This is a genomic window from Paraburkholderia sp. Ac-20342, assembly GCF_017104985.1.
Taxonomy (GTDB): domain Bacteria; phylum Pseudomonadota; class Gammaproteobacteria; order Burkholderiales; family Burkholderiaceae; genus Paraburkholderia.
Window position 1 is genome coordinate 1 of sequence record NZ_JAAGPQ010000058.1, and the last position, 57,101, is coordinate 57,101.

The 57,101-nt window shown below is 64.6% G+C and carries 52 protein-coding genes; 20 read left to right on the plus strand and 32 right to left on the minus strand.

Features of this window, described 5'->3' with window-relative positions; all coding sequences use genetic code 11:
• The 5 genes from G3N58_RS21955 to G3N58_RS21975 form a co-directional block, all read right to left on the minus strand.
• Nucleotides 1-595 (minus strand): amidohydrolase family protein (locus G3N58_RS21955; RefSeq protein ID WP_206000210.1); only part of this gene is annotated, 595 nt, incomplete at its 3' end.
• A 67-nt stretch (nucleotides 596-662) separates the two neighbouring features.
• Nucleotides 663-1,694, minus strand: a complete 1,032-nt coding sequence (locus tag G3N58_RS21960; RefSeq protein ID WP_206000211.1) for a porin — start codon at nucleotides 1,692-1,694, stop codon at nucleotides 663-665.
• Nucleotides 1,695-1,877: 183 nt separating this feature from the next.
• Entirely contained in the window at nucleotides 1,878-3,236 is a 1,359-nt protein-coding gene (gene dctA / locus G3N58_RS21965) for a C4-dicarboxylate transporter DctA (protein ID WP_206000212.1), read from the minus strand.
• A 68-nt stretch (nucleotides 3,237-3,304) separates the two neighbouring features.
• The gene (locus G3N58_RS21970) at nucleotides 3,305-4,216 is read right to left on the minus strand and encodes a hypothetical protein (protein ID WP_206000213.1); all 912 of its coding nucleotides are present in this window, start codon (nucleotides 4,214-4,216) and stop codon (nucleotides 3,305-3,307) included.
• 35 nt (nucleotides 4,217-4,251) lie between these two features.
• A complete protein-coding gene (locus G3N58_RS21975) occupies nucleotides 4,252-5,103 on the minus strand; it encodes an amidohydrolase family protein (RefSeq protein WP_206000214.1) in 852 nt (283 codons plus the stop codon).
• Nucleotides 5,104-5,245: 142 nt separating this feature from the next.
• Here G3N58_RS21975 and G3N58_RS21980 point away from each other — a divergent pair, with 142 nt between their 5' ends.
• On the plus strand, nucleotides 5,246-6,487 hold the full coding sequence (locus G3N58_RS21980; RefSeq protein ID WP_206000215.1) for a LysR substrate-binding domain-containing protein: 1,242 nt from the start codon (nucleotides 5,246-5,248) through the stop codon (nucleotides 6,485-6,487).
• Nucleotides 6,488-6,548: 61 nt separating this feature from the next.
• On the opposite strand, the gene G3N58_RS21985 is transcribed toward G3N58_RS21980, so the two are convergent.
• Nucleotides 6,549-6,971: a hypothetical protein gene (locus tag G3N58_RS21985; protein ID WP_206000216.1), complete on the minus strand. Its 423-nt coding sequence runs from the start codon at nucleotides 6,969-6,971 to the stop codon at nucleotides 6,549-6,551.
• Between the two features lie 162 nt (nucleotides 6,972-7,133).
• Here G3N58_RS21985 and G3N58_RS21990 point away from each other — a divergent pair, with 162 nt between their 5' ends.
• From G3N58_RS21990 to G3N58_RS22005, 4 genes are all read left to right on the plus strand, one after another.
• The gene (locus G3N58_RS21990) at nucleotides 7,134-8,075 is read left to right on the plus strand and encodes a LysR family transcriptional regulator (RefSeq protein WP_167041400.1); all 942 of its coding nucleotides are present in this window, start codon (nucleotides 7,134-7,136) and stop codon (nucleotides 8,073-8,075) included.
• A 189-nt stretch (nucleotides 8,076-8,264) separates the two neighbouring features.
• Nucleotides 8,265-8,912, plus strand: a complete 648-nt coding sequence (locus G3N58_RS21995; RefSeq protein ID WP_167041397.1) for a hydrolase — start codon at nucleotides 8,265-8,267, stop codon at nucleotides 8,910-8,912.
• A gap of 232 nt (nucleotides 8,913-9,144) precedes the next feature.
• On the plus strand, nucleotides 9,145-9,429 hold the full coding sequence (locus tag G3N58_RS22000) for a DUF1427 family protein (protein WP_167041394.1): 285 nt from the start codon (nucleotides 9,145-9,147) through the stop codon (nucleotides 9,427-9,429).
• Between the two features lie 41 nt (nucleotides 9,430-9,470).
• On the plus strand, nucleotides 9,471-11,045 hold the full coding sequence (locus G3N58_RS22005) for an MFS transporter (protein ID WP_206000217.1): 1,575 nt from the start codon (nucleotides 9,471-9,473) through the stop codon (nucleotides 11,043-11,045).
• 118 nt (nucleotides 11,046-11,163) lie between these two features.
• On the opposite strand, the gene G3N58_RS22010 is transcribed toward G3N58_RS22005, so the two are convergent.
• The 16 genes from G3N58_RS22010 to G3N58_RS22080 all read right to left on the minus strand — a co-directional run bounded on the left by G3N58_RS22010 (nucleotide 11,164) and on the right by G3N58_RS22080 (nucleotide 31,420).
• Nucleotides 11,164-12,135 carry a LysR family transcriptional regulator gene (locus tag G3N58_RS22010; protein WP_205192799.1) on the minus strand — a complete coding sequence of 324 codons (972 nt, stop codon included), beginning with the start codon at nucleotides 12,133-12,135 and terminating at the stop codon, nucleotides 11,164-11,166.
• A 447-nt stretch (nucleotides 12,136-12,582) separates the two neighbouring features.
• Nucleotides 12,583-14,019: a catalase gene (locus tag G3N58_RS22015; protein WP_167283847.1), complete on the minus strand. Its 1,437-nt coding sequence runs from the start codon at nucleotides 14,017-14,019 to the stop codon at nucleotides 12,583-12,585.
• A 265-nt stretch (nucleotides 14,020-14,284) separates the two neighbouring features.
• Nucleotides 14,285-14,713, minus strand: coding sequence for a DoxX family protein (locus G3N58_RS22020; RefSeq protein WP_167041388.1), 429 nt, complete (start codon nucleotides 14,711-14,713; stop codon nucleotides 14,285-14,287).
• Between the two features lie 522 nt (nucleotides 14,714-15,235).
• A complete protein-coding gene (locus G3N58_RS22025; RefSeq protein ID WP_206000218.1) occupies nucleotides 15,236-16,273 on the minus strand; it encodes a Gfo/Idh/MocA family oxidoreductase in 1,038 nt (345 codons plus the stop codon).
• Nucleotides 16,274-16,402: 129 nt separating this feature from the next.
• A complete protein-coding gene (locus G3N58_RS22030; RefSeq protein ID WP_205192795.1) occupies nucleotides 16,403-17,371 on the minus strand; it encodes a Gfo/Idh/MocA family oxidoreductase in 969 nt (322 codons plus the stop codon).
• 226 nt (nucleotides 17,372-17,597) lie between these two features.
• Nucleotides 17,598-18,707 (minus strand): Gfo/Idh/MocA family oxidoreductase, encoded by a 1,110-nt coding sequence (locus G3N58_RS22035; protein WP_167283808.1) that lies wholly within the window; start codon nucleotides 18,705-18,707, stop codon nucleotides 17,598-17,600.
• A gap of 79 nt (nucleotides 18,708-18,786) precedes the next feature.
• On the minus strand, nucleotides 18,787-19,833 hold the full coding sequence (locus tag G3N58_RS22040) for a porin (RefSeq protein ID WP_206000219.1): 1,047 nt from the start codon (nucleotides 19,831-19,833) through the stop codon (nucleotides 18,787-18,789).
• A gap of 143 nt (nucleotides 19,834-19,976) precedes the next feature.
• The gene (locus G3N58_RS22045) at nucleotides 19,977-20,783 is read right to left on the minus strand and encodes an SDR family oxidoreductase (RefSeq protein ID WP_206000220.1); all 807 of its coding nucleotides are present in this window, start codon (nucleotides 20,781-20,783) and stop codon (nucleotides 19,977-19,979) included.
• Nucleotides 20,780-21,688, minus strand: coding sequence for an aldose 1-epimerase (locus G3N58_RS22050; RefSeq protein ID WP_206000221.1), 909 nt, complete (start codon nucleotides 21,686-21,688; stop codon nucleotides 20,780-20,782). Before G3N58_RS22050 ends, G3N58_RS22045 begins: the two co-directional genes overlap by 4 nt.
• 2 nt (nucleotides 21,689-21,690) lie before the next feature.
• Nucleotides 21,691-22,524, minus strand: a complete 834-nt coding sequence (locus tag G3N58_RS22055; protein WP_241017203.1) for an aldolase/citrate lyase family protein — start codon at nucleotides 22,522-22,524, stop codon at nucleotides 21,691-21,693.
• A gap of 10 nt (nucleotides 22,525-22,534) precedes the next feature.
• Nucleotides 22,535-24,280: an L-arabinonate dehydratase gene (gene araD / locus G3N58_RS22060; protein ID WP_205192793.1), complete on the minus strand. Its 1,746-nt coding sequence runs from the start codon at nucleotides 24,278-24,280 to the stop codon at nucleotides 22,535-22,537.
• Between the two features lie 2 nt (nucleotides 24,281-24,282).
• Entirely contained in the window at nucleotides 24,283-25,098 is an 816-nt protein-coding gene (locus G3N58_RS22065) for a TSUP family transporter (protein WP_345889889.1), read from the minus strand.
• Nucleotides 25,095-27,221, minus strand: coding sequence for an alpha-glucosidase (locus G3N58_RS34245; protein ID WP_277396981.1), 2,127 nt, complete (start codon nucleotides 27,219-27,221; stop codon nucleotides 25,095-25,097). The genes G3N58_RS22065 and G3N58_RS34245 overlap by 4 nt, the downstream gene beginning before the upstream one ends.
• Nucleotides 27,169-28,917, minus strand: coding sequence for a solute:sodium symporter family transporter (locus tag G3N58_RS22070; RefSeq protein ID WP_167283804.1), 1,749 nt, complete (start codon nucleotides 28,915-28,917; stop codon nucleotides 27,169-27,171). The genes G3N58_RS34245 and G3N58_RS22070 overlap by 53 nt, the downstream gene beginning before the upstream one ends.
• A gap of 125 nt (nucleotides 28,918-29,042) precedes the next feature.
• The gene (locus tag G3N58_RS22075) at nucleotides 29,043-30,506 is read right to left on the minus strand and encodes an NAD-dependent succinate-semialdehyde dehydrogenase (protein WP_167041361.1); all 1,464 of its coding nucleotides are present in this window, start codon (nucleotides 30,504-30,506) and stop codon (nucleotides 29,043-29,045) included.
• Between the two features lie 23 nt (nucleotides 30,507-30,529).
• Nucleotides 30,530-31,420 (minus strand): SMP-30/gluconolactonase/LRE family protein, encoded by an 891-nt coding sequence (locus G3N58_RS22080; protein ID WP_206000223.1) that lies wholly within the window; start codon nucleotides 31,418-31,420, stop codon nucleotides 30,530-30,532.
• Between the two features lie 197 nt (nucleotides 31,421-31,617).
• Between G3N58_RS22080 and G3N58_RS22085 the strand changes: the two genes are divergently transcribed.
• Nucleotides 31,618-32,679 carry a LacI family DNA-binding transcriptional regulator gene (locus tag G3N58_RS22085; RefSeq protein ID WP_205990223.1) on the plus strand — a complete coding sequence of 354 codons (1,062 nt, stop codon included), beginning with the start codon at nucleotides 31,618-31,620 and terminating at the stop codon, nucleotides 32,677-32,679.
• Nucleotides 32,680-32,950: 271 nt separating this feature from the next.
• Here G3N58_RS22085 and G3N58_RS22090 read toward each other — a convergent pair whose 3' ends face one another.
• Complete coding sequence (locus tag G3N58_RS22090; RefSeq protein ID WP_206000224.1) at nucleotides 32,951-34,477, minus strand: altronate dehydratase family protein; 1,527 nt, start codon at nucleotides 34,475-34,477, stop codon at nucleotides 32,951-32,953.
• Nucleotides 34,478-34,662: 185 nt separating this feature from the next.
• On the opposite strand from G3N58_RS22090, the gene G3N58_RS22095 reads away from it, so the two are divergent.
• Nucleotides 34,663-35,376, plus strand: a complete 714-nt coding sequence (locus G3N58_RS22095; RefSeq protein WP_167041352.1) for a FadR/GntR family transcriptional regulator — start codon at nucleotides 34,663-34,665, stop codon at nucleotides 35,374-35,376.
• 120 nt (nucleotides 35,377-35,496) lie between these two features.
• Here G3N58_RS22095 and G3N58_RS22100 read toward each other — a convergent pair whose 3' ends face one another.
• Entirely contained in the window at nucleotides 35,497-36,681 is a 1,185-nt protein-coding gene (locus tag G3N58_RS22100; RefSeq protein ID WP_167041349.1) for a porin, read from the minus strand.
• Nucleotides 36,682-37,257: 576 nt separating this feature from the next.
• Between G3N58_RS22100 and G3N58_RS22105 the strand changes: the two genes are divergently transcribed.
• The 6 genes from G3N58_RS22105 (at nucleotide 37,258) to G3N58_RS22130 (ending at nucleotide 42,455) form a co-directional block, all read left to right on the plus strand.
• Nucleotides 37,258-38,142, plus strand: a complete 885-nt coding sequence (locus G3N58_RS22105) for an IclR family transcriptional regulator (RefSeq protein WP_206000225.1) — start codon at nucleotides 37,258-37,260, stop codon at nucleotides 38,140-38,142.
• A 161-nt stretch (nucleotides 38,143-38,303) separates the two neighbouring features.
• The gene (locus G3N58_RS22110; RefSeq protein ID WP_206000226.1) at nucleotides 38,304-39,308 is read left to right on the plus strand and encodes an ABC transporter substrate-binding protein; all 1,005 of its coding nucleotides are present in this window, start codon (nucleotides 38,304-38,306) and stop codon (nucleotides 39,306-39,308) included.
• A 5-nt stretch (nucleotides 39,309-39,313) separates the two neighbouring features.
• On the plus strand, nucleotides 39,314-40,102 hold the full coding sequence (locus G3N58_RS22115; protein WP_206000227.1) for an ABC transporter ATP-binding protein: 789 nt from the start codon (nucleotides 39,314-39,316) through the stop codon (nucleotides 40,100-40,102).
• Nucleotides 40,099-40,917, plus strand: a complete 819-nt coding sequence (locus G3N58_RS22120) for an ABC transporter permease (RefSeq protein WP_167041337.1) — start codon at nucleotides 40,099-40,101, stop codon at nucleotides 40,915-40,917. Before G3N58_RS22115 ends, G3N58_RS22120 begins: the two co-directional genes overlap by 4 nt.
• Nucleotides 40,914-41,675, plus strand: a complete 762-nt coding sequence (locus tag G3N58_RS22125; RefSeq protein ID WP_167041334.1) for an ABC transporter permease — start codon at nucleotides 40,914-40,916, stop codon at nucleotides 41,673-41,675. The genes G3N58_RS22120 and G3N58_RS22125 overlap by 4 nt, the downstream gene beginning before the upstream one ends.
• A gap of 69 nt (nucleotides 41,676-41,744) precedes the next feature.
• Entirely contained in the window at nucleotides 41,745-42,455 is a 711-nt protein-coding gene (locus G3N58_RS22130) for a class II aldolase/adducin family protein (protein WP_205990220.1), read from the plus strand.
• A 159-nt stretch (nucleotides 42,456-42,614) separates the two neighbouring features.
• On the opposite strand, the gene G3N58_RS22135 is transcribed toward G3N58_RS22130, so the two are convergent.
• The 6 genes from G3N58_RS22135 to G3N58_RS22160 form a co-directional block, all read right to left on the minus strand.
• On the minus strand, nucleotides 42,615-43,676 hold the full coding sequence (locus tag G3N58_RS22135) for a porin (RefSeq protein ID WP_240162811.1): 1,062 nt from the start codon (nucleotides 43,674-43,676) through the stop codon (nucleotides 42,615-42,617).
• Nucleotides 43,677-43,765: 89 nt separating this feature from the next.
• Complete coding sequence (locus G3N58_RS22140; protein ID WP_167041328.1) at nucleotides 43,766-45,013, minus strand: MFS transporter; 1,248 nt, start codon at nucleotides 45,011-45,013, stop codon at nucleotides 43,766-43,768.
• Nucleotides 45,014-45,080: 67 nt separating this feature from the next.
• Entirely contained in the window at nucleotides 45,081-46,553 is a 1,473-nt protein-coding gene (locus G3N58_RS22145; RefSeq protein WP_206000228.1) for an NAD-dependent succinate-semialdehyde dehydrogenase, read from the minus strand.
• Between the two features lie 20 nt (nucleotides 46,554-46,573).
• On the minus strand, nucleotides 46,574-47,794 hold the full coding sequence (locus tag G3N58_RS22150) for an NAD(P)/FAD-dependent oxidoreductase (RefSeq protein WP_167041322.1): 1,221 nt from the start codon (nucleotides 47,792-47,794) through the stop codon (nucleotides 46,574-46,576).
• Between the two features lie 8 nt (nucleotides 47,795-47,802).
• Nucleotides 47,803-48,999 (minus strand): amidohydrolase family protein, encoded by a 1,197-nt coding sequence (locus G3N58_RS22155; RefSeq protein ID WP_167041319.1) that lies wholly within the window; start codon nucleotides 48,997-48,999, stop codon nucleotides 47,803-47,805.
• 25 nt (nucleotides 49,000-49,024) lie between these two features.
• Nucleotides 49,025-49,600 carry an amino acid synthesis family protein gene (locus G3N58_RS22160; RefSeq protein ID WP_167041316.1) on the minus strand — a complete coding sequence of 192 codons (576 nt, stop codon included), beginning with the start codon at nucleotides 49,598-49,600 and terminating at the stop codon, nucleotides 49,025-49,027.
• 106 nt (nucleotides 49,601-49,706) lie between these two features.
• On the opposite strand from G3N58_RS22160, the gene G3N58_RS22165 reads away from it, so the two are divergent.
• Nucleotides 49,707-50,375: a DUF4286 family protein gene (locus G3N58_RS22165; RefSeq protein WP_167041313.1), complete on the plus strand. Its 669-nt coding sequence runs from the start codon at nucleotides 49,707-49,709 to the stop codon at nucleotides 50,373-50,375.
• A gap of 99 nt (nucleotides 50,376-50,474) precedes the next feature.
• Complete coding sequence (locus G3N58_RS22170; RefSeq protein WP_167041310.1) at nucleotides 50,475-51,191, plus strand: GntR family transcriptional regulator; 717 nt, start codon at nucleotides 50,475-50,477, stop codon at nucleotides 51,189-51,191.
• A 180-nt stretch (nucleotides 51,192-51,371) separates the two neighbouring features.
• Here the strand turns inward: G3N58_RS22170 and hutG are convergent, their stop codons facing one another.
• Together hutG and G3N58_RS22180 are read right to left on the minus strand one after the other, a co-directional pair.
• Nucleotides 51,372-52,187, minus strand: coding sequence for an N-formylglutamate deformylase (gene hutG, locus G3N58_RS22175; protein WP_167041307.1), 816 nt, complete (start codon nucleotides 52,185-52,187; stop codon nucleotides 51,372-51,374).
• 23 nt (nucleotides 52,188-52,210) lie between these two features.
• Nucleotides 52,211-53,176 carry a LysR family transcriptional regulator gene (locus G3N58_RS22180; RefSeq protein ID WP_167041304.1) on the minus strand — a complete coding sequence of 322 codons (966 nt, stop codon included), beginning with the start codon at nucleotides 53,174-53,176 and terminating at the stop codon, nucleotides 52,211-52,213.
• A 206-nt stretch (nucleotides 53,177-53,382) separates the two neighbouring features.
• Between G3N58_RS22180 and G3N58_RS22185 the strand changes: the two genes are divergently transcribed.
• The 5 genes from G3N58_RS22185 to G3N58_RS22205 form a co-directional block, all read left to right on the plus strand.
• A complete protein-coding gene (locus tag G3N58_RS22185) occupies nucleotides 53,383-54,567 on the plus strand; it encodes an FAD-binding oxidoreductase (protein WP_167283794.1) in 1,185 nt (394 codons plus the stop codon).
• A gap of 35 nt (nucleotides 54,568-54,602) precedes the next feature.
• Nucleotides 54,603-55,376, plus strand: coding sequence for an electron transfer flavoprotein subunit beta/FixA family protein (locus G3N58_RS22190; RefSeq protein ID WP_206000230.1), 774 nt, complete (start codon nucleotides 54,603-54,605; stop codon nucleotides 55,374-55,376).
• Nucleotides 55,373-56,302, plus strand: a complete 930-nt coding sequence (locus G3N58_RS22195) for an FAD-binding protein (RefSeq protein ID WP_167041298.1) — start codon at nucleotides 55,373-55,375, stop codon at nucleotides 56,300-56,302. The genes G3N58_RS22190 and G3N58_RS22195 overlap by 4 nt, the downstream gene beginning before the upstream one ends.
• Nucleotides 56,299-56,928, plus strand: coding sequence for a HutD family protein (locus tag G3N58_RS22200; RefSeq protein ID WP_206000229.1), 630 nt, complete (start codon nucleotides 56,299-56,301; stop codon nucleotides 56,926-56,928). Before G3N58_RS22195 ends, G3N58_RS22200 begins: the two co-directional genes overlap by 4 nt.
• A gap of 29 nt (nucleotides 56,929-56,957) precedes the next feature.
• Nucleotides 56,958-57,101 (plus strand): FAD-dependent oxidoreductase (locus G3N58_RS22205; RefSeq protein ID WP_206000231.1); only part of this gene is annotated, 144 nt, incomplete at its 3' end.

The window sequence follows — 57,101 nt, forward strand, 5'->3', positions numbered from 1 at the left end:
TATCCGCATTCAGATAATGCGCGCCGGTCGTGTGGAAGCACGCATTGCAGCTCGTGCTCACGTGAACCATGGCGGGAATGTCGTACTCCACCATCTTCTCGTAGATCGGGTACCAGTAGCGATCCGACAGCGGCGGACTGGTCCAGTAACCGCCCGACGGATCGGGATTCAGATTGATCGCGACATTGCCGTATTGCTCGACGCATTTGACGAGTTCAGGAATGCAGGTGGCCGTATCCACGCCCGGACTTTGCGGCAGCATCGCGGCCGGCACGAAATGCCCGGGGAACAACTGGCTCACGCGATAGCACAGTTCGTTGCAGATCGCGGCCCATGTTGCCGAGATGGCGGCATCGCCAATGTGATGCGCCATGAAGCTCGCGCGCGGACTGAAGATCGTCAGATCAAGGCCGCGCGCGAGCATGAGCCTCAACTGATTGTTCTCGATCGACTCGCGCAGTTCGTCGTCGCTGATCTGCAACTCCGATACCTTGGGCATCGCCGACGGATTCGCAATGCCTGCGATCTGGCGGTTGCGCCACGTCTCCAATGCTTTCGGCGCGGTCGTATAGTGGCCGTGGATATCGATAATCATGCCTGGCTCTCCCTGGAAATTCAGCGCGCGATACCGCCAACGCGCGTTTGCCTGTCGGTTTGAACGGTTAGAACAGCACGTCGAGACCCACGGTGACGGCGGTCTGACTCGACGCGCCGGCCGGGTTCAACGTGCTGACCACGGCGTGTTTGTACGACGTGTAATCGAGTTCGCTGTACAGCGTAGTGCGCTTGGACAGCAGATAAGCGAGCGACACCACCGAGATGCCGCGGCGGCTCGCCTTGTCGGTGGAAACGGTGGTCTGATAGTAGCCGCCGGTGAAGACCAGGTCCGGCTTGATGCTCCAGGCAAGGCCGCCGAACGCGTTGTTCGTCACCTGGTGCGCCGCGTTGGGGTTCTGCTGGTCTTCCGACATGAAGCCGCCCGACACACGCACCGGGCCGATCTGGTAAGCGGCGCCGGCCATGTAATAGCTGTCGCTGACGTAGGTCGTGCCGCTCAGAATGTTGCGATGCCCGTACACGCCGCCGATGCTGGCCGGCCCCATGCCATAGCTCAGGCCGACCGAGCGCGTCGCCCCGCTGCTGAAATCGCCGGCCACGCCGCCGAACGAGTTGTCCGCTTCGAACAGCAGCGGCCCGAAGTCGTTCTTGTACTTGATAGCGTTGTTGTTGCGCGTGCCGTCCGACGCGGTGGTCAACGGCAGGATCGGCGTGAAGTGAAAGCCGAATGGATCGTAAATGCTGATGATGTCGTGCGAGATCGTGTACTGGCGCCCGAGATCGATCGACCCGTATTTCGTGTGCCCAATGCCGACATACGCTTGCCGGTTGAACAGCACACCGTTGGTGTTGTCCAGCTGGCCATTGCCGAGATTGAATCCGCTCTCCAGCCGGAAGTGCGCGTTCCAGCCGCCACCGAGGTCTTCCCGGCCCAGAAAGCCGAGTTTGTTCGAACTGTAGTAGCCGTTGGAATTCATCGTCACCACCGAGCCGCCACCGACGGCCGCATTGTTCTGGTAACGCACGCCGCCATCTACCGTGCCGTATATCTGGACACTGGTTTGCGCATGCGCGGACATCGTGCCCGCCGCCAGCGACAACCCTGCTCCAATCGTTCTCCAAATCTTTATTTTCATGATATGTCTCTAATCCGATGTATTTATCTGGATTGAATGAAGAGAAAAAACCTCTCATCCGATTCGTATAACTCGTTACGCGAAGTGATCCGTTGCATTCTTTTCGGGTGCGTCGAACCCGCTGAACCGGCTCGGCGGCTCAGCTGGTGTGACAGGCAAGTGCTTCAGGTGATTTAAGTGCTTTTAACTGCCGGCCTGGCCGCCGCTCGGGTGGCTCAGGTGGCCCGACGCAATCGCATCCGGCCGGAAGCCCGCCGCCAGTTCGCGGCTCAGCGCAACGCGGTCGAGCGCCTTTTCCCAGTTCGCCACGACAATGGTTGCGACGCTGTTGCCGATGATGTTGGTGAACACGAATCCGCTCGACATGGCTCGGTGAATACCGAGCACGAGAGCGATGGATTCGACCGGAATCGTGTTCGACGCGGTCAGCGTAGCCGCCAGCACGGCGATGGCCGCGCCGGACACCCCCGCCGCGCCTTTCGACGTGAGCAGCAGCACCGCGAGCAGGACCAGCTGATCGTGCCAGTTCATCGGCGTGTTGGTGGCCTGGGCGAGAAAGACCGCCGCCGCGGCGAAGTACAGGCAGGTGCCGTCGTGATTGAACGTATAGGCCGTCGGCAAAACCAGACCGACCACCGACTTCTCGCATCCGAGCCGTTCGAGCTTGTCGATCAGTTGCGGAAATACCGTCTCCGAAGAACTCGTGCCGATCACGAGCAGCAACTCCGCGCCGATATAGCGCATCAAACGCAGCAGACTGAAGCCGTTGACCCTCGCGATCGGCCAGAGAATCAGCAGAATGAACAGCGCGCAGGTCAGATAGAACTCGAGCACGAGCTTGCCGAGCGAGATCAGCGTGCCGAACCCGAACTTGCTGACCGTGAAGGAGATCGCGCCGAATGCGGCGAGCGGCGCGATTTTCATCGTGAGCCCGATGATCCAGAAGAGCGAACCCGACACCGCTTCGATCAGGTCCATGGCCGGCTGTGCGCGCTCGCCGATCGCGGCGAGTCCGAATGCGAATAGCACCGAGAAGAACAGCACCTGCAACACGTCGCCGCCGGCGAACGCGCTGATTGCCGTGTGCGGAATCACATTGAGCAGGAATTCGCTCGTCGTGACGAAGTGATGCGCCTTGGCGACATACGTGTCGACGGCGGCGGAATGCACGCTGTGCATGTCCACGTTCATGCCGACACCGGGCTTGAGCAGGTTCACGACCACGAGACCGAGTACCAGCGCGATCGACGTCACCACTTCGAAATAGAAGAGCGCCTTGATCGCGACGCGGCCGACTTTCTTGAAATCGCTCACGCCCGCAATGCCGCTGCACACCGTACAGAAGATGATCGGGCCGATCAGCATCTGGATGATGCGGATAAAGGCATCGCCGAGAGGTTGCAGGTTGATGCCGAACTTCGGAAAGAAGTAACCCGTGGCGATGCCTAACGCCATGCCGGCCAATACCTGGAAGGACAGATCGAGGTAGAACGGACGGCGTTCCCTGGGTTTCGCGGCGGCGGATTTGCCGGGCAAGCTCATGGTGTCTCCTTGACGGACTGCGGCGAATTCGGATTCGCTCAGGATGCGTGAAGCGGACGTGCGTTGCGCTAACGCGCGGCGTCGCCCAGAATGCCGAGGCTGTCGGCGAAGATTTCCTCGACGCTCAGCTTGCGCGGCAGCAATTGCTGTTGCTCGCAGAAGGCCAGAGTTTCTTCGAGCGGCCCGCGTAGTGCGTCATAGCCGAACAGCAGCTTGTCGGGCTGGCCCGTGCTCTGCCCGGCAGCCGCGGCCTTGCCGCGTTTGAGCAGGTCGTACACCGCGCGCACGGCTTGCGGATTCGCATCGGCCAGCGCCTGTGTCACCACAACGACATGATTGATCGGCACGTAACGATGCAGCGCGTACCACTCACGGTCGGCGACCGCGGCATTCTCGATCAGCGGCTTGAATTCCGGCTCGCCCGGCAGATCGTTGCCGAGGATCGCGGCGTCGATCTCGCCCTCACGCAGCATCGACAGCAATTGCTTGCCGGCCTCGGCACGGCGCACGAAAGCGGGTTCGACATACTCTTCCAGATGCGCGCCTTCGATCGTCACCCACTCGATCTCGTCGAGCGGCACGCCGTAGGTTTCCCCGAGAATCGCGCGCACCCACACGCCGGTGGTCTGCGAGTAGGCCCGCACGCCGATCCGCTTGCCCGCGAGATGGCTCAGGTCGGGCTTGGCGCGCCCCGCGTTGTAGATGATGCAGCCTTGCTGGAAGCGCGCGGCCACGACCGCGGGCAAGAGCACGAGCGGCTTGCCGTAGGCTTTCGCCTGAAGATACGTGACGATGGCCAGTTCGCTGACGTCGAACGCCTGGCGGCGCGCCATCGGCGCGAACGCGCGATGGATCGGCTCGATCTCCTCGAACAGCAGTTCGACCGCCGGGTCCGTCAGCTCGCCCGCTTTCAGTGCTCGCGTATGCGGATAGGTTTTCAGTGCGGCCTTCAGGCGCAGAGGTTGCGTTGCAGTACTCACGTTCGGGTCTCCCGGTTGCATTCGAAGTCGACGTTTCAGGCGGCGAGCGCCGGATAGATCGCGCGCGCGGTGCCGGAGAAGATCGCGGCTTGCGCGTCGGCCGGCAGCATCGCAAGACTCTCGCGAGCGTCGGCGAGCAGTTGCGGCAGCGCGCCTTCGGCCGCCGGGAAATTCGAGCCCCACGCAATGCGATGCGCGCCGAACGCTTCGAGCACGCGCGGGAAAAACGCCGCGGGCGTCGACGCGCCTCGGCCGGCTTCGGCGATCGTGCGATTCGTGAGCTTCAGATACACGCCCTGATGCGGCGCGAGGCTGAAGAGCGGCGCGGCTGCTTCGTACGGCGGGCCGCCGGCCAGTTCGGGACGCGCGAGGTGATCGAGCAGAACGCGGATGTCCGGAAAGCGCGCGAGCATGTTCAGCAGCGCGGGAATGCCCTGTGCGGTCATCTGCAGACAAATCGACACATTGTGGCGCTGCGCGTATTCCCAGACCGGGAACGAGCGCTCGTCGTCGAGCCAGCCCGCCTGCCCCGGCATCGTGCTGCCGGTCGTGAACAGACGCAGGCCCGAGAGGCCCGCGTCGAGCCAGCGCTGCATCTGGGAGACGGCGTCGTCCGCCAGCACGTCGATCGAGAACACCCCCGCGAAGCGATCCGGATGGCTGCGCACCGCCTCGACCACATAACTATTGTCGTTGCCATACACCGTCGACGCCTGCACCACGACCGCCCGGTCGATGCCCGCTTCGTCCAGCGACGCGAGCAGCTCTTCGAAGCTGACCGGGCGCTTCGCCGACCACTCCGACTGGTGGCCGCCGACCGGGGCGATCGGATAGCGTTGTTTATCGGGGGAAATTGCATGAGTATGCGTGTCGATGACGATTGACATGAAGGCGCTCCTGACGGGAAATGTTCTGCTGGAATGGGTGTTAATGTAAGCTCGATAGCGTTGAATGCCTCAATATGAAGTGAGGCCCAGCTCATAAATTCTGGTTAATCTAAGGGTTTTTTCGGGGCCGTCTGGAGGGCCAATGAAAGCGTCAGGAGAAACGTCATCGGATGAAGATCAGGCGCGCCTGCGGCGCCTTTTCCTGTTCGATGCGGTGTGCGAGGCCGGTGGCATCGGGCAGGCGGCGATCCGCGCGGGGCGCACGCAGCCGGCGGTCAGCGTCGCGATCAGCAAGCTCGAAGCGGGCTTTGGCGGCCCGCTGTTCGAACGCGGCTTCGGCGGCAGCGAATTGACCGGCGAAGGCCTCATCCTGCAGCGGCGCGTGCGCCGCATGCTCGATCAGATCGAGCGTGCCGTCATGGGCCTGACGGGCCAGGCGACGGCCACGCACGCGGCGAAGATCTGCCGCCGCCTCACCGACGCGCAGGTGCGCTGCCACATCGCGATCGCCGACGCGGGCTCCGCGGCCGAGGCCGCGCTGTCATTGGGCATTTCGCAGCCCGCCGTGCATCGGGCCGCGCGGCAAATCGAACAGAACGTCGGCGTGTCGCTATACCGGCGCCGTGTGCATAGCGTGTCGGCGAACGCTGCCGGCATCGAGTTCGCGCGCTGTTTGAGCCTCGCGCTTCATGAGATCGCGCAGGCGGGCGAGGACCTGGCCTACGCTCGCGGGCAGCTCACCGGCAAGGTGGCGATCGGCGTCCTGCCGCTGCTGCCGCCACGCCTCGTCGCGCGCGTCATTCAGCGCTTGCGCGAGGGCTATCCTGCCGCACGCGTCACGGTGGAAGAAGGCTCGCATGCGCATCTGCTGCGCAAATTGCGTAGCGGCGCGCTCGACATCATCATCGGCGGCTTGCGCGGGGCGCGTCTTGCCGGGGCCGCGCAGGAAACGGAGCTGTTTGCCGACCCTTACGTGGCGGCCGTGCGCAAGGGGCATCGGCTGGCAAGGCGCAAGCGCATCGCCCTGCTCGATCTCGCCGGCCACGACTGGGTCATGCCCGAGCACAACGTGCCGCGCCGCGCGGTGATCGATTCGATTTTCGAGCAGTTGCCGGTCAAGCCGCCGCTGGCGCTCGAAACCAGTTCTCTTGCGATGATGCTGGCGATGCTGATGGAAAGCGATTGCATCACGTTGTTGTCGCGCGCGCAGATTCGCGACGCCTATCCGGGGCGCGAACTGGTCGCGCTGGAACTGGCCTTGCCCGAAGCGCGCCGCGCGGTCGGCTATACGGTGCGCAGCGACTGGCTCGGCACGGCGGTCCAGCAGGCCTTCGTCGAGCTTCTGCGCTCGGAGAGCGCGTTAGAATCCGCTCACGAACGATGAAACGCGCACCTGTGCGTCAATTGCACGGCCAGGGCGCGCCCTGCTTCGAGCAAACGGTAGCTCAGGCCTGCTCGTTCACGAGGCCGCCGGTTTTCCCGGAGCCGAGCATCAATTGGGACAGCGCGGCCGTCGCCTGCTCGATGGCCGACGAAATCGACGCGACCTGACCGCGCAACGCGCTGGCCGCGCTCTGATCCCCGGGTGACGACAGCTTCGTCAGTTGGGATTGAAGATGCGCCAGTTCCTGCTGAAGACGCCGGATTTCCGCCTTCAGCGCGCGCATGGCCGGAGACTCGGATGAAGATGACGAAGAGGCGGAACCCGATGTTCCCGCTCCCGCGCTATGGCTCGCGGGATTCGAATTCGCCGCGCCGTTGCTCGCGGCCGGCGGCTTCCCGCTATCGGCGCTAGTGCCCGGGTTCTGCGCTGGCGAAACGGAAGCGGCCGAAGTGCTGCCGATATTGCCGACTGGCGTAAGCGTCATTGGTAAACTTCCCATAGTTGTTTCGATAGCTGTATGTCGGCAAGATGAAAAAAGTTCTTGAGGCCAATCACGCATACTCACGGCCGGGTGTTCCGGCTTCGCCGATGAGTTCCGGGTACATACGGCGAGCTATTGGCAGGAAGCCGCTTTTCAGAGGACATCATGAACGATCCCCTTCACGCGCTCTCATGGGACGACCTGCGCATCGTCAAGGCAATCGGCGATAGCGGCGGCCTCGTCGCCGCGGCCGCCGTGCTCGACATGAATCACTCCACGGTCAGCCGCCGGCTCGCGGCCGTCGAGCGCGTGCTGCAAGCCGTGCTGTTCGACCGGCGCCGCAACGGCTATGTGCCGACCGGCGCGGGCGCCGAGCTGATCGCGCTGGCCGGGCGCATCGAAACCGACATCCACGCCGTGACCCGGCGCGTGTCGGGTCATGCGCACAGCTATACGGGCAACCTGCGCATCACGACGAGCGACGCGCTGCTGCTCGACTTTCTCACGCCGATCATCGCGGACTTCCAGCGCCGCAACGCGGGCCTGCGCATTGAAACCCTCGTCGGCAACAAGTCGCTCAATCTCGCGCGCGGCGAATCCGACATCGCGTTTCGCGCCACCGTGGCACCGCCCGAGAACCTGTTCGGCCGCAAGCTCGCCACCATCGCATGGGCCATTTATGGGCGCAGGGCCGACTACGTCGGCGTATCGCCGTCGAGAGAAGTACTCTATCAGCGCCGCTGGGTATCGTACGGCAAGAACCTCGCCGGTCTCATGGCGTTCGACTTCGTCAACGCACACGTACCGGCGGAAAACATTCTCCATCGCAGCGATTCCGTCGTCGGCGTCACCTCGGCGATCGCGGCCGGCATCGGCATCGGCCTGCTGCCCTGCATGCACGGCGACCTGCTCGGCGGACTCGTGCGCATCGGTCCTGTCGAGCCGCGAGTCTACGACGAATTGTGGGTGCTGACGCATCCCGACATCCGCAAGTCGGGCCGGGTTCATGCGTTCATGAAGCATTGCGCGGAAGCGATTACGCAGCATCGCAACTTCATCGAAGGCAGAGAACCGCGCATGCGTCACTCGATGGAACTCGATCGATAGTTCAATGCGAACGTCCGCAGTTTTACACATGCCATTCCGCAAAACTGCACCCCCCTATGCGGACTCGCTCACTTAGAATCCTCCGCATGCCGATGACTTGCGGTTGTCCTCCAGCCCCCCCTGTCAACCGTCTCTCGCAGGCCATCGGCTGAATTCCAGCCAACCCATTCACTCCACGAGGACCGAGTAATGAGCATCCAAGCCATCGCCAAACCCGCTGCTTCCCTTCTGAGCCCCAACGACCACGCGCTGGTCCTGATCGATCACCAGGCGCAGATGGCATTCAACACGAAGTCGATCGACATCACCAATCTGCGCGCTAACGCAGCCATTCTTGCTCACACCGGCAAGGGCTTCAACGTGCCGACGATCATCTCGACGATCTCGAAGGACAGCTTCGCTGGCCCGCTCTTCGACGAAATCACCGACGCGTTTCCGGATGCGGAAGTCACCGACCGCACGACGTCCAATGCATGGGAAGACGAGAACTTCATCGCCCGTATCAACGCAACCGGCAAGAACCGCCTGGTCATCGCCGGCCTGTGGACGTCGGTTTGCTGCAACGGCCCAGTGATTTCCGCGCTCGAGCAAGGCTTCGAAGTCTATGTCGTCACCGATGCATGCGGCGACGGCTCGGTCGAAGCGCATGAACGCGCAGTCGCACGGATGATCCAGGCCGGCGCGCGTCCGATCACGGCACTCACCTATCTGCTCGAACTGCAACGCGACTGGGCACGTACCGAAACGTACGACGTGACGACCGGCATCGCCATGAAGTTCGGCGGCGCATTCGGCGTGGGTATCGAGTACGCGAAGGCGATGCTCGGCGCGCACTGATATCGCCAACGTCAAGCTTGATTTCCGCTTGATGACGGGGCCGCGTCACGGCCGCACGCCTGCACGAAGCAGCGCGCGCGGCGCGCGATGCGGCCCCGCTTCCGTCAGCGCGCCTTGAATCAAGGTATCGATTCGATGCATTGGCTCAAGCATTTATTTGAACATTCATCTGGACGATAAGCCCGCCTGCGGCAAAGTCGTTCGTTCATCGAAACACCGCGGCAAGCATTGCATGAAATCCTATCTCCTGTCGCTCGCTGCCGGTCTCCTCGTGGGCCTCGTCTATTCGCTGCTGAAAGTGCGCTCGCCGGCACCGCCGCTGATCGCCCTGGTCGGCCTGCTCGGCATCCTGATCGGCGAACAGGCGCTGCCCACCGTGAAACGGCTGATGTCCGAATCCAGCGCCGCGACGAACGTACACGCCCGTAGCGAGCAGACAACGTCGGGGCAGGTGACAGGACTTGCGCCGCGCCCGACGCGCGCGAATGAAGATACCGCTGGCCAGCACCAGCCTTGAACCGGCTTTGACCCAGCCTTGCCCCGCAACGAGACCCCATCATGAATACGGCTGCCGATTCGCCGCTCAGGATTCCTATTTTCAGGGCGCTGTGGATCGCCACCATCGTTTCGAATATCGGCACGTGGATGCAGGATGTCGGCGCGGGCTGGCTGATGACGTCCCTGTCGCGCGACCCGCTGCTGGTGGCGGCGGTGCAGGCCGCGACCACGCTGCCGATGTTCGTGCTGTCGATGCCCGCCGGCGCGCTCGCCGACATCGTCGACCGCAGGCGGCTGCTGCTCGCCACGCAATGGTGGATGGTGGCCGGCGCGGCCCTGCTCTCGATCTTTACGTTCGCCGGCCTGTGCACCCCGTGGCTGCTGCTGGCGATGGTCGCGGCAATCGCCACCGGCATGACGCTCAGCGCACCGGCTTTCCAGGCGACCATCCCCGAACTGGTGCCGCCCGCGAGCCTGCCGCGCGCGATTGCGCTGCTCAGCCTCGGCATCAATATCGCACGCGCGATCGGGCCGGCCGCGGGCGGCCTCGTGATCGCCGCCGCCGGCGGCCCGGCGGCGGTCTTCGCGCTCAATGCGCTATCCAGCATCGGCGTCGCCATAGTGCTGTTGCGCTGGCAACGCACGCCGCGCAAATCGGGCCTGCCCGCCGAACACTTTCTCGGCGCCTTGCAAGCCGGTGTGCGTTACACACGGCAGTCGCCCGCCATGCTGACGGTACTGCTGCGCAGCGCGGCGTTCTTCGTATTTGCAAGCGCGCTCTGGGCCTTGCTGCCGGTGATCGGCCGGCGCGATCTCGGCTTGAGCTCCATCGGCTACGGCGCGCTGCTCGCCTGCCTCGGCTTCGGCGCCATCGCCGGTGCATTGCTTCTGCGCGTGCTCTCCGGACGGATTTCGTGCAACGCGATGATGCTCGCCGCGTCGCTGCTGTTCGCGGCGGCGACTGCATTGCTCGGCATGGCCTCGACCTTTGCCATGGCCGCGCCGGTCATGTTCGCGGCGGGCGTCGCATGGATCACGATCATGTCGTCGCTCACCGGCGCGGCGCAGATGGCCGCGCCCGCCTGGGTCAAGGCGCGTACGCTCGCGCTCTATATGCTCGTCTCGCAAGGCACGATGACCGCGGGTTCGACCTTCTGGGGATGGGTCGCCGCGCATGCAGGCGTGCAAGTAGCACTGCTCGCGGCCGGCGCGGCGCTCGGCATCGCGCAGTTGCTCGCCTTGCGTTTCCCGCTCGACGCCGCCGCGAAGCTCGACCTCACACCCGCGGCCGACTGGCCCGCGCCGCATGTGGAAGGCGACATGCAGAACGATCGCGGCCCGGTGCTCGTCACGATCGAGTATCGCATCGCACCGGCGAGTTCCGCCGACTTCACGCTCGCGATGGCACGGCTGCAAGCCAGCCGGCGCCGTGGCGGCGCCCTCTCCTGGGGGTTGTATGAAGATGCGGCGCAGGCGGGTCTGTTCGTCGAGACCTTCGTCGTCGAGAGCTGGATCGAACATTTGCGCCAGCACGAACGTGTCACGCGCGCCGACCGCGAATGCGAGGAAACCGCCCGGCAATTTCATATCGGCACCGAGGCGCCGCGAATCCGTCATCTGATTGCGCCTGCGTGACGGATGGCTCCGGCGTTTCGATAGGGAATCCGAAGCTCTCCCGACATCGGCATGAAGCTCGCGAATACCGTTTTGGTGTTTCAGGATCAGTACGATTCAATTCGCACAAAAGCGTCGATCAGACCCATGAAAGCCGGGAACCACCCGGCGACGGCGAAGCGCCAACCGAATGTCCCCGATAGACGGCCCTGCCCTCGATCAATTCGCGCCGCCCGATGATCGCCTCGGCGCAGTGCGCCATAAACGCGCTCACCCGGCCGGATTTGCGGATGTCGGGATGCGTCAGAAGCCACAGCTCGTCATACACCTCGGGTATCACGGGGCTCAATCGGGTGATGCCGGTAACCAGGTCGCCGTACATGCAGGGCAAAAGACCGATGCCGATCCCCGCGGTAATGGCGGAGACCACGCCGATAATAGAGTCGCTTCGATAGACGATATTGCAGGGGTCGACGTGTTCATCGATAAAACTGAATGCCTTGAGCCCGCTCAAGTCCCGGCAATAGGACACCCACGGTCGACGATCGATGATGTCGCCCGCGGGAGAGCCGTTCGCGCTATCGGCCGCGCGGCCATAAATCGCCCATGCGACGGTGCCGAGCTTGCGTCCGAACAGGTTTTCCGGCGGCGCCAGCGTGGCTCGAATCGCAATGTCGGAGTCGCCGCGCGCGAGATTCAGGGGCTTGTTGCCGACCATCATCTCGATCTGCACACCCGGGTTGCGAGTGCGGAAATCCGCGACGATCGGGATAACGAAATCCCGCACGAGCGCATCGCTGGTCGTAATGCGCAGATTGCCTTTTTGACTGTCGGCGTGGCTGGACACGCGCTTCGTCATACTAAGAATATCCAGCTCGATACGGCTGGCCAACGCAATCACTTCTTCACCCGCCGCGGTCGGCCCGTAGCCGCTGCGGCGCCGGTCGAACAACACGGCGCCCAAGGCCCGTTCGACCGCGGAGAGCCGCCGGGAAACCGTCGAATGGTTGAGCCCGAGCGCTGTTGCGGCGGCAACGAGGCTGCCGCCCTCTGCGATAGCTTTGACGATACGCAAATCATCCCAAAGTGGATTCGCGGAAGTGTCTGTCACAATGGTCCTTCAGATGCGTTCTGGAGAAACCGCGGTCCGCGACGAGTTTTCAGTCACCACCTTGCAGCCATACTTCATGCTTCCGGCACCGCATTTCTCTCAACAATGCCTTTGATGTCCGATACACAACATTCATATGATCCAGCGCCGCGGTCTCTCTTCGAATTCGCCGTGGAGCGGGTTTATTATGTGAGGTTACCTGCAAGAAAACAAACGACTAATCTTTCTCGCATCCAGCATTTGTCCTGCTAGACAGATGCGATCATACAGGATCGCATCTGTTTTCATGCGCGACGCATACAATCCGCCTGACCGGCCGGGAACGCGGCAACGTACTGCTTGCTGCCCGCTTCCCGTCGCTTCCCGTTCAAAGCGCCGCTCGCACCGCCACATGCAAGGCATGCACAACAGCGGCAACCGGTCATGACGGCACGCCCCGCCAACGCGTTACTTCTTCTCGCTCGCGAGTCGTGCAAGCGCCGCTTCGATACCCGCGGCATAGTCCGGATCGGCTTTTGCGCAATTGCCGATGTGACGCTGCTGAATGTCCTTCGACACGCCGGCAAGCTGCCGCGCCGTGTTATCGAACAGCGTCTGCCGTTGCGCCGCATTCATGCTTCTGAAGAGAATGCCCGGCTGCTGATAGTGATCTTCGTCGACGCGATGATCCCAATGAGCGGCCGCGCCGTCGAGTTCGAGCGGCGGCTCGTTGAGTTGCGGCTGATCGATCCAGACGCCCTTGCTGTTCGGCCAGTACGACGGCGTGCCGCCGAGGTTGCCGTCGGTGCGCATCGCGCCGTCGCGATGATAGCTATGGAACGGGCACTTCGGCGCATTGACGGGGATATGGTTGAAGTTCACGCCGAGCCGGTAGCGTTGCGCATCCGGATACGAGAAGAGGCGCGCCTGCAGCATCTTGTCCGGCGAATAGCCGATACCGGGCACGATGTTCGACGGCGAAAACGCGACCTGCTCGGTTTCGGCGAAGAAGTTCTCCGGATTGCGGTTCAGTTCGAAATAGCCGACTTCGATCAGCGGATAGTCGCCCTTCGGCCACACCTTCGTCAGATCGAACGGATTGAACTGGAATGCCTTGGCCTGCGCATCCGTCATGACCTGAATGAGCAAGGTCCAGCGCGGAAAATCGCCGCGCTCGATGCTGTCGAACAGATCGCGCTGATGCGTCTCGCGGTCCTTGGCAATCAGTGCTTCCGCTTCCGAATCGCTCAGGTTCTCGACGCCCTGCTCCGTGCGGAAATGGAACTTGACCCACGTGCGTTCGTTCTCGGCATTGATGAAGCTATAAGTGTGGCTGCCGAAACCGTGCATATGGCGGAACGTACGCGGAATACCGCGCTCGCTCATTACGATCGTGACCTGGTGCAGTGCTTCGGGCAGCAGCGACCAGAAATCCCAGTTGCTCTCGGCGCTGCGCATGCCGGTACGCGGATCGCGCTTGATCGCGTGGTTCAGATCGGGGAACCGCAGCGGGTCGCGGAAAAAGAACACCGGCGTGTTATTGCCGACCATGTCCCAGTTGCCTTCGTCGGTATAGAACTTCAGCGCGAAGCCGCGAATGTCGCGCTCGGCATCCGCCGCGCCGCGTTCGCCGGCCACCGTCGAGAAGCGCGCGAACAGCGGCGTCTGTTTGCCGACTTCCGCAAACATCTTCGCCTTCGTGTAGCGCGTGACGTCGTGCGTCACCGTGAACGTGCCGTAAGCGCCCGCGCCCTTCGCATGCATGCGGCGCTCCGGGATCACCTCGCGATCGAAATGCGCAAGCTTCTCGATCAGCCAGACGTCCTGCAGCAGCGCGGGGCCACGCGGGCCGGCCGTCTGAATGTTGACGTTGTCGCTGACGGGAGCACCGGCCGCATGGGTCATGTTCGGTTCCGTCGATTTTTGGACCATGGTTGTTTTCCTTGAAACCCTATCAATGGGAAGCTGCAGCGAAACGACGAGCGGCGATACGCCGCGATCATCATTCGCTGCATCGGATCTACTGCGTGGGGAATCTATACAGGCAAGGCAGGCTCAACCGAAGGAGCGCATCGTGCGAAGGCGCGGGCGCATCGCATGCGATGACGGCCAATCCGTGGACATCTCCGCGAAAAAACCGCCCCGATGCGCTCGCCCGAGCCGACGCCCTTTACTGCCGATGCTCCCGATCGGCCAATATCGATGCGAGCACGCAGCCGCCAATCAGGCCGATATGCTCGAAGAAGGCGTTACGGTCGGTGAAGCGCACGATGGTATCGGGGTCGGCCCAGAACGGATAAGCGATTGCGGCGGCACTGGCGGTGAATACGCCCAGCGCGCCGGCGGCGAGCCAGGTCAGGCGGCTGCTGATGACGGCCAACGAAGCGCCGAGTTCGATAAAGATCGTCACCGCGATGATCGGTACGGCAGGATGCAGACCCAGGGCGTGAGCCTCGGCCAATGCGCCCTTCAGATTGAGTAGTTTCGCAATACCGCTTGTCCAGTACGGAAAGGTCAGAGCGATACGTGCCAGCAAACCAAACCATCGATTTTCGAGCAGGCGGACAATGGGCGCAGGTGTCAAAGCGAATATCTCCATCAATGCGGCGGCGAGTCCGCGAGTGCGGACTCATGCGAATAGCGGCCCGTGCGTGCGGTGAAAAAAGCGGCGCACAGCGGCCTCGTACCCAACGGGAAATGCCTTGTGGCTTTGCCGATCCGGCGGGCGGTTCAGCGCTATGGGTGCGCTAATTGTAGGGGGACGGCCGTGCGCAAACCGCGCATTCCAACGGAACCGTTCGTGCAAATATGCGGATATGCGCGTGAATGCCGAGTGCCTGCATCGATGCGCGACGAACTCGCGAGAAGCTTGCTCAGCGGGAGAGAGACAGTACTGTCGAACTCAATTTGAATTCGATAAAAGACCGGTTATCAAAGACAGAAAATCTGTATTGACGATAATGCAATGACGTTATGCGATACGCCGCCGCTATCTCCGTCGGAGACGCGAGCGGCTGCCGTCTGCAAGATAGCAAGCCCGCAAGCTCGCGGCGGCAACCGCCAATGCAGCCGCAACGCGGGCGCAACGTAGATGCAAGAAAGCGCCCGCGAAAGAGCCGCCTCAGGCCTGCCGCACGAATGGCAGCGTGCGGCCTTCCCTCGCGCTTTGCATCGCGAGGTCGATCAGCGTCATGACGTCGATAACGTCCTGCGGGCTCACCGGGAACGGCTTGCCTTCGCGAACTGCCGCCGCAAGCGCGCGATACAGATCCGCATAATTGCCGGCGGCATTGGGCACTTCGCGGTCGGCCGGCTGGCCGTCGTCGCGCAACACATGCAACTGGCCAACTCCGTTACCTTCGCCGAAACCGGGCTGGCCCGGGTACAAGCCGGCCTTGAGTTGCGCTTCCTGCGCATCGAACCCGTGCTTCAGATAGCTGCCGCGCGTACCATGAATCGCGAACCGCGGCGCATACGTGGCGAGCGCGCTGGCGTGCAGCACGGCGTCGTGGCTCGGGTAGCGCAACACGAGGTGAGCAAAATCGGGCGCACCCGCCTGCTCGCGACGCGTCTGGACGAACGCGGCGACCGACTCGGGCGCGCCGAACAGCGCGAGCGCCTGATCGATCAGATGCGGACCGAGGCCATAGAGCAGGCCGCCGCTGCGCGCGGCAGCCTGGCGCGCGCCCAGGCCGAGGCGGTCGAAATGCGACTCGTAGCGCGTGATGCGGCCCAGCTCGCCGCTCGCGACCAGTTCGCGCACGGTGAGGAAGTCGCCGTCCCAGCGGCGGTTGTGGAACGGCGCGAACACGAGGCCGCGCTGCTTCGCGATGGCCGCGAGCGTGCGCGACTCCGCGGCGGTCAGCGTGACGGGCTTGTCGACGAGTACATGCTTGCCGTACTCGAGCGTGCGGCGCGCGAGGTCGAAGTGCGTGTCGTTGGGCGTCGCGATCACGACGCATTCGACAGCATCGAGCGCGAGCAGCGCGTCGAGGCCGGCGACGATCGCCGCCTCGGGGTAGTCGGCCTGGGCACGTTCGCGCTGGCTCGTCGCGATCGCGGCCAGTCGCGCCGCACCGCTATGCGCGATCACGGGCGCGTGAAAGAACTGGCCGGAGAAGCCGTAGCCGATCAGGCCGATTTGCAACGGTGCAGTCATGAGGCGCTTTCTCCTGTCAGCGGATGGACGGCGCAGCGCAAGCCGCTGCCGCGAATGGTGCGAGTGGCGCAAGCCTGTCATGCAAGGCATGGGCGCTCGCGCGCCACGCCGGGTGTGCAGCCCGCATCGCTAGGCGAGGATCTGGTCGACGATCACCTGATTGTTCAGCGAGCTTTCGAGCGAAAAGGCCACGTCCTCCTGCTCGCCGAATACCGTCCGCGCGAAGTCTTCCACCATCAACTGATACTGATCGACGCCGTCGAACGTGGTGATGTGGGTCTCGCCGGTGCGATCGTCGCGATGCCGCACCACGGACGGACCATAGACGCCCGGATTGAACGGCGCATCGAGACTCATCCAGCCATGAGTGCCATGAAACGCCATTTCCTGCCGGCGCGCTAGCTGGGTTCCGCAGTAGAACTGCATCGAGAAGCCGGGAAACTCCAGCGTGCCGCTCGTAAAGCAATCGGTGCCGAAACGCGGATCGATCACCACATCCGCCTGCACCGAAGTCGGTTCGAGCCCCGTTGCGATGCGCGTCGTGACCACCGGATAAACGCCGATGTCGCGCACGCCGCCGCCGCCGAGTTCGCGGTTGTTGCGAAATGCGTTGGGGTCGTCGTTGAAATAGGTAAAGCATCCTTCGACGCGCTTCAGTTCTCCCAACAGGCCCTGCGCGAGACTGTCGCGCACGAAGGCCCATTGCGGATGATGCGCGACCATGAATGCCTCGGCGCACACGAGCCCCGTCGCGTCGCGCAAGGCGATCAGTTCGCGGACCTCGTCCGCTCGCAGCGCGATCGGTTTTTCGCAGAGCACGTGCTTGCCGGCCGCCAGTGCTTTCTTGCACCACTCGAAGTGATGCGCCGTCGTCAGCGGAATATAAACGGCGTCGACGTCGTCGCTCTCGACCACTGCTTCGTAGCTGTCGAGCACCTGATCGATCTGATGCTGCCGCGCAAATGCTTGCGCGCGCGCGGCATCGCGGCTCGCGACGGCGGTGACGCGGGCGTTGCCCGAATTCCGGATCGCGGGCACCACGCGCTTATCGGCAATTTTCGCGGCGCCCAATACGCCCCAGCGCAAAATTTGAGTCATCGCTATTTCCATTCACTTGAATTGATTACCCGGTAACGAAACGGCGGGCGCGGATGCCTGCGCAGCATCCGCGCCCGCGCGGCCTGGTCAACGAGATGACGGCTGGTCTTTCATGGCTTCGTTTCACGGCAGCGGATTCACTGCCATGACTCACTGCCATGACTCACAGCCATGATTTACTGCCGCGATCCATGGCCGTCATTCACCACAGCCGCCATGCACAGCCTCAATCCAGCTTCGGAATCTCGATCACGCGATTTTCCTTGATGGACTGCTCGGCCGCCAAACCGATCATCACGGCCTTCAAACCGTCCTGCAACGAGACTTCGACCGGCTTGCCTTCGAGCACCGCACGCTGGAACCCGAGATGCTCGAAATACGTCGAGCCATGGTGCGCGCCGATGCTGAGCAGCTTCTCGTCGACCTCGACCGTGCGCCGCACCGGCCCCTTCGGATCGCGCGGGCTCACCACCAGTTCGGCCTGCTGCTCGCCGCGGCCGGGCCAGTGCTTGCTTGCGCCCGGCACGAGGCACTCCACCTTACCCTGGTCGCCGACCGCCGCAAAGACTTCCTGCCAATACTCGCCGTCCGCGAACATGCAGAGGTCGAGGCTCGCGCGCCGGCCGCTTGCGAATTCGACGATCACATAGGCGTGGTCGATGATATCGGGCGTCTTGCCGTCATACCGCTCGTCGCGATGGTTGACGTCGGCGCCGCCCGAGGCGAACACGCGCACGGCTTCGTCGCCGACGACGAGACGCATCAGGTCGAAGAAGTGGCAGCACTTCTCGACCAGCGTGCCGCCCGTGCGCTCGGAGAAGCGGTTCCAGTCGCCGACCTTGGTCAGGAACGGATGACGATGCTCGCGAATCGAGAACATCCGCAAATCGCCGATCGTGCCCGCGCGAATCTCGTCGATCATCGCCGTCATCGGCGGCATGTAGCGGTACTCCATGCCGACCCACAGCGGCGCGCGATGCGCCTTCGCGGCGGCGGCCAGATGCCGGCAATCTTCCATCGAGGTACACAGCGGCTTTTCGACCAGCGTCGGGAAAGCCTTCGGCGCGGCGAAAATATCGTCGAGCACGGCCCGATGCGTATCGTTCGGCGTCGCCACGACGAGCACGTCGCAAGCGTCGCTCGCGAGCAGATCGCGATAGTCCGCGAACACCTTCACGTCGTCGCGCCCGGCCGCCTGCTTCGCGCCGGCAATCGATTCCGCATGCGGATCGGCCAGTGCCGTGACGACCGCGTTCGGCAGCAGCGCGATATTGCGCAGGTGTTCCTGTCCCATCATCCCGGCGCCGATCACGCCGTATCTAAGCGGTGCATTCATACCTTTCTCCTTGCTTGATAAAAAACGATTCGATGCGCGTTGCGCGTGTCGTCGCGACTTCGCTCAGCGCATGCGAAACTCAGAAAGACGTGCGCAAGCCGGCCGTCACCACCCACGGATCGAAGCCCGGCGTCACCGTCGCATAATTCGGGTTCAGCAGTCCGAACCCCTGATTCGAATGGCTGTTGTTCGAGATCATCGAAGCATAGCCATACAGTTGCGTGCGCTTCGACAGGAAGTACACATAGCCCACGTCGTACGCCATCGCGCGCGCATTCGCGCTCTGGATGCGCCGCGCGACACCGAGTTCGATGTCGCCGTGGCCCGCCGGAATCTTCGCGTTGACGAGAAACGCGGACGCAAACCAGTTGGTCGAATCGGTGCGCTTCGAATAGACGTAGTTGGTGCCGATGAAGTTGCCGCCATAGCCATACGTTGCGGCAACGACCTGCGTCAGTTGCGACGACGGCGTCAGCGTGGTCGTGTTCGCGTAGTACTGGTAGCGATTGACCGCGTAGCCGAGCATCATGCCGAAGCGCTGGTACATCACGTTCATGCCGACGTTGCGGCCGTCGGCCGTTTGACCCGAAGCGTTCTGCGAGCCGAACGAATAACCGATTTCGCTCGACAGGCCGTAGTAGTTCGGCGTGCGGTAACGCACGGCGTTCGGATAGAAGCCGCCCGTGCCCGACTTGCCGAGCGTCGACGAGTGTTCCAGCGACATGATCGCGGCCGGGTTCGAAAGACCGTAGGTCGAGACGTCCGAAGCCAGAAACACCCAGTAAATCGGCAGATACATGTAGCCCGCGTCGACGCTGCCGTACTGCGTGCTCGACAACCCGACCGACGCGCCGCGATTGAACAGCGTCGAGCCGCCGGCCACACCCGTATACGTGCTGAAGCCGGTTTCGAGCTGGAAGTTCGCCCGGTAGCCGCCGCCCAAGTCTTCGCTGCCGCGAAAGCCGAAGCGCGAGGCCTGCAGGTTGCCGCTCGCGGCCATCGCCGTCGGGCTCACGTTGTCGTTGAATTTGCCGTACTGCAAGGCCGAATCGACGATCCCATACAGCGTCAGCGTCGATTGCGCCCACGCGGTGGAATGCCCCGCCGCAGCCAGCGCTGAGAACATTAATCCATTTCGCAGGCACGAGCGTACCCGCGCGCCCTTTTTCAGGCGCTTTTTCGTGTAAAGCATCAGAGATCTCCAGAGATGTTTATTTTTTACTTCGGGTCTGCTTACCTATTGAACGCACGGGAACCGCCGCTACCCTCCTATCCGACTACCGACACCTGAGCGAGTCCCGCGTCGACGACCAGGTTCTGTCCCGTGATCGCCATCGCCTGCGGGCTTGCGAGAAACAACGCAGCGTCCGCGACATGCTCGGGCACGACGCGATATTTCAGACACTGCAAATCGAGAAACTGCTGATCGGCGGCGGGATCGCGCCACAGCGCCGTCTGCCGTGGCGTGACGACGGCGCCCGGCAGCACCGCGTTGACGCGGATGCCGTGCTCGCCGAGCTCGCGTGCGAGCGTGCGCGTGATCCCCGAAATCGCCGCCTTCGAAGCCGTGTAGCCGATCAGGTTGGGACGCCCGCGCAGCCAGGAGATCGAGCCGAGATTGATGATCGAGCCGCCGCCCGCCTCGCGCATGCCGGGCGCCACGCGCTGCGTCGCGAACACGTGGTGCGTCAGATTGACGGCCAGCATCTCGTGCCACATCTCGACCGAGAGATCGTCGAGCGCATGGCGCGTATCGCGGCCCGCGTTGTTGACCAGCGTGCGGATCGTCCCGAGCTGGCGCGCCGCCACGTCGAGCACGGCGCGATAGGCGTCGATGTCGCACACGTCGCAGCGCGCGAACCATGGGCGCAGGCGCTCGACCGCCGCGCTCGGCGCCGCGTTGCCGAGCCGCTCGCAGAGCGCATGGCCGGCTTCTTCGTCGAGATCGCAGAAGGCCACCTGCGCGCCCTGCTCCCAGAACGCTTCGACGAGGGCCGCGCCGATGCCCGACGCGCCGCCCGATATGAACGTCACCTGTCCGGCGAGCGCCGGATACAGCGGACGGTTTGAATTCATGCTTGTCTCCTGTTGCCGAATGGGGCGGCGAATGTGGCCGGAAGTGCCTGCAATGCGATCGACATGTGCGCCTCGAGCGCGGCGCCGGGCGCGAGCACGTGCATCGGCGGCGCGTTGCCGTTCAGCGCGTTGTTCGCATGGCTCACCGGCTCGAAGGCGAAAAACGGCTGCCCGGCCGGGCGAAACAGCACGGCACAGCGCAGCGTGTCGCCCGCTGCAATCGCGATCCGGTGATGCGGCGTGTCGATCGTCGCGGCACCGCTCCAGCCGGTAAAGCAGTTGTCGACGACGGTGTCGTCGAGCGCGCCGAACGCGGACGGCGACACGCTCGCGCACGGCAGATCGTCGGCGTCGGTCACCAGCATCGCGGCCCATTCAGTCGCGAGCGTGGTCGGTCCCGCCTCCGTATCGAGCGGAAAGAACGGATGCCAGCCCGCGCCGCACGGCGCGGCCTCGGCGCCGGTATTGACGATGCGCAGGCTCAGCCGCAGCACGTCGCCGTCGATCTCGATGCGCTGCCGCGCGTCGAATGCGAACGGCCAGTGTTCGTCGGGCGTGTGCACGAGCCGCATGTCGAGCGCGCTCGCCTCGCTCTCCGTCACTTGCCAGGGCTGCTGAAAACCGACGCCATGAATCGCGTGCTGGATTCCGGCCAGGTTATTCGTCAAGGTGTACTGCGTATCGCCGAAACGAAACGCGCCGAACGCGATGCGATTCGAAAACGGCACGAGCGGATAGCATGCGCTCTTGCGCACGTTGCGTGCCGAAAGCTCGGCGTCCGGCATCGGGCGCAGCACATCGCGGCCATGCCAGCGCGCATCGACGATCGCGCCGCCGAGCGAGGGCGCGATGCGCAGTTGCCATGCGTCGCTACGCAGCGCGAACAGTTTCGGAGTGCCTGGCATGGTTAGTACGGCCCGCCCGCGTTGGCGCTGACCTGAACCTTGTCCAGCGCGGCGATGAAAGCGCCGGCCTGGCGCATCATCATGCCGAGGTCGGACGCGATCGCCACGTAGTCGTAGCCCATCGCGACGAACTCGCTGACCATCTCGGGCGTCGGCCCGACGATGCCGATCGGCATGCCGATCGCGTTCGCCCGGCGCGCGCAATCGGCCAGCGCGGCGCGCACGTCCGCATCGGCCAGATTGCCGATCTTGCCCATCGCCGCCGACAGATCGCCGGGCCCGACGAACAGCGCGTCGACGCCGGGCACGGCCGCGATCTCTTCGAGCCGCGTAATGGCCTCGGGTGTTTCGAGTTGCACGATGCAGGCGGTCGCTTCATTGGCGCGCTTGCCGAACTCGCTCCAGGTGCCATAGCGGCTCGCGCGATGCATCGCCGCGAAACCGCGCGTGCCGAGCGGCGGGAACTTGATCGAGGCGACGGCCGCGCGCGCCTCTTCGGGACTCTGCACATACGGGAACATCAGCGTGGCCGCGCCCATGTCGAGCGCCCGCTTCGCGAGGGTCGCGTCGTTGCGCGCGAGGCGCACGATCGACGCCGCGCCGCCGCATTCGACGGCTTGCAGCATATGCAGCACGTCGGTGAATTCGAGCGGCGCGTGCTCCATGTCGATCAGCAGCCAGTCGAAACCGGCGTGGCCGAGCGCTTCGGCGGTCGACGCCGCGCCGGACATCAGCCAGGTGCCGAGCGGATGCGCGCGCATCGTGCTGTCCGCGGTGCGCTTCAGCGCGTCGCGAAACGCGTTGCGCGACGGGTCCTGCTTGCTTCGGTTGCTCATCATGTGCGTCCTAGAAAATGGGTGGCTCGACGGGTTCTTCGAAGCCCGTCAGAAAGTCGAAGTCGCAGCCCTTGTCCGCTTGCGAAACATGCTCCACGTACAGGCGGATATAGCCGCGCTTGCGCGGCTTCGGCGGCGCGTGCCAGTCGGCGCGGCGACGCGCCAGTTCGTCGTCGGTCAGCAGCACGTCGAGGCGGCCGGCTGCCACGTCGAGTTCGATCGTGTCGCCGGTGCGGATCAGCGCGAGCGGTCCGCCCGCCGCCGCTTCGGGCGCGACGTGCAGCACGCAGGTGCCGTAGTGGGTGCCGCTCATGCGCGCATCCGAGATGCGCACCATGTCGCGCACGCCGGCCGCGAGCAGCTTCTTCGGAATCGGCAGGTTGCCCCACTCGGGCATGCCGGGCGCGCCGACCGGGCCGCCGCCGCGCAGCACGAGCACGGTGTCCGCGTCGACGTCGAGTGCGGGGTCGTGAATCTTCGCGTTCATCTCGGCGATCGAATCGAACACGAGCGCGCGGCCGCGATGCTTCATCAGATGCGGACTCGCCGAGCTCGGCTTGATGACCGCGCCGCTCGGCGCGAGATTGCCGCGCAGCACGCCGAGCGCCCCGCGTTCGCTGACCGGATCGGTCAGCGGCCGGATCGCGTCCTCGCCCTGCGGACGCTGCCCCGCTTCGAAGCGCGCGAGGTTCTCGCCGAGCGTCGCGCCCGTGACGGTCATGCAGTCGAGCGACAGATGCGCCTTCACGACGCCCAGCAAGGCCGGGATGCCGCCCGCGTAATAGAAGTCTTCCATGAGCCGCTGGCCGGACGGAAACACGTCGGCCAGCACCGGAATGCGCTTGCCGACGCGCTCGATGTCGTCGAGCGTGAGCGGCACGTTGCCGCGTCCGGCGATCGCGATCGTATGAATCGCCGCGTTCGTCGAACCGCCGAGCGCCATGTAGGTCACGATGCCGTTCTCGACCGACTCGTGCGTGAAGAAGCGGCTCGGCTTCAGGTCTTCCCAGACCATTCCGACGATGCGCTCGCCGCTCGCGGAGCACATCCGCGTATGCGAGGCGTCCATCGCCGGAATGCTCGTCGCGCCCGGCAGCGTGAAGCCCATCGCCTCGACGATCGAGGTCATCGTGCTGGCCGTGCCCATCGTGTTGCAGGTGCCGGGCGCGCGCGTCATGCGCGCTTCGAGCGAAATCCATTCGGGCTGCTCGATATTGCCGGCCACGTATTCGTCCCAGAACTTCTTCGTGTGCGTGCCCGCGCCGACCACCTGGCCGCGATGCCGGTCGCTGAGCATCGGGCCGGCCGGCACGAAGATGCACGGCAGGTCCGCCGACAGCGCGCCCATCATCAGGCCGGGCGTGGTCTTGTCGCAGCCGCCCATCAGCACCGCGCCGTCGATCGGCAGCGAGCGCAGCAATTCCTCGGTTTCCATCGCGAGAAAATTGCGGTAGATCATCGTGGTCGGCTTGACCATCACTTCGCCGAGCGACATCGCCGGCAGTTCGAACGGCATGCCGCCCGCCTGCAGAATGCCGCGCTTGACGGCTTCGGCGCGCTCGCGCAGATGCGCATGGCACGGCGACAGATCGCTCCACGTATTGATGATGCCGATCACCGGGCGCGACATGAATTCCTCGCGGCGCAACCCCATCTGCTGCAGGCGCTGACGATGCGCGAACGAACGCATGTCGTCGGGCGCGAGCCAGCGCTGGCTGCGCAATTCGCTGAGTTGTTTGAGTTTTCGTTGCACCATGTTCAAGCCGTGAGGTTGCCAGATTGATAAATAAGCGCCGCCGTCTTCGCGTGCGCCGCCGTGCCGGCGCCGGTGATAGCCGGCGCGACGAGACTGCCGCCCGCGATCGCCAGCAGCACGAAGACCACGCGCCGCACCGCGACCGGAGACCAGTTCGGCGGATACCGGCGCGCGAGCCAGGTGACGACCAGCACGACCGGCAGCGCCTCGAGGCTCAACGCCACCGAAGCCGCGTCGAAACGGTGCTGGGCCAGCACGATGATGAGCCGCAGCACGGCGTTGATCGCGAACAGCAGCACCAGCGTATCGCGCACGACGATGCGATCGAGCGGCTGGCGATACAGATGAAACACCATCGGCGGACCGGCGCTCGCGAACACGCCGCCCATTACGCCCGAAATACCGCCGTAAAACACGAAGCTGGCGGTCGAGCCGAGCTGCGCGCGCGGCTTCGTCTGCACGACCAGCAGCACGCTGCACGCCAGAATTGCCACGCCGAGCGCGAAGCGCACCGCGCCGATCGCGTTGTCCGACAGCCACGCCAGCAGGCACGCGCCGATCGCCACGCCGACGAGGCTGCTGCCATACGACGGCACCAGCAGGCTGCGCGGCAGGGCCGGTACGCGGCGCACCAGCATCGCGGCATTGGCCAGTATCATCATCGTGACGACATTTGCCGCGACCGGCAACGGCGCGAGATGGAACACTGCGACGAGGCCGAGCAGCACGAGCCCGAACGCGAAGCCGGTCAGGCTCTGCGTAAACGTCGCGGTCGCTACGCAGACCGCGAACAGCAGATGATGCAGAAACGCGCTCACTTCGCGTCCTTCCCGAGCGTCAGCAATTGCGCCTCGCGCGCGGCGCCGTGGCGCACGAAGACCGGCGGCTCGCCGAGCGGCGCGGCGACCTCGACATGCTGGCCGCCTTCGTAGCGCGTGCCGCTCCATAGATGCGTCCACGCATCGCCTTGCGGCAGGTAGACGCGCCATTGCGTGACGTCGGCCGCATGCACCGGCGCGACCAGCAGATCGCGGCCGTACAGGTAGTGGTCCTGGATCGCGTAGGTCGCGCGATCCTGCTCGTAGTGCAGGAACAGCGGACGCTGCAGCGGCAGGCCGCGCGACGCCGCCTCGTCGACGAGTTCGCGCACGTACGGCTTCAGCGCGACGAACACGCGCGTCATGCGCGCGAAGTGCGCGAGCACCGCGTCGTTCTGCCAGAACTGGAAGTTCTCGTCGGGCCGGTTGCCTTCGTGCGTGCGCATCATCGGCGTGAAGGCCGCCATTTCCGCCCAGCGCTGGAACAGCTCCGGCGTGCGCGTATTGCCGAACAGGCTCGTGTAGCCGCCGATGTCGCTATGGTGATAGGCATTGCCGAGCAGCCCCGACGACAACGCGCCGCAGATTACGGTCTGCAAGCCGTCGTGGCGCGTGAAGTCGACCGACTGGTCGCCGGCCCACAGCAGCGGGCAATGCGCCTGCACGCCGGTATAGCCCGCGCGCATGAAGAACACCGCGTCGCCGGTGCGGCCCGCCGCCGCGATCGCGCGCGCGTTCGCCTCTGCCCACAGCGTGGGCCACGCGTTGTGCATCAGCTTGGCGTCGACGCCGTTGGCGAGCGTCACGTCGATCGGCAGGTATTCGCCGAAATCCGCCATCCAGCCGTCGAGGCCCTGGTCGAGCATCTCGCCGCGAATCACCCGCTCTTCGAACCAGCGCGCCGCGGCCGGGTTCGTGAAATCGACCACGCCGCAATCGAACTCGCCGAAATCGACCAGATAGTCGCTGCCGTCGGCGCGCGTCGCCAGATAGCCGGCGGCCTTCGCCTCGGCGTACAGCGTGCCGTCGTTGCACAGATACGGGTTCACATAGCCGAGAAAGCGCACGCCGCGCGCGTTGAGCTGCTTCACCCATTCGGCGTGGCCGGGGTAGCGCGTTTCGTTCCAGCGCCAGTCCCAGAAGAGCCGCTTGCCGAACGAGGTCTGACGAATGCCGACCCAGTCCTCGCACCACAGGCCGCTCACGGCCAGGCCCGCCGCCACGCTTTGCTCCATGATCCGCTGCGCGTGGTCGCGGCCGTTCTTCAGGCCGAGAATCGCGCCGTCCATCACCCACGCGGGCAGCGCGGGCTGGCGGCCGAAGCGTTGCGAGACGCGCTCGACGAGCGTGGGGTAATCATCGGCGAGGATGAACTCGAAGCGCTCGGGAATCGCCCAGAATTGCAGTTCGTGACGCTCGGCATGACGGAAATCGAAATCGGCATAGGCCGTCGTTTCCGCGTGCAGGCAGTACTTCTGCGACGACACGAAGGTCGGCTGCGGATAGTTGGTGTGGTAGTAATCGCCGCCCGCCTTCGCGGTCGTGTCGGCCTGCCACGTCAGATAGGTGTGCTTGTCGCGGCCCACGCCGGGCTCCGAGGTCCAGAGCGGGAAATGGCGGCCGCGCAGATCGAAATACGACATCTGCTCGCCGCAGCCCCACACGTGCTCGTCGTGCTGCGCGGGCACGCGCCACCACAGGCGGTTGAGGCCGTCGCGCGCCGACAACTCAAGCTGCACGCCGTGCGCCGACTGGCTGGCGACGATCGTCAGTTCCGGCTTCGCCTGCACGTCGCGGGCCAGCTCGATGCGCGCGCCGCCGTCCGGCAGCGGCGTGAGCCGCGCATCGCGCAGCGCGACGCGCTCCTCGACGTAATCCTCGATGTCGAAGTTGCCGCGATACATGTCCATCCGCTCGACGCCGCATCCCACGAATACGGCCGGCGCATGCGGCGTGTGCTCGAACAGCGTGCGGCCCGCCACGCGCAATACCAGCTTGCCATCCGCTTCTGTCTGCCAGTTCATCGGTTTTTTCCTTGCCTGTTCTGTTCGTTGGGTCGATCCCGGTCCGTCAATGTCCGCCCGATTCGTTCGCCGAACTGTTCCATTCGAGGCGCCGCTCATGAGCCAGCGTCCAGCGGCGGAACACCGCCATCAGCACGAGCGCGACAGCCCATGTCAGCGCGATAAAGACCTGGTACTGGACCGTGACGCCGCCGTGGCGCGCGACGCCGAGCGGCGACATGGTGAGATAGATGGTCACGAGCATCGCCATCAGGAACACGCTCATGGTGCTGGCGTGACGCCACGGCGTCATGTCGCCGGTGCGCCGCAGTTGCGGCTCGTAGGCCGTCGCGCGGCGGTGGCGCCGGCCGAGCACCAGCATCAGCGAGACTTCGAACACGAACAGGATGCCCATCACGTGCACGAAGTTGATGCCGAACTTCTTGTCGAGCTGGAACAGCAGGATGCCGAACGCGTAGATCAGCACGTGCAGCAGCAGCACGATCTTCGCTGGGAACGCGCCGACCCGCTTGCTGAAGAAGCCCACCAGCACGACCGCGATGATCGGGATGTTGTAGAAGCCGGTGAAACGGCGCATCAGGATGTAGATGCCGTCCGGCGCGTACATCAGCAGCGGTGCGATCAGCAGCGAAATGACGGCGATCGCCACGCTCGCGCTCTTGCCGACGCGAATCAGTTTCTCGTCGCTGGCATCGGGCTTCCATGCGCGATAGAAGTCGAAGGCGATCAGCGTCGCCGTGCTGTTGATGACCGCGTTGAAGTGGCTCATCACCGTGCCGAACAGCACCGCGACGAAGAAGCCCTTGGCCCACCACGGCAGCACGTCCGCCACCAGTTGCGGATAGGCGAGATCGGGACGGCTCAGCGGATGGCCCGCATACAGATGGAACGCGATGATGCCCGGCACCATCATGATGAGCGGCACGAGCAGCTTCATCATGCCCGACAGCAGCACGCCCTTCTGGCCTTCGGCGAGGTTCTTCGCCGCGAACGTGCGCTGCACGATCGACTGGTTCGTACACCAGTAGAACAGGTTGGCGAAGATCATGCCGGTAAACAGCGTGCCGAACGGCACCGAATCCTTCGGACCGCCGATCGCCGAGAGTTTCTCCGGCGCCTGGGTCGTGATGATGTGCACGCCGGAGAAGAAGTCGCCATGTCCGAGCGCGAGCAGGCCGAGCACCGGCACCATCAGGCCGCCGATCAGCAGGCCGATGCCGTTGATCGTGTCGGACACCGCCACCGCCCGCAAGCCGCCGAACACCGCATACATCGCGCCGATGATCCCCGACATCCAGACCAGGATCGTGATCGTGCTCGCGTACGACATGCCGAACAGCGCCTGCACGCCGAACACCTGGTTGAACGTGATCGCGCCGAGATACAGGCCGGCCGGGTTCACCACCAGCATGTAGCCGACCACGAAGAACGCGCTCACCACGCGCCGCGTGGTCGCGTCGTAGCGTTCCTCGAGAAACTGCGGCAGCGTCGAGAAGCCGCCGCGCAGGTAGCGCGGCAGGAAGAACATCGCCAGCGCCACGGTCGCGACGGCCGCCGTGCATTCCCAGGCCATTGCCGAGAGGTTGTTCGCGTAGGCGTCGCCGTTCAGGCCGACCATCTGCTCGACCGACAGATTGGTCAGCATCATCGAGCCGGCGATGAACCAGCCCGTCAGCCCGCCGCTCGCCATGAAATAGCCGCGCGCGCCGTGATCCTTCGCGCGACGCGTGAACAGGTACGACACGAAGCCGACCAGCGCGGTGAAAAAAGCAAAGCTCAGTATGGTGAAAATCATTGTCTCCTCATCTCTCTCTGAGGCCGCCGGCGGACTTGTATTGAGGCTTTTCCGGCCGGCAACCCGCGCGCCACTTTTCGCAGCGCTGCGATTTTTGCACGAGACGTTCGTGCGAGATCATGCCGTTATGCCACCTGCATGCACAAGTACTTCATTTCCAGATACTCGTCGATGCCGTATTTCGAACCCTCGCGTCCGAGCCCCGACTGCTTGACGCCGCCGAACGGCGCTTCCGCTGTCGAGATCAGCCCCGTGTTGATGCCCACCATGCCGAATTCCAATGCTTCCGCGATGCGCCACACGCGCGCCATGTCGCGCGTGTAGAAATAGCTGGCGAGACCGAACTCCGTGTCGTTAGCGAGCGCAATCACGTCCTGTTCGTCGGTGAAGCGCATGACGGGCGCGACCGGGCCGAAAATCTCCTCGCGCGCGACGCGCATGCCGGGCGTGACGTTCGTCAGCACAGTCGGCGCGTAGTGGCGCGCGGTCGCGCCGTCGAATGCCAGCGGCTCGCCACCGCACAGCACCTGCGCGCCGTGCGCCTTGGCATCGGCGACCAGCTCGCCCACCTTGGCGAGCGCGCGATCGTCGATCAGCGGGCCGATCTGCGTCGACGCGGCACGGCCGTCGCCGCAACGCAGCTCGCGCACGCGCGCCGCGAGTTTGTCGACGAAGGCATCATAAATGCCGGCCTGCACGTAGAAGCGGTTCGCGCACACGCAGGTCTGCCCGGCATTGCGGTACTTCGAAATCAGCGCACCTTCGATGGCGGCGTCGAGATCGGCGTCGTCGAACACGATGAACGGCGCGTTGCCGCCCAACTCCAGCGACAGCTTCTGGATATGCCGCGCGCCCTGCTCCATCAGGCGCGCGCCGATGTCGGTCGAGCCCGTGAACGACAGCTTGCGCACGATCGGGTTGCCCGTCAGTTCCTCGGCGATCCGCTGCGCGTTGCCCGTCACGACGTTGAGCACGCCGGCCGGAATGCCCGCGCGCTCGGCCAGCACGGCCAGCGCGAGCGCCGACAGCGGCGTCTGCGAGGCGGGCTTGAGCACCATCGTGCAACCCGCCGCGAGCGCCGGCCCCGCCTTGCGGGTAATCATCGCCGCCGGGAAATTCCACGGCGTGATGGCCGCGCAAACGCCGACCGGCTGGCGAATCGTGACGAGCCGGCGGTCGTTCGACGGCGTGGCGATCACGTCGCCGTCGACCCGCCGCGCCTCCTCGGCGAACCATTCGATGAAGCTCGCGGCAAACGCGATCTCGCCCTTCGCCTCGGCCAGCGGCTTGCCCTGCTCGGCCGTCATCAGCAAGGCGAGGTCGTCCTGGTGGGCGAGCATCAGGTCGTGCCATTTGTGCAGCAGCACCGCGCGGGCTTTGGCCGTCAGCGCGCGCCACGACGGCAGCGCCGCCTGCGCCGCGGCGATCGCCTCGCGCGTTTCGGCGGCCGCCATCGACGGCACGCTGGCAATCAACTCGCCCGTCGCCGGGTCGGTGACGTCGAGCGTGCGGCCGTCGTGCGCCGCGCGCCATGCGCCGCCGATCAGGCATTGCGTGCGCAACAGGGAAAGGTCTTTCAGATCAGGCATGTCGGGTTCCGTCAATAAAAGATTCAAGCGGATGCGCGCCAGCGTGGCTCGGCCAGTCCGGGCACCTCGGTGCGCAATGCAAAGATGCCGCCGGCCAGCGGCTCGCGGTCGAGTTCGTCGGCGCCGCGCCCCGCGCGCGCCGACGTGATGTAGAGCGTGCGCAGATCGTCGCCGCCGAATGCGCACATGGTCGGGCAGCGCACCGGCAGCCGATGCACCGCATCGACCTGGCCGTCGGGCGTAAAGCGCACCACCCGCCCGCCTTCGTAGAACGCGCTCCAGTAGTAGCCTTCAGCGTCCACGGCGGCGCCATCGGGGCGGCCGCGGTCGTCCGGGGTCGGCTCGATGCGCGCCCACACTTCGCGCGCGCCGCATTGGCCCGTCGCGGCGTCGTACGCGCTGCGGTAAATCGTGAAGTTGGGCGTATCGGAGTGATACAGCCAGCGCTGGTCCGGGCTGAACGCAAGACCGTTCGACGTCAGGAGCCCCGCGCTCAGCGCGTCGAGCCGGCCGCTCCCGTAGCGATAGAGATGCGCGTTGCCGCCCGCCTTCGGCTCGTCGATCGTGCCGGCGAAAAAACGGCCCGCGGCATCGCAGCGGCCATCGTTGAAGCGGCTCGTGCGCACGTCCTCGGGATTGGCGGCGAGGCATTCGAGCGGCCGCGCGTTCTCGTCGAGCGTCCAGATGCCCGAGCGCAGGCCGGCGATGAAACCGCCCGCCTCGTTCAGCGCGAAGCAGCCGATGTGCTCCGGCACGGCCAGCGCTGTGTCGACGCCGGTGGCCGGATCGAAGCGATGCAGCGCCGGTTCGAGAATGTCGACCCAGTAGAGCACGCCGGCCCGCTCGTCCCAACGGGGGCATTCGCCCAGTTGGGCGCGGACATCGAGCACGCAGCGTAAATCGGATGAAGGCATGGGGGCACCGTGTTCCTTGTTCAGGCCGCGCGACTGAAATCGCAGCGCTGCGAAATAATAGCGCTATTAAATTTGCAAGTGTTACCAGGGTTAGTACGGCTTCAATAACCCGTTGCGCTGCGTCGAATGCCGTCGGGTCAATTACAATTGGGGTTTGCGCCCACCGCGGCGCGTGTTTTTTCGACCGTTTGCAGCCTATGCCACAGACAACAATCAAGGCACCGCGCACCCGGCGCAGCACCAACCGTGTCACGATGGAAGACGTCGCCGCTCGCGCGCGCGTCTCCGCCAGTTCCGTTTCGCTGTTTCTCCGCAATCCCGAGGCCGTTTCGTCGCGCATCGCGCCGCGCATCAGCAAAGCCATCGAAGTGCTCGGCTACGTGCCGAATCTGCTGGCGGGCAGCCTCGCCGCCGCGCGCACGCGCGCGATCGGCGTGGTGGTGCCGTCGCTCGGCAACGCGTTCTTTTCGGCGACGGTCGGCCGCATGCAGAAGGAATTCGACCAGCACGGCTACCAGCTGCTGCTCGGCGCATCCGAATACGACCCCGGCCGCGAGGCGGACCTCGTGCGAACCTTCCTGTCGTGGTCGCCGACCGCGCTGGTCGTGACCGGCTGCCGGCACGGCGACGAAACACGCGCGCTGCTGCGCACCGCGCGCCTGCCGGTCGCGGAAATGTGGGAACTGGGCGAACAGCCGTTCGATCTGCAAGTCGGGTTTTCCCATTACGAGGCAGGCGCCGCGATCGCCCAGCATATGCTCGACATCGGCGCACGCCGTGCCGCCTTCATCGGCGCACGCATGACGAGCGACGTGCGCGCCCGGCAGCGCTGCGAAGGTTTCCGCATGGCGATGCTGAAGGCGGGCCTCGACGTGCGCGTCGAAGACATCCCGGGCGACGCCACGCCGCGCGCAGGGGCGCGCGCGTTGACGGCGGTGCTCGACGGCATGCCCGACGTCGATGCGCTCGCCTGCTCCAACGACGTGATCGCGCTCGGCGCGCTGTTCGAAGCGCAACGGCGCGGCATCCGGATTCCGCAGCAACTGCGCGTCGCCGGTTTCGGCGATTTGCCGTTCAGCGAGGAATGCGTGCCGCCGCTCACGACGGTTCAGCCGCGCGCGGCCGAGATCGGCCGGCGTATCGCCGAGGAACTGATCGCGCGCGTGGAAGCGCCCGAAGACAACGACGAGCCGCGCATCGTCGATGTCGGCTTCGAACTGGTCGTGCGGGCCAGCACGCAAAGCCCGGCGGTGGATTAGCGGGTGTTGTGGGCTTGCGTTGCGGTGCCGCGGAAGCATCTTCGAGGTCGGCTTTGGGCTCGCTTCTGAACTCTCTTCAGAGCCCGATTCAGAGCCCGCATCAGAGCCCATAAGCGCTGGCGCCGCACGGCGAGTTTCGCGCGACGTCCGTCGTCCGGTCCCATGCGGCATGGCCGCCGCGACGGACGCCAACCCAAGCTCAACCGTATCAACGCACCCACACGCCAACGCGCCGCTATCGGCCTGGTCGCCGCGGCGGCGCGCGCGGCACTTACATCTGCGCGCCGATCATCCAGGGCACGAATTCCTCGTTACCCACGCCGAGCGCTTCGCTCTTGCTCTTACCGCCCGACGCGACCTCGACGATCATGCGGAAAATTTCCTCGCCCTTCTGCTCGACGCTCGCCGTGCCTTCCATGATCTCGCCGCAATTGATGTCCATGTCGTCGACCATGCGCTTGTACATCGTCGAATTGGTCGCGACCTTGATCGACGGCGCCGGCTTCGCGCCGAAGCACGAACCGCGGCCCGTCGTGAACACCACGAGATTCGCGCCGCTGGCGATCTGGCCGGTCGCGCCCATCGGGTCGTAGCCCGGCGCGTCCATGAACACGAGACCATGCGTATCGACCGGCTCGGCGTAGCGATACACGCCCATCAGCGGCGAGGACCCGCTCTTCGCCACCGCGCCCAGCGACTTTTCCAGAATCGTCGTGAGACCGCCGGCCTTGTTGCCCGGCGTCGGGTTGTTGTCGATGCTGCCCTTCTCGCGCTCCGCGTAGGACTCCCACCAGTGAATGCGCTCGACGATCTTCTCGCCCACTTCCTTGCTGATCGCGCGGCGCGTGAGCAGGTGCTCGGCGCCGTAAATCTCGGGCGTTTCCGTCAGAATCGCCGTGCCGCCGTGCCGCACGAGCAGGTCGACGGCCGCGCCCAGCGCCGGATTGGCGGTAATGCCCGAATAGCCGTCCGAGCCGCCGCATTGCAGCGCGATATTGATGTGCGAAACCGGCAGCGGCTCGCGCACGGCCTCGTTGGCCACCGGCAGCATCTTCTCGACGGCGGCGATCGCGGCATCCACGGTCTTTTGCGTGCCGCCTTGCTCCTGCATCACGAGCGGCACGAGCAGCGGGCCCGGCTCGACACCTTCGGCGATGAACATCGCGCCCATCTGGTTCGCCTCGCAGCCGAGGCCGATGATGACCACGCCCGCGAAGTTCGGATGCTTGACATAGCCGCCGATGGTGCGGCGCAATTGCTGGATGCCCTCGCCGTGGTGGTCGATGCAGCAGCCGAAGCTATGCGTGAGCGGGACCACGCCGTCGACGTTCGGATAGGCCTTCAAGGCGTCGGGCGTGGAGAAATGTTGCGCGACGAGCTTGGTGACCGTCGCCGAGCAGTTCACCGTGCTGATGACGCCAATGTAATTGCGCGTCGCGACGCGTCCGTCCGCGCGCCGGATGCCCTGGAACGTGAGCGGCTCCGGCGCGGGCACGACGGCCTTGACGTCCTCGCCGAACGCATAGTCGCGCGCGAACTCGCCCATCGACATGTTGTGCACGTGCACATGGTCGCCGCAGTGAATCGCCTGGGTGGCGAAACCGATGATCTGACCATAGCGCCGTACCGGCGCGCCCTGCGCCACCTCGCGGCAGGCGATCTTGTGAGCGGGCGGAACGTCGGCAGCAACGACGAGGTTGTCGAAATCCGCGAGCGTCGTGCCCGCGGCAATCGCGCCGCGGGTAATCAGAACGTCGTCGTTATCGTGCAGTTTGATTACCAATGAAGTTTGGCTCATCATGGCCTCCTGTATGTGGGTAGCTCCGCCAAGGGGCGTCGAACCTGCGTCGCGGGCGCTTGCCGGATTGGCTTGCATCATGCGGCCGGTCGAACGCCCCGGCAAATTGGTCAGGCCACTTTTCGGCCGGGTCCGCGTGAGCGGTTGCATGAGGGGCTACATGAAAGGCTGCATGAGAGTTGGAAATGGACAGTCATTCGAAAAGCGTGAGCGTGATCGCTCAAACGGTCAGACGAATCGAGACCGACATCAAGGCAGGCTGCTGGCAGGAGAACGAGCGACTCCCGTCCGAGCGGGCGCTGGCCGAGACACTCGGCGTATCGCGCGCGACCGTGCGTGAGGCAATCGCGCGACTGGCGAGCAAGGGGCTTGTCGAAACACGGCGCGGCAGCGGCGTGTATTTGCTCGGCAGCAGACCGGCCAGGCTCGTCGCGCCGTGGCTGCAATTGATTGCCGATACGCAGCCGCTACGCGAGGAGATGTTCGAGTTCCGGCTGGTCTTCGAGTGTGCGGCGGTGCGCTTTGCGGCACAGCGTGCATCGCGCCGCGATCATGAGCGGCTGGAGAGCATCCTCGCGAAAATGCGCGACGCGGTCGCGCGGGCCGACGTCGATTCGGAAGCCGCGACCGACGTCGAGTTTCATGCGGCGCTGACGGCCGCATGCCGCAACCGGCTCATCGAGCAGTTTTATGCCAGCGCCGTGACGGTGTTGCGCGAGCACATCTCGAGCAACACCTATGACGCGACGCTCAACAACAAGAATGCCGTCTCGCAGGCCCGCGCCCGATTGCGCCAGCATGAATCGATCTACTTCGCCGTGCGCGACGGCGATCCCGATGCGGCGCAAGGTGCGATGCTCAAGCACATTCACTATGTCGAGAAGCAGTTCTCCATGTAGGCGCGGCACCAGGCACCGTCGTACTGAATGCTGCGGCAATTCCGGAGATCAGCCAAGGTCAGATAAAGGGCCGGGCCTATATATAGTAAGGCCGGCCCCTCGACGCGCATCGCGCCCAGCTCAGAACTTGTGCCGTAGCGCAAGCCGCACGAACAACTGATGGTTCGACGACGATTCGCCGAGCGAATCGATGTTGGCCCTGGCCTGGCCGCCGAGCGAATTCGTGCCGCTGGCGATCTGATAGATGCCCTCGAAGTAGATATCGGTTCGCTTCGAGAGCGTATCGTTCACGAGGAAGCCGAACTGGTTGAAGTGCTGGTTGCCCAGATCGCCGACAACCGAATTGCCTTTCGTATAGCTATACACGAGGCCGAGGAACCAGGCCGGATTGAACTGGACTTTGCCGTTGACTTCGATGGTGTTGAAGACCGCCGAGGCGCCGTTCAGGTTGCCGATGTTCCCGTATCGCACGTTCGAGTAGTTCGCGCCGATGGCGAAGCGGTCGAACGTATAAGCCGCGCCCGCGACGATATCCTGCCAGGAGCCGGCCGGATGGGCGCCCGCCAGGTAGCCCGAGTTCAGCGGCGAATACGCGCCGGTGGTGGCCGGCGGCGCCGCATTCGCGTTGCTGTTCAACGGCGCCCCGACATTCGACGGGTTCTTGACGAATTCGTACGCGGCACCCGCGACAAGCGCGTTGCGCGAATACAGCACGCCGAAGGTGTAGGCGCTGCTCTGCGAGAAGTCGCCCGCGACACCACCGAGCGTGCCCGTGGCATTCAGCGTGAAGCCGGCGAGATTCGGGCTCGTGTATTTGATCGTGTTGTTGAAGCGGTACGAGCGAATCATGTTGTCGATGTCGCCGGGATGCCCGGCGCTCGTGCCCCACGCGGTCTGCGGACCGAAGGCCGCCGACATGTCCGAGACGCTGTCGTATTGCCGGCCCAGTGTGATCGTACCGAGACGATCCTGCGTAATGCCGACGAAAGCCTGACGGCCGAACATCGTGCCGCCCTGCGCGAGCGCACCGTTGTTGAGGTTCATGCCGGATTCCAGCGTGAAGATCGCTTTCCAGCCTCCGCCGAGATCTTCGGCGCCCTTCACGCCCCATCTCGATCCCCACGGACCGCTTACCGAATCGAGACCGATCTGGCTGCCCCCGACGGTTTTACCGTTGACGACCTGCTTGACGTTGTTGAGGTACTGCACCCCTTCGTCGATGACCCCGTATAGCGTGACGCTGCTTTGTGCGAACGCCGTGGTGGAAAGACCGGCCAAACCGATAGCGAGAAGCTGTCGTTTCATTTTTTTAGACCCTTGTTGTTTAGCTTGCCAATATTTAAGTTCTACAAATCAATACGCCAACGCGTTCCCTGCTGCGGGAATGATCTGGCGTATGGAGCCACACACACCATCGGAACCACATCGTCCGGCCTTGGCGCTCACGCCTCGGGAACGCAGTCGACACGCTCCCGTGCGGCAAGGCCGGAGAACTCGATGAACCTTGTCGGGCAAATCCCCGCCAGCCGATCAGATGTCGCGAAACGTTCCACTAATGGACAAATGTTTGTTATGTGGAATATCTTAGCGTCGTCGAGAAAAAGTTCAAAAACAAATTCCGTTGGGGTTTACATGTAAAGCCGCAACACGCGCCACTATGCTTGGCTCAGCGTTTTTTCCGCAATTTCGTTCTACTTTTTCTTCTCGCGCCGTTCTCGTTGCGGGTTTCCCCTGATGCGGAAAACAAGGCTTTTTTTATTCCATCACGCTACGATTGTGCCACCTGAAAAATAGCGTTTCATTCACGGAACAAACAGGAACCCAATAGAGCGCGTTCAACGACGCCCTCCGCCGCGCGAGCGGCGGCCCATGGAGTAACGCATGACCCCCGAATTGACGGGCACCGCATCCGACACGCAGAAAGATCGCAGCGACACGAACTATCGCGTACCCGCTCTCGAACGGGGCCTGCGCATCCTCACCGAATTCTCGCTGCGCGAGCCCGTACTGGGCGTGTCCGAATTGTCGAAGCGGCTCGGCATTCCTCGCACGACGGTATTCCGGCTGCTGCAAACGCTCGAAGCCCACGGGTTCGTCGAGCGCACCGATACGGATCGCAATTGCCGGCCTGGCGTCGCGGCGCTGCGTCTCGGTCTCGAGTATCTGGGTTCGCTCGAACTGACCGGACTCGGCCAGCCGCTTATCGACCAGTTGCGTGACGACACCGGTTTTACCGCGCATATCCTGGTTCGCGACGAGCGAGACGTGGTGTTCGTCGCGAAAGCGCAAAGCCATGCCGCACCGTTCAGTTCGGTGAGGGTCAGCATCGGCACGCGCTTGCCCGCCCATGCGTCGACGCATGGTCACGTGCTGCTCGGCGATCTGGATGCCGACGAACTGCACGCGCTCTACCCCGAACGCACGCTCAAGCGCTATACGCAACACACGCCGGCAACCGTCGATGCCTTGCATGCCCTGGTACTCGCCAACGCGCGGCGCGGCTTCGCCATCGGCCAGTCGAGCTTCGAGAGCGGCATCTCGGTGGTGACCGCACCGGTGCGCGACGCGACCGGGCGCATCGCGGCCGTCGTCACGACGACGATTCTGAGTCCGCAACTCGCCCCCGCTTTATTCGAGTCGAATCTCGTCGACAAGGTGCGCTTTACAGCCGATCAGCTGACGCAGCGACTCAACGGCGGCCGCGTGCCGGGGAGCCGTGGTGCGGGTTCATCGGCTCGTCACGACTTCGTCAGGACACACGAATGACGACGATTCCGCAGTATCGGGCGACGTCATGACGTCGAGGCGAACGAAATCGCAAAAGCATTTGCGACAGGTTTTTTTAGCGCAGTAGAATCGGGCGTAGATCGAATTAGAAACAACGTTTCATAGACGAAACGCCAATACCCATATCAAAGAGGTGACCGATGAGAAGTAGACGTGTGTTCAAACCGTACTCCGCTGGCCGTGGCATTGCGCGCGTCGCCGTCATGGTCGGCAGCATTCTCGCCAGCACGCTCGCGCATGCCGATCCGGCCTCGCTGCGCGTCGGCATCGGCGGCGCGGGCGAGGAACAGCTCTGGCTGCTGCATGCGAAGCCGGCCGTCGCCCCGGGACAGGGCAAGGATTACACGCTCGACATCACGCGCTTTGCCGGCAACGACAAACGCTTCCAGGCCTTCGAGGCCGGCGCGCTCGACTTCATCACGACGAGTGCGAACGCGGCGCTGCTGGCCGCTTCCGAAGGCGCGAAATTCAAGGTCATCGCCTCGCTGTCCCGCGAAAGCGCGAACGGTTTCCAGACCACCTACCTCGTGAGCGACAGCTCGCCGATCAAGAGCATCAAGGATCTGAAGGGCAAGAAGATCGGCATCGATGCGCTCAATAGCTCGACGCACCTGTGGGCCAAACTGGTGCTGGAAAAGAACGGCATCGATCCGAATCGCGACGTGACCTTCGTGCCGGTCAGCTTCCCCGCGCAGGGCCAGGCGCTGCGCTCGGGCATGATCGACGTCGGCGTCTTCCCGCAGCCGTTTGCCAGCTCGGAAGAAACGCGCGGCGGCGTGCGGCCGCTGTTCACGTCGCGCGACGCGGTGCCGTTCGATCAGGAGCTGATGCTCGTGATCGCCTCGCCGGACGTGCTGAAGAACCAGCCGGCCGCCGTGCATGCATTCCTGAAGGACCTCAAAACCGCGACGCGCTTTTACGACGATCACACCAAGGACGCCCGTCAGGCCCTGATCGACGCTCACGACGTGCGCGTCACGCCGGCGGTGTATCTGTCGATGTCGGACTACTATCGCGACCCGACCGATCGCGTCGACGTGCAGACCCTCGCGAAAATGCAGGACATCCTCATCAAGAACGGCATTCAGCGCAAGCCGGTGGATGTGAATCAGCTCGTCGACATGTCGTGGCTACCGAAGGAATAAGTGCAATGCCGATTCTCGAAGCACGCGGTGTGCGCAAAGTCTTTGCGACACCGAAAGGTCCCGTTGCCACGCTGGACGGGTTCAATCTCGCGGTCGAGGAAGGAGAATTCCTCGCGATTCTCGGCCCTTCGGGCTGCGGCAAGAGCACGTTCCTGCACATGGCGGGCGGCTTCGATCAGCTCTCCGGCGGCGAGATACTCGTCGACGGCAAGCCGATCGATCGCCCGGGCCGCGATCGCGGCATGATGTTTCAGGGCTACTCGCTCTTTCCGTGGGCCACCGTCGCCGAGAACATCGCATGGCCGATGCGCATCGGCGGCGTACCTGAACGAACGCGCGCGGCCCGGGTCGGCGAATTGCTGACGATGATCGGCCTGCCGGAAGGCGGCGGCATGTATCCGGCGCAATTGAGCGGCGGCATGAAGCAGCGCGTCGCGCTCGCCCGCATGCTCGCGCTCGAACCGCGCATCATGCTGATGGACGAGCCGTTCGGCGCACTCGATGCGCAAAACCGCGAGCTGCTGCAGGAAGAACTCGGCAACATCTGGGCGAAGCATCGCCGCACCGTGCTGTTCGTCACGCACGACATCGACGAGGCCGTGACGCTCGCCACGCGCATCGTCGTGTTCTCCACACGGCCCGCGCGCATCAAGCTCGATCTGCAGGTGGACCGCGAAGGTCTCGACTTCGTGTCGTTCCGCAAATCGCAGCGCTTCTTCGAGTTGCGCACGACGTTGTGGGAAGCATTGCGCGAAGAGGTCATCAAGGCACGCGAAGTGGAGCGGGTCGCATGAGCGCCGTTCTCGATGTGCCGGCACCGCCGCGCCGCGGCGGATGGCGGCGCCTGCCCTACATGGCCGGCCGCGCCGCGGTGCCGATCGTGGTGCTGGCGCTGTGGCAGTGGTTCGGTGCGAGCGGCAAGCTGCCGCCCTATCTGTCGTTTCCGAGCGACATCGTCAGCGCGACGCGCGAGCTGGCCGGCGAAGGCGAGCTGTGGACCTACCTGCGCGACAGCCTGTTGCGGCTGATCGGCGGTTTCGCCATCGGCTCGGCGATCGGCGCGGCCCTCGGGCTGGTGGCGGGCCTGTCGAAGCCGGTCGGCGAATTTGCCGATCCGCTCGTCGCGTTCGTCTATCCCGTGCCGAAGATCGCTTTTCTGCCGATCATGCTGCTTATTTTCGGCCTCACGAGCGCGACGCAGACGGCGATCGTCGCCTTGAGCGTGTCGTTTCCGGTGTTTCTCGCCGCGCAGCATGCGGTCCAGCAAATGGACAAGCATCTGGTATGGGTCGCGCGCAACTTCGAGACGCCGTTCCCGACGCTGCTGTTGCGTGTCGTATTGCCCGCAACGCTGCCGGGCATTTTCGCGGGCCTGCGCGTGGCGCTCGCGCTGTCGTTCGTGTCGCTGTTCGCGGCTGAACTGATCGGCGCGAAAACGGGTTTGAGTCTGCTGATTACGGAAGGCCAGGACTGGGTGCGCTACGACATCATGCTGACCGGCGTGGTCGCTTACGGGCTGCTCGGCTTCGTCGCCGATCGCCTGCTCATGGCGGTGCGCAAACGCGCGTTGCGCGGCGTGCTGCTCGGCACCGAGGAGGCTCAGCGATGATCGCACTCAAACGTATGTGGTCCGGCACACGCGCCTGGTACTCCGTGCCGCTGATGCTGCTGCTCTGGCAATGCGTCGCGCTGTCCGGCCTCATTTCGGCGCGCGTGCTGCCGCCGCTCGGCGCGGTGTTCGCGGCCTTCATCAACGACACGATGTCCGGCAATCTGCCCTATCACGTACTGGTGACCACGGGCCGCACCTTCGCCGGCTTCGTGATCGGCTCGGTGGCCGGGGTGCTGGTCGGCTTCGGGCTCGCCCGCGTGCGCTGGTTCGAATACCTGTTCGAGCCGGTGTTTTTCGCGGGCTATCCGGTGCCGAAGATCGCGCTGTTTCCGATCTTCACGTTCCTGTTCGGCATCGGCACGCCGTCGAAAATTGCCTTTGCCGCGCTCGAATGCCTCTACCCGGTCGTGGTCGCAACGCATCTGGCGAGCCGCGCGACGGGGCGCGAAATCGTCTGGGCCGGCCAGAACATGGGCATGACCCGCGGCACGCTGCTGCGCCACGTCCTGATTCCGGCGGCGCTGCCCGGCATTCTGAACGGTCTGCGCATTGCGCTGCCGATCGGCATGACGGTCGTGATCGTGACCGAAATGATCGGCGACACGCACGGTCTCGGCTTCTATATCGCGAACTCGGGGGCCACGTTCCGCTACGACAAACTGTATGCGGGCATGCTCGCGATCGGCCTCGTCGGTCTCGTACTCGACCGTGCGCTGGTTTTCATTTCGCGCCGCCTCTCGCATGGCATGCGCTGAATACGCTTTGCGCGTGACCCTTCTTATTCGCGGACCTTATCCGCTGACGTATCGATTGACGAGACATACATGATGGACATGAACGAAGATCTCAAACGCGCACTCGACCGGCTCGCACTCGGTTGCCGCATTCTCGAACTGGAAGGCCACGGCGACATGTCGCTGGGACATCTGTCGCTGCGCGATCCGCAAGGTCGCGGCTTCTGGCTCAAACGTAATCGCATCGGTCTCGAAGAAGTACGCGGCGCCGAGGATTTCGTGCTGGTCGACTTCGAAGGCAAGCAGATCGCCGGCAGCGGCGGACGCCATTCGGAGTGGCCGATCCACAGCGAAATTTTTCTCCAGCGTCCGGACGTGCTGGTCGTGGCGCATACGCATCCGCGCCACGCCTCGATCCTGTCCGGCTGTCTCGAACGCTTCACGCCTTATACGCTCGACGCCGACTACTTCGGCGAATTGCCGGTCATGCGCGAAACGGCCGCCTTGATCGTCAAGCCGGAAGAAGGCAAGGCGCTTGCCGAAGCAATGGGCAGCCACGACGTGGTGATGATGGCCAACCATGGCGTGACGTTCTGCGGGCGCTCGATCGAGCACGCGATCTGTGTCGGCGTGTTCCTCGAACGCGCCGCGCGGATCGAGGTGCTCGCGCGCTCGGCGGGGCTGCCGCAGACGGCACTCGCCCCCGAGGCACGCGCCAAACGGATGGCACAAATCATGACGCCCGTGCATTGGGAGCACTCTTTCGAGTACTTCGCGCGGCGGGCCGAAGCGCAAGGATAAGACCGGCGCTTCGCCGGCGCTGCTCGTATCGAATGAACAAGGGGCGATCTGCTTACGCAGATCGCCCCTTGTTTTTTGCCGCTGGAAATCACCCGTGACCGACTCTCAGAATTGGACTCCTAAATGATTGAAGCAAATACTTAAATTCGCGCGACGGTTTTAGAAACGATGCCGTATCGCCAGCGAGAACGTCGTGGCCGATCCCTTCGAGGCGATCTTGTCATACAGACACACGGCATAGACATCGGTGCGCTTCGAGAGCAGGTAGTCGTACGCGAGCGCGCCGGTGTTGCGAATCCACCCATGCGAGGCCGGGACCGTGTCGTAGTTCGTGCGGGCCCACTCGGCGAGAACATAACCGAACGGTCCGGTCGGAACGGCCGCACCGGCCTGATAGGTACGGCTCGACGAGCGCAAGCCATACGTCTGACTGCCTTCCATCGCGCCGTACAGCGTGACGAACGGCAGCTTGTAGCGCATACCGGCGAGCCACGCATCCTGTTCGGACACCGGCGCGGTGACAGGCGTGCGCACACGCTGCAACGACACGCCGGCATAAAACGGCCCCGACGAATAGTTCGCGTGCAAACCGAGGTTCGCCACGCCGGGCTGCCCCGCCACGCCGCCGACGCCGTAAATGCCCGTCACGGCCAGGCCCTTCAGCGAGGGAGAGCTGTACTGGATCGCGTTGTCCCACACCGTATCCCCGATCAGGACGCCGTTATAGGTCGAGACGAACGATTGCAGCACGATCGGCGAGAACACGACCGAGGCCCCGAACGGATTCAGTTCCTGCATGTTGACGTAGGTCGGGTTCGTCTGACGCCCGAACGTCAACGTACCGTACTGCGTGCTGAATCCCATGTAGGCATTGCGGGAGAAGAACGGATCGGTCGGCTTGCGGCCCAAGGCGCCCGTGGAAGGCTGAAAGAAGCTCTCCAGGCTGAATATCATCGCATTGCCGCCGCCCAGGTCTTCGCGGCCGCGAATACCCCAGAACGACGTCGTCAAGCCGCCGCTACCTTCCACGAAGGCGGCCTTCGGATCTCCGGAGCGCTTGGACGTACCGATATAGGTTCCGACGGTTCCGTATAGCTGCACGAACGAGTCGGACGCGCCTGACTGCATGCTGCTCTGGGCATTCGCCCCATGCATTGCGGTCAGCGCCAGGCACGAGGCGGCCGAAACCGCCAGTCTGCGACGAAAGCGATTGCTCTGCAAGATAGATCTCCAATTTAATTAGTATGACTATTTATAAGAAACAGCAATGCGCGGCCTGTTTGACGAGGCCGCGTTTCCCAGCGCGCCGCTCAGTAGCGGCGAATCAGCGGCAGCATCATCACCGCGCCGACGAGGCTGCCCAGAACGATGACCAGCAGACCGGTATTGAAACTCCCCGTCGTGCTGACGATCCAGCCGATCAGAACCGGAGCGAGCGCCCCCATCAGATTGCTGCAGCCGTTCTTGACCCCGATGCCTGCCGACGTGACCGAGACGGGAATGATGTCCATCGCGAGCGCGTATTGGGCCGGCAACCCGAGACCCCAGCAGCCGGCGCTCAGCGCGATCACGATCGCCGCCACGTGCGGATCCTGAATCTGCGTGCCCGCGAAGAGCAGCAGGCCCGCGCCGGCAAGACCGATGAAGCAGAGAATCGCGCGCTTGCCCAGACGGTCGGCCAGCAGGCCCGAAAACACTTCGCCGATGAACATCAGAATGAACGGCAGCGACGAGTAGATCCCCATCTGCCCGAGGTTGAAGTGCCGGACGCGCTCGAGATAGGTCGGCAGCCAGCTGTTGAGCCCCCACAGGTACATCAGGAGCCCGCAGCCGTATGCGGTGACGAGCCAGAACCGGTAGTCCTTGAGGAACAGACGCAGATCGACCTTCTCCTTGGCCTCGGCGGCCACGGCCTGGCGCGAGCTTTCCGGGTCCGCATAGCGCGCGCGGTCGCGGGTCGTGAAGAAGATCAGCGGCGCCATGATGAACAGGCTGATGACACCGAAGATATAGAACGATGCGCGCCAGCCATACGCGTGCACGAGCCAAAGCGTGAGCGGAAAGCCGACGGCCGAACCGATCGGGCTGCCCACCATCCACACCGCATTGGCGCGGCCCCGCTCTTCGGGCGGGAACCAGCGGTGCACGATCTTCGCGATCAGCGAGAATTGCGGCCCTTCCATGATGCCGAGCACGACGCGCCCGAAAATCATCGTGCCGAAGCTCTGCGCGGCGCCCATGCCGAGCATCACCACGCCCCAGATCACGGCCGACACCGAGAGTGCCTTGCCGGGCTTGAACACGTCACCGATGATGCTCAGCACGACTGACGAAATACCGTACGCGATCAGAAACGCCGTCATCAGGAATCCCAGCTTGGTGGGATTGAAACCGACATTCAGGGCGTTATAGAAGTCGGGATTATTGAAAAGAACCGCTACGCTGATCCGGTCGAAAAAGCCGACCAGAACCGAGCCGAACAGGACCAGCACCACGATCCAGCGCATGCGCGACGAATGCCTGGCCACGAGGGGCAACGGCTTGCTGATATCCGACATTTAAAGTCTCCTCCATCCATGAAGCGCCAGCCCCGCTGACGCCGTGCTTTTCGTTGCGGGTGGGCTGTTACGCCACCTGCACGCAGACGTACTTCGTCTCCAGGTAGTCGTCCATGCCGTATTTCGAGCCCTCGCGTCCGAAGCCGCTTTCCTTGATGCCGCCGAACGGGCCGACCTCGTTCGAAATCAGCCCCGTGTTGACGCCGACCATGCCCGTTTCGAGTGCTTCGGCGATACGGAAGAAGCGGGACATATCGTTCGTGTACACGTACGATGCAAGCCCGGTTTCGCTGGCGTTGGCGATCTCCACCGCTTCCTCCTCGGTCGAGAAGCGCAGCACCGCCGCCACCGGCCCGAAGGTTTCCTCGTGGAAGATCTGCATGTCGAGCGAGGTGTTCACGAGCAGCGTCGGCTCGAAGAAGTTGCCGCCCAGTGCCGAGCGCTTGCCGCCCTGCGCGATGTCGGCGCCCTTGCTGCGCGCGTCCGCCACGTGTTCCTCGACCTTGCTGAGCGCCGCCGCGTCGATGAGCGGCCCCTGGCTCGTGCCTTCCGCCATGCCGTCGCCCACGCGCAGATTGGCGATCGCGGTCTTCAGCTTCGCCGTGAACGCATCGTAGACGCCTGCCTGCACGAGGAAACGGTTCGTGCAGACGCACGTCTGCCCCGTGTTGCGGAACTTCGAGGCGATGGCGCCCTGCACGGCGGCGTCGAGATCCGCGTCGTCGAACACGACGAACGGCGCGTTGCCGCCCAGTTCCATCGACAGCTTCTTCACCGTCGACGCGCATTGCGCCATCAGCACCTTGCCGATTTCCGTCGAGCCCGTGAACGACAGCTTGCGCACGATCGGGTTCTCGCAGAGTTCCGCGCCGATCTCGCGCGCGGAGCCCGTCACGACGCTGAACACGCCGCGCGGCACGCCGGCGCGATGCGACAGCTCGGCCAGCGCGAGCGCCGTGAGCGGCGTTTGCGAAGCCGGCTTGAGCACCATCGTGCAGCCCGCCGCGAGCGCCGGCGCGGCTTTGCGCGTAATCATCGCCGCCGGGAAATTCCACGGCGTGATCGCCGCGCACACGCCGATCGGTTGCTTGAGCACCATGATCCGCTGCGCCGCATTGGGGCTTTCCAGCATGTCGCCCTCGATGCGCTTGCCCTGCTCCGCGAACCACTCGATGAACGAAGCCGCGTACGCGATTTCGCCCCTCGATTCCGTGAGTGGCTTGCCCTGTTCGGCGGTCATGATGCGCGCGATATCTTCCTGATGCGCCATCACGAGGTCGAACCACTTCCTGAGGATGCCTGCGCGCTCCTTGGCGCTGCGCCGGCGCCAGGCCGGCAACGCGGCCTGGGCCGCCGCAACGGCCTTGGCCGTCGCCTCGCGGCCGAGCAACGGAACCGTCGCGATCGGCTCGCCCGTGGCCTTGTTGGCCACGGTGATCGTCGCGCCGTCCGGCGCTTCGAGCCATTCGCCGTCGATCCATGCCGCCGAACGGATCAGCGACGGATCGGCGAGCTGCGGCCGGGTAAATGAATGAGCCATGCCATCGGTCTCCGTTAGCATCACTGAATGGCTTGCGACTTGCGTACGCTGTCGATCAGCGACGTGCGCAACAGGAACGCGCGGTGACGCGCCGGGTCGGCGGCCGTCGCGGCGAGGTCGGCCAGATGCTGCGCGCGCACCGCCGGATCGGTCTCTTCCAGACGCTTCTTGTTCGCCACGGTCTGCTGCTGAACGAACTCGATGTTCAGCGAGCGGCGGCGACGCTCGTAGCGGTCCAGCACCGGACGCTCGGCATTGCCGTCCGCTGCCTCGGCGAGCGTGTTGGCCAGTTCCAGCGCGTCGTGAATCCCGCAGTTGAGCCCGAGCCCGCCGATCGGATTGTTCACGTGGCTCGAATCGCCCGCGAGGAAGATGCGCTGACGGCGGAACGAAGCCGCCACGCGCTGATGCACGCGGTAAATATTCTTGTGCAGCAGCGGATACGTCGCGCCGTCTTCCAGCGGGAAAATGCGGTTCAGGCGGCGTTGCGCTTCCTCGTCGCTCATCACGAACTCTTCCGGCACGTCCACCGGCGCCGGGAACACCGCGCGCCAGCGGCCCTTCATGTCGTCGCCGGCGACCTTGAAGAGGTTGCCCCACTCCTTCGGATCGGCGAGGTAGGCGCGATACGAACTGCCGAGCGCTTTCTCGAAGTCGAACGAGGTGGTCAGCACGAGGAACTGCTCCGGCCACGTGTAGCCTTCGAATTCGATCTCGAGCTTCTTGCGCACGGTGCTGCGCCCGCCGTCCGCGCCGACCAGGAACGTGCCGCTCAGCTTCTCCTCTACGCCGTCGCGGTCGATCGTCACGGTCACGCCGTTCGCATCCTGCTCGACGTCCACCACCGGCACGCCGAAATGCACGTCCACGTCGGACATCGTCTTCAGCTTCGCCGCGATGATGTTGACGAGCTTGTGCTGCTCGGTCTGCACGACGAACGGGAACTTCGTATCCTCGCGCAGCAGGTCGTGGTCGAAGCGCGCGATCAACTCGCGCTTCTCGCGGTCCCAGAAGTCGAAGTAACGCGCGACGAGGCCCGCGGCGATGAATTCGTCGATCACGCCGAGGCTGTCGATCATCTCGAGCGTGGACGGGTGCGTCGTGGCCGCGCGCGGGTTCGTATCGACCGTCTGCGCCGCTTCGAGAACCGTGACGGCGAAGCCGCGTTGCGCGCAGGCGAGCGCCGTCACCATGCCGACGGGGCCGCCGCCGACGACGATTATCCTTTTCTGTTCAGCCATGCCAGTTCTCAATGTTTAGGAGCCGCGAAATCGTTCATGATGCGGGACTTGATAACCCGCACGTTCTTCTCCGAAGCCGGCGTGTTGCGGCTGCGGCCGACGAAGCGCGGCACGCCGTCCGTGACGACCGCCGCGACCGAGGCGATATCGCCATTGGCCAGCGCATCGAGAGCCGTATGCTTGGTGCCGCCCACGCACGAGTCGAGAATCACGACGTCGGCGTCGCGGCCGACCTGCAGGAAGCCCGAGTTGATGCCGTAGGTGCGCGCGTTGTTGCCGGTCGCGGCGCAGATCGCCTGCTCCGGTGCCATCTTGCCGAGGCTCGCGAGGTGCGTGATCGTGTACATCATGCCGAGCGGCATGATGCCGCTGCCGGTCGGCGTGTCGGTGGCGATCAGGAAGCGGTCGAACTTGTCGGCCTGCACGGTCATCTCGGCGATCATCAGCAGCGTGCGCAGATTGCCGGCGGTGCAGACCTGCATCGCGATTTCGCTTTCGTTGAGAATGCGTCCGAAATCCTGATCCGGCATCGCCACGGGGCCGCCGTTGATATGGAACGACACGTGCGGCTGCATCGCGATCAGATGCTCCGCCCAGATGCCCGACGAACCCGGAATCGACGAACCGCCCGTATGCACCGTGGTGATCATGCCGTGCTTCTTCGCCCAGCCGATCATCGGCGCGTAGTCGAACGGCGTCTTGACCGCGCCGAAGCCGGCCTTCGCGAGCCACACGCCTTGCGAGGCGATGTCGCGCAGATCGTCCTCGACCAGTCCCGGTTCGAGAATGATGGAGCCCGCGAAAACGCGCATGCCGCCCGGGCGATAGTTGGCGAAGCAGCGCTGCGCGGCCACGGCCAGCGCCTTCACGCCTTGCGGATCGGTCGGCCGGCCCGGCACGTGCACTTCGGACGCGCTGATCGCGGTCGTCGTACCGCCGTGCACGTAGCTTTCGAGGAAGCCGACGGTTTTCTGGCGCGGCGTGTAGTCGCCGAACGTGTTGTGAATCTGCGAGTCGATCAGACCCGGAATCGCGGTCGCGCCGTCGGCGTCGATCACCACGTCGCAGGCTTCGAGCTGTTCGGCGCTCAGGGTGCCGATCGCTTCGATCTTGCCGTCCGCCATCAGGATGCTGTCGCCCTTTGCGAACGGATCGCGCCACTCTCCGGTGACGATGGTCTTCAGATTGACGATTGCCGTTTTCATTGCATCTCCTCCATAAGGAAATTGTTTAGACGAGACCGTCTTCGCCGACTGCCTCGGATACCTTCAGGCCGCCCACGCGAGCGGTCAGACGGCCGCGGTTCGCGAGGCAGAAGATCACGGCGACTTCGTCGGGCAGCGGGCCTTCCGGGATCGCAACGGTCATGCCGTCATAGTGCGAACGCACATAGAGCGCATCCTTGTAGGCGAGCGGCACGTCGATCGCGACGCCAGCCGGAGCCACCTTCGTGTACGAGGGAATCCATGCCTTGCCGCCGACGGCCGCGCGGATCGGCTCGGCGAATGCGCTCGTCAGCAGCGCGTTCGCGTGCTCCTGTTCGCCGGCGGTGCCGACGATGCCGCCCTTGCCGTAGCTCTCGACTTCGTACGGGCCCATCGCGTCCTTCGCGAGTTGAGCCAGTTTTTCGCCCAGTTCGACGCTGGCCTCGATCATTTCGGAGAGGTCGTTGCGGAACTCGCCAGCATACGGATTCTTGACGACGGCGATGACCGCAACCTTGTGCAGCGGACGTTGATCTTCGGCATTCGCCGGTGCCGGTTGGTGCTGAACGTACGTGTAGAGGGACTTGACTTGCAGCTTCATATCGGAGACTCCAGGGCCGGTAGTCCGGCGGTTAAAAGTATCGGTTTGACAAACAATACGATTGTCGTACAATCCAGTCAACAACTTTTTTTGAGAGGAGATCGAGATGAGCCGTCGCACGGTGCTGTTTTCGGAAATGACTCCCGACGCAAGCTGGGAGCAAGACTTCAACGACTGGTACGACACGGAGCACATTCCGGCGCGTATGAAGGCGCCAGGCTTCACGTCGGCGCAGCGCTACCGCAATGTCGACGGGCCGGCCTACCTCGCCATCTACGAGATGGAATCGAGGGACGCGCTCTCGACTCCGCAGTACAAGGAGATCAAGGGCAATCCGGGCGAGCGCTCGCGGCGCATGCTCGGCGGCGTGTCGGATTTCACCCGCTACATCGGCGAGGAAATCGGCTACTGGCATCAGGACGGCGCGCGCGCGAGCTCGCCGTTCGACGCGCAGTTCGTCTACGCCGTGTTCTTCACCGTGCCCGAGGCGCGCAGCGACGAATTCAATCGCTGGTATGAACAGGACCACATCCCGGCGCTGCTCGAATGCGAGGACTGGCTTGCCGTGCGGCGCTTCGATATCGTCGACGGAGACCCTCAACGCTTCACCCATCTTGCTCTACACTATCTGGCAAAGCGGGAAGCACTTGAGTCGGACGCGCGGGAAAAAGCGCGTGGCACGCCGTGGCGCGCCCGCCTCGCGGCGGAAGAGTGGTTCAAGGGCCATTACTGCGTCTTCGAAAAAATCGGTCAACGCTTCCTCGCGCAAGGGTAAGCGGCACGGGCCGGGCATCGGGAGCGCGCGCGCCTCGCGCGGCGCTCCGCTGGCCGGCCGCCGCATTACAAACTGAAAAGATCAAGGGAAGGGGACGTTATGGCTGTGGATCTGAAAGTCACACCGCAGACCGTGCTGTTTCAGACCACGTCGAAGTTGCGGGAAGCCATCATGCAAGGGCAACTCGCGCCGGGCGAGCGGCTCGTCGAAACGACGCTCGCGGAAACGATGGGCGTGAGCCGCACGACGCTGCGTGAAGCGTTGCGGCGGCTCGAATCCGAGCGTCTCGTTCACAACGCGCCGAACCGCGGGCCTTCGGTGGCGACGATCTCCATCCAGGAGTCGGTGGAGATCTATCACGTGCGCAAGCTGCTCGAAGGCGAAGCGGCCGCGCTTCTGGCTCAGTCGGCCACCGACGAGCAGGTCGCCGCCCTCGACCGGGCGCTCGCGCAATTCCAGGAAGCCGTCAATAACGACAATGCGCTCGATCGGCTCAAGTCGACGGGCGAGTTCTACGACGTGATTCTGCTCGGCTGCGGCAACCACATCATTCGCGAATTTCTGGAATCGCTGTTTGCGCGCATCAATCTGCTGCGCGCGAAGTCGATGGCGAATCCCGGCCGCGCGAGATTCAGCCTGCTCGAAATGCATAGCATCCGCGACGCCGTCAAGGCGCGCGACCCGGTCGCCGCCCGAGCCGCGGCCGAGGCTCATATTCTTGCGGCGCAGCAGGCGGCGCTTCATCCCGAAGAAGTGACGAAACCGGCAATCGAAAAACCGCGTGCGCGCACGCGGTCACGTTCGGTCGCCGCGTGAGATCGGGCAAGTCCGGATAGCGAAAGCGACTCCCGCCATCCGTGACGCCCGAAAAGCGTTCGCTCATCGAGGCCGGCAGCGTCTTGGCCTCGGGCCTCATCTCGCTCATCTCGCCTTATTCCGCCGCCCTGCGCGCGCACCCATCGGGACACCTGGCGCACGCGAATAAGGCGAACGGGTTCATTCGGGCACGCGAGGCGCCGGCAGCGTCCTGAGCGCGTCGAGCGCGCCGCCCACCATGCGCCGCAGCGTCGGCTGAACCCGCTCCGCGCGCTCGGGCAGATAGGCAAACGGCGCCGCTTCGTCCATATAGGTCGACTGGCACATCTCGAGCTGGATCGCGTGAATGCCTTGCTGCGGCGCACCGAAGTGGCGCGTAATATAGCCGCCCTTGAAGCGCCCGTTCGCAATCCATGTGAATTCGCCCGCCGCGGCGCCAGCTTCGGCTGCGGCCTGCAGCGCCGGCGCCGCGGTGCGTCCGTCCTGGGTACCCAGATTCAGATCGGGCAGCTTGTTTTCGAAAAGCCTCGGCAACACGCTCGCGATCGAATGCGCTTCCCACAGCAGCACATGGGGATGCAGCGCGCGCAGACGCGCCAGCTCCTCCGCAAGCGCGGCGTGATAAGGACGCCAGCAGGTCTCCACGCGGCGCTGCTTCTCCGCCGCATCCGGTTCGCAGCCCGGGCGATACACCGCTTCGCCATGAAACGTTTCGGTCGGGTACAGGCCAGTCGTCGTCTGCCCCGGATACAGGCTCTCGTCGTTCGGCGGCCGGTTCAGGTCGATCACATAGCGCGACACTTTCGCGCCGAGCAAGGTCGCCCCCATCTCGCGCACGAACGCGTAGAGCCGGTCCAGATGCCAGTCGGTGTCGGCCAGCGTCAGCGCCGCGTCGGAATACAGAGGGCGCAGCGTGTCGGGAATCCGCGTCCCGAGGTGCGGAATCGAAACCAGCAGCGGCGCGTCGCCGCGCTCGAGCGAATACAACTCGTTCATCGTCAAACTCCTGTCGTGATGGATCACTGCACGGCGTCGGCCGGCAGTTCCGGCAAAGCCTGCGCCAAAGCCGGACAAATCGAATGGTCGAGCACCGATCGCGTGAGCGCGACGATGTCGGCGGCAAAGTCGCCCCACGCGCCCTCGCGATGCAGCAGAAAAAAATCGCGCCGCCCGAGCCGGCTGGCCGGCAACGGCAGCACCGCGATGTCGTTCAGATAGTGGCGCGCCTGCCAGAGGCACAGCGGCGTGGAGATCGCAAAGCCGAGCCGCGCGGTCACGAGGCTCAGGAGCGGATCGGTCGCGTCGAATTCGTAGCGTTGCGGGCTCACGATGCCGAGATGCCGGGCGAACCGCTCGACCTGCTGGCCAATCACGGAGCGCCGGGTATAGCGGATCAGCGGCAGATCGTGCGCGAGGCTGCGCCAGTCCGCGTCGCGCCGCTCATGCAGATAGCTTTTCGCGACGACCGCGACAAAGGCCTCGGAAAACAGCGGCACTTCGACGATGCGCGCATCGTCGAGCGTGGTCTGCGTGCAGACCACCATATCGAGTTCATGATCGTGCAGCATCCGGCTCAGCCCCGGGGTGAGCCCCGACCACAACGAAATCTGCCGCGGCGTGCCGGACACGGCGCGGATCAGCTCCGGCCCCACCGTCGCCGCGAACGAATCGACGCAGCCGAGGCGCACCGGCAGCTTGCCCACCTGCGCCGCGTCGCCGATGCGCGCGCTCACGGTCTGCGCATGCTCCAGCAGCGGACCGGCCAGTTCGAGCAGCGCGCGCCCGGCCAGATTGGGGCGCGGCGGCCGGCTGTCGCGATCGAACAGCACGAGGCCCTGGTCGCGCTCCAATGCCGAGATCGCCTGGCTGATCGCGCTTTGCGTCACGCCGAGCTGCCTCGCCGCCGCGGTCATCGAGCCGGTTTCGCAGACGGCGATAAACGCCTGTAGCGCCCGCAGATCGATCGGAGCCTGTGTCCGTCCCATTGCCTCATCCTGTGGTTCGTCTCCACCAGCCTGCCCCCTCGCGATCGTTGATCGACGATCGGCGAGAAAGCGCCATGGTGCCTGTACCCGCCCGTGGCGTCAGTTTCATCAGCACCAATACGGGGGCCTCATTAGTTTATCTAATAAAAAATCGTCTGCCGCGGCTCGTCCCTACAATCCGCCCATTGCCATTTCGGAGAGTCCACATGAGCCACTATGATTTTGTCGTGATCGGCGCGGGCGTAGTCGGCGCATCGGTCGCTCATCACCTTGCCGCGCTCGGCGCAAAGAGCGTGCTCGTGCTCGAACAGGGCACCATCGGCGCGGGCACGACCTCGCAGTCGTCGGGGCTGCTGCGCACGCACTACTCCGTGCGCCAGAACGTCGAGCTGGCCCGCGCGTCGTGGTGGGCCTTCAACAATTTCGCCGAATACGTGGGCGACGAAGAGGCCTCGTGCGGCCTCGTCAAGTGCGGCTACATGATCTGCGCGCCCGAAGGCGACAAGCTCGAACCGCTGGGCGCGTCGCTGCGCGCGCAGCAGGACATGGGTATCGAGGTCCAGTTGCTGTCGCGCGACGAAGCGCGCGAGCGCATGCCGATTGCCCGCTTCGACGATGCCGCGCTGATCGGCTTCGAGCCCGAAGCCGGCTTTGCCGACGCCTACCTCGTCGCGACCAGCTTCGCCCGCTCGGCCCGCAAGCGCGGCGTCAAGATCATGGAGAACACGCGCGTGACCGGCGTGATTCGCGACGGCCGCCGGATCACCGGCGTCGAGACGACGGCCGGCACCTTCAGCTGCGGCACGCTCGTCAGCACGCAGAACATCTGGACGCCGGAGCTGGCCGGCTGGATCGGCGTGACGCTGCCGGTCAAGCCCGAGCGCCATACGGTGCTGGCGCTCGAATGCGAGGCCGAATACACGTTCGCGATGCCGGCCTTCAAGGACCTCGCCTCGCCGGGCATGCTCTATTACCGCAGCTATGGCGGCAAACAGATGCTGGTGTCCGAAGGCGTGGTCGGCGAAACGCTGAACGCACCCGAAACCGAACAGGGCGATATCTCGCTCGACTACGTCGCCGAAGTCGGCGCGCAGGTGGCCGAGCGCTTCCCGGCCTACGAGACGGCGGGCCTCGCCTCGTCGTGGACCGGCGTCTATGACGTGACGCCCGACTGGAACCCCGTGCTCGGACCGGTTGCCGATATCGAAGGGCTGACCGTCGGCTTCGGCTTTTCCGGACACGGCTTCAAGCTTTCGCCGGGCGTCGGCAAGCTGCTCGCGCAGCATGCGCTCGGTCTGCCCACCGACGTCTCGCTCGCCCCTTACGCGCTGAGCCGCTTCGAAAGCGGCGCGCTGCTGGTCGGCAAGTACGGCTCGGGCGCCGTGTCCTGACTTACCCTGATTTCCCGGAGAACACCTACATGGCTATCAGGATTCTGGTTCCCGTCAAACGCGTCGTCGATCCCAACGTGCGCGTACGCGTCAATGCCAGCGGCGCCGTCGATACGACGGGCCTCAAGATGTCGCTCAATCCGTTCGACGAATGCGCGCTGGAGAAGGCGCTGCAACTGCGCGAAGCCGGCGTGGCAACGCACGTCACCGTTTTGACCTGCGGCCTCGCGACAAGCCAGGACGTGCTGCGCACCGCACTCGCGATGGGCGCGAACGACGCGGCGCTGATCGACACGGCCGAGGCGACACCCGCACTCGATTCGCTCGGCGTCGCACGGCTGCTGCACGCTTATCTGGCGACCCACGACTACGGTCTCGTGCTCTGCGGCAAGCAGGCGATCGACGACGACATCGGCGGCGTCGCCGCGATGCTGGCCGGCCTGCTCGACTGGCCGCAAGGGCTCGACGCGAGCGCGCTCGACGCCACGGCCGAGGGCTGGCGCGTGACCTGCGGCGACGACAGCGGCACCGCAACCTGGGAACTGGGCGGCCCGTGCGTGGTAAGCGCGGACCTGCGGCTCGCGGAACCGCGCCGCGTCACGCTGCCGAACATCGTCAAGGCGAAGCAGAAGCCGCTGGAGATCCTCGGCTATCGCACGCTCGGCGTGGAGCCGGCACCGCTCGCGCGCATCGACGCGCTGAGCGAACCGCCCGCGCGCAAGGCCGGCATCCAGGTGCCGACCACCGCCGCGCTGATCGACGCGCTCGCGGCACGCAACGTATTCGGAAACACGGGAGTCGCCGCATGAGAACGCTCGTCCTTGCAGAGACGGAAAACGGTCAGGTCGCGGATGCCGCGCTTCGAACCGTATCGGCCGCCAGCGAGCGCGGTCTGCCGGTCGATCTGCTGGTGCTCGACGCGAGCGCGGCGGAGTCTGCCGCGCGCGTCGCCGGAATCTCGCGCGTCCTGGTCGCGGCCGCCGCTTCGGTGGACATCGCGCCCGAAACGCTCGCCGCACGGCTCGCGCTTCTCGCGAGCGACTATTCGCTGATCGCCGCGGCCCATCGCACGCTCGGGCGCAGCGCGTTGCCGCGCGCGGCCGCGCGTGCCGGCGGCGCGTTTCTGTCCGACATCACGGCGGTTGCAGGCGCGAACCAGTTCGTGCGCGGACTCTATGCGGGCAGCGTCGTGTCGAACGTCAGCACGGCAGCCGCCACGACGTTCGCCACGTTCCGCGCCTCGTCCTGGCCCGCTGCCGGCTCGGGCGAACAGGCAGCGGACATCGTCGTGCTGCCCGTGCTCGACAGCTTTGCGAAAACCCGTCTCGTCGAACGGCACACCGCCAACCAGTCCGGCCAGGACCTCGCTTCGGCGCGCATCGTGGTGTCGGGTGGCCGTGGTCTCGGCTCGCAGGAAAACATGGAGCGGCTCGGACACTTCGCCGCACAGATCGGCGCGGCGCTCGGCGCCTCGCGCGCGGCCGTCGACGCGGGCTATGTTTCCAATGCCGCGCAGGTCGGCCAAACCGGCAAGACCGTCGCACCCGATGTGTATTTCGCGTTCGGTATTTCCGGCGCGATCCAGCACCTCGCCGGCATGAAGGACTCGAAAGTGATCGTCGCGATCAACAAGGACCCGGACGCGCCGATCTTCTCCGTGGCCGATATCGGGCTTGTCGGCGATCTGTTCGAGGTGCTGGGCGAACTGGAGCGGCATGCCGGAGCCGCGCGATGAAGCCTGCAGCGGCTGCGCCCTCTTCCGCGGCCAGCGCCGCTCAGGTTGCCGTGCGCCGCTTCGAGTACGCCCAGTTGCAGGCGGAGCCGTGGGCGAACGGCAACGGTATCACCCGCACCATTGCTCGCGGCAGCGCCGCCGGACACGGCGAGGACACGGACTGGCGCGTGAGCCTCGCAACGCTGAACACGTCCGCGAGGTTCTCGCAGTTCGCCGGCTTCGAGCGTACCTTCGTGCTGCTCGACGAGGGTGCGGTGAAGCTGCGCTCGCAAGAGGTCCGCATCGACGCGCAGCGTGGCCAGCCCGTGCATTTCTCCGGCGACCTCGATCTGTGGAGCACGCTCTCCACGGCGCCCGTCAACGCGCTGAACGTGATGACGCGCCGTGGCCGCTGTGGTTCGTCCGTCAGCGTGCTGTCCGGTTCGTCGAGCATCGCGGCGGCGCCGATCCGGTTGCTGATCGGCCTGTCCGGTCAGTGGAGCGTGCGCGGCGGGATGCTCGACGGCGTCTTGCTCGGTCCGCTGCAAGGCATTCTCATCGAGCGTTCACGCGAACCGCTCGATCTCGTCCCCCTCGGCGCCGGCGCTGAATTGATCTCGATTGCCATCGTTCCCCTCTCCCTCTAATTGCGCGATCTGACGTCGCGACCTGACCTATGCTTACTTCGCAATTCGGCCCGCGCGAGTCGATGGAATACGACGTGGTGATCGTCGGCGGCGGCCCGGCCGGGCTGTCGGCGGCGATCCGCCTGAAGCAGCGCGCCGCCGCGCAGGGCGTCGAGCTTGGCGTGTGCGTACTC

Bases quoted from the DNA above. Each gene is read 5' to 3' on its own strand.
- G3N58_RS22005 (WP_206000217.1), top strand. From the start codon at position 9,471: ATGAATACGGCTGCCGATTCGCCGCTCAGGATTCCTATTTTCAGGGCG.
- G3N58_RS22000 (WP_167041394.1), top strand. From the start codon at position 9,145: ATGAAATCCTATCTCCTGTCGCTCGCTGCCGGTCTCCTCGTGGGCCTC.
- G3N58_RS22040 (WP_206000219.1), bottom strand. From the start codon at position 19,833: ATGTTCTCAGCGCTGGCTGCGGCGGGGCATTCCACCGCGTGGGCGCAA.
- G3N58_RS22185 (WP_167283794.1), top strand. From the start codon at position 53,383: ATGAGCCACTATGATTTTGTCGTGATCGGCGCGGGCGTAGTCGGCGCA.
- G3N58_RS22170 (WP_167041310.1), top strand. From the start codon at position 50,475: ATGGCTGTGGATCTGAAAGTCACACCGCAGACCGTGCTGTTTCAGACC.
- G3N58_RS22115 (WP_206000227.1), top strand. From the start codon at position 39,314: ATGCCGATTCTCGAAGCACGCGGTGTGCGCAAAGTCTTTGCGACACCG.
- G3N58_RS21995 (WP_167041397.1), top strand. From the start codon at position 8,265: ATGAGCATCCAAGCCATCGCCAAACCCGCTGCTTCCCTTCTGAGCCCC.
- G3N58_RS22120 (WP_167041337.1), top strand. From the start codon at position 40,099: ATGAGCGCCGTTCTCGATGTGCCGGCACCGCCGCGCCGCGGCGGATGG.
- G3N58_RS22140 (WP_167041328.1), bottom strand. From the start codon at position 45,013: ATGTCGGATATCAGCAAGCCGTTGCCCCTCGTGGCCAGGCATTCGTCG.
- G3N58_RS22110 (WP_206000226.1), top strand. From the start codon at position 38,304: ATGAGAAGTAGACGTGTGTTCAAACCGTACTCCGCTGGCCGTGGCATT.
- G3N58_RS22055 (WP_241017203.1), bottom strand. From the start codon at position 22,524: ATGAGCAACCGAAGCAAGCAGGACCCGTCGCGCAACGCGTTTCGCGAC.
- G3N58_RS22045 (WP_206000220.1), bottom strand. From the start codon at position 20,783: ATGAATTCAAACCGTCCGCTGTATCCGGCGCTCGCCGGACAGGTGACG.
- G3N58_RS22100 (WP_167041349.1), bottom strand. From the start codon at position 36,681: ATGAAACGACAGCTTCTCGCTATCGGTTTGGCCGGTCTTTCCACCACG.
- G3N58_RS34245 (WP_277396981.1), bottom strand. From the start codon at position 27,221: ATGAGCGGCGCCTCGAATGGAACAGTTCGGCGAACGAATCGGGCGGAC.
- G3N58_RS21990 (WP_167041400.1), top strand. From the start codon at position 7,134: ATGAACGATCCCCTTCACGCGCTCTCATGGGACGACCTGCGCATCGTC.
- G3N58_RS21975 (WP_206000214.1), bottom strand. From the start codon at position 5,103: ATGTCAATCGTCATCGACACGCATACTCATGCAATTTCCCCCGATAAA.
- G3N58_RS22180 (WP_167041304.1), bottom strand. From the start codon at position 53,176: ATGGGACGGACACAGGCTCCGATCGATCTGCGGGCGCTACAGGCGTTT.
- G3N58_RS21980 (WP_206000215.1), top strand. From the start codon at position 5,246: ATGAAAGCGTCAGGAGAAACGTCATCGGATGAAGATCAGGCGCGCCTG.
- G3N58_RS21960 (WP_206000211.1), bottom strand. From the start codon at position 1,694: ATGAAAATAAAGATTTGGAGAACGATTGGAGCAGGGTTGTCGCTGGCG.
- G3N58_RS22030 (WP_205192795.1), bottom strand. From the start codon at position 17,371: ATGACTCAAATTTTGCGCTGGGGCGTATTGGGCGCCGCGAAAATTGCC.
- araD (WP_205192793.1), bottom strand. From the start codon at position 24,280: ATGGTGCAACGAAAACTCAAACAACTCAGCGAATTGCGCAGCCAGCGC.
- G3N58_RS22095 (WP_167041352.1), top strand. From the start codon at position 34,663: ATGGACAGTCATTCGAAAAGCGTGAGCGTGATCGCTCAAACGGTCAGA.
- G3N58_RS22130 (WP_205990220.1), top strand. From the start codon at position 41,745: ATGATGGACATGAACGAAGATCTCAAACGCGCACTCGACCGGCTCGCA.
- G3N58_RS21985 (WP_206000216.1), bottom strand. From the start codon at position 6,971: ATGACGCTTACGCCAGTCGGCAATATCGGCAGCACTTCGGCCGCTTCC.
- G3N58_RS22080 (WP_206000223.1), bottom strand. From the start codon at position 31,420: ATGCCTTCATCCGATTTACGCTGCGTGCTCGATGTCCGCGCCCAACTG.
- G3N58_RS22105 (WP_206000225.1), top strand. From the start codon at position 37,258: ATGACCCCCGAATTGACGGGCACCGCATCCGACACGCAGAAAGATCGC.
- G3N58_RS22090 (WP_206000224.1), bottom strand. From the start codon at position 34,477: ATGAGCCAAACTTCATTGGTAATCAAACTGCACGATAACGACGACGTT.
- G3N58_RS22160 (WP_167041316.1), bottom strand. From the start codon at position 49,600: ATGAAGCTGCAAGTCAAGTCCCTCTACACGTACGTTCAGCACCAACCG.
- G3N58_RS22150 (WP_167041322.1), bottom strand. From the start codon at position 47,794: ATGGCTGAACAGAAAAGGATAATCGTCGTCGGCGGCGGCCCCGTCGGC.
- G3N58_RS22035 (WP_167283808.1), bottom strand. From the start codon at position 18,707: ATGAATGCACCGCTTAGATACGGCGTGATCGGCGCCGGGATGATGGGA.
- G3N58_RS22020 (WP_167041388.1), bottom strand. From the start codon at position 14,713: ATGGAGATATTCGCTTTGACACCTGCGCCCATTGTCCGCCTGCTCGAA.
- G3N58_RS22165 (WP_167041313.1), top strand. From the start codon at position 49,707: ATGAGCCGTCGCACGGTGCTGTTTTCGGAAATGACTCCCGACGCAAGC.
- G3N58_RS22070 (WP_167283804.1), bottom strand. From the start codon at position 28,917: ATGATTTTCACCATACTGAGCTTTGCTTTTTTCACCGCGCTGGTCGGC.
- G3N58_RS22085 (WP_205990223.1), top strand. From the start codon at position 31,618: ATGCCACAGACAACAATCAAGGCACCGCGCACCCGGCGCAGCACCAAC.
- G3N58_RS22125 (WP_167041334.1), top strand. From the start codon at position 40,914: ATGATCGCACTCAAACGTATGTGGTCCGGCACACGCGCCTGGTACTCC.
- G3N58_RS22075 (WP_167041361.1), bottom strand. From the start codon at position 30,506: ATGCCTGATCTGAAAGACCTTTCCCTGTTGCGCACGCAATGCCTGATC.
- G3N58_RS22145 (WP_206000228.1), bottom strand. From the start codon at position 46,553: ATGGCTCATTCATTTACCCGGCCGCAGCTCGCCGATCCGTCGCTGATC.
- G3N58_RS22050 (WP_206000221.1), bottom strand. From the start codon at position 21,688: ATGCCAGGCACTCCGAAACTGTTCGCGCTGCGTAGCGACGCATGGCAA.
- G3N58_RS22195 (WP_167041298.1), top strand. From the start codon at position 55,373: ATGAGAACGCTCGTCCTTGCAGAGACGGAAAACGGTCAGGTCGCGGAT.
- G3N58_RS22015 (WP_167283847.1), bottom strand. From the start codon at position 14,019: ATGACCCATGCGGCCGGTGCTCCCGTCAGCGACAACGTCAACATTCAG.
- G3N58_RS22155 (WP_167041319.1), bottom strand. From the start codon at position 48,999: ATGAAAACGGCAATCGTCAATCTGAAGACCATCGTCACCGGAGAGTGG.
- dctA (WP_206000212.1), bottom strand. From the start codon at position 3,236: ATGAGCTTGCCCGGCAAATCCGCCGCCGCGAAACCCAGGGAACGCCGT.
- hutG (WP_167041307.1), bottom strand. From the start codon at position 52,187: ATGAACGAGTTGTATTCGCTCGAGCGCGGCGACGCGCCGCTGCTGGTT.
- G3N58_RS22200 (WP_206000229.1), top strand. From the start codon at position 56,299: ATGAAGCCTGCAGCGGCTGCGCCCTCTTCCGCGGCCAGCGCCGCTCAG.
- G3N58_RS22025 (WP_206000218.1), bottom strand. From the start codon at position 16,273: ATGACTGCACCGTTGCAAATCGGCCTGATCGGCTACGGCTTCTCCGGC.